General features: G+C 58.3%; 48 protein-coding genes, 1 other RNA gene and 2 pseudogenes. 36 read left to right on the top strand and 15 right to left on the bottom strand.

The annotated features are described in order from the left end of the window. Positions 1–89 precede the first annotated feature (89 nt). Positions 90–1,130 carry an NADP(H)-dependent aldo-keto reductase gene (locus tag AAEZ03_RS16615; RefSeq protein WP_123751350.1) on the bottom strand — a complete coding sequence of 347 codons (1,041 nt, stop codon included), beginning with the start codon at positions 1,128–1,130 and terminating at the stop codon, positions 90–92. 246 nt (positions 1,131–1,376) lie between these two features. Here AAEZ03_RS16615 and rplM point away from each other — a divergent pair, with 246 nt between their 5' ends. From rplM to AAEZ03_RS16650, 7 genes are all read left to right on the top strand, one after another. Further along, the gene (gene rplM / locus AAEZ03_RS16620; RefSeq protein ID WP_047273761.1) at positions 1,377–1,805 is read left to right on the top strand and encodes a 50S ribosomal protein L13; all 429 of its coding nucleotides are present in this window, start codon (positions 1,377–1,379) and stop codon (positions 1,803–1,805) included. Positions 1,806–1,819: 14 nt separating this feature from the next. Then, positions 1,820–2,212 (top strand): 30S ribosomal protein S9, encoded by a 393-nt coding sequence (gene rpsI / locus AAEZ03_RS16625; protein WP_205889778.1) that lies wholly within the window; start codon positions 1,820–1,822, stop codon positions 2,210–2,212. Between the two features lie 255 nt (positions 2,213–2,467). Next, positions 2,468–3,061, top strand: a complete 594-nt coding sequence (gene petA, locus AAEZ03_RS16630) for a ubiquinol-cytochrome c reductase iron-sulfur subunit (RefSeq protein WP_048389909.1) — start codon at positions 2,468–2,470, stop codon at positions 3,059–3,061. After that, the gene (locus tag AAEZ03_RS16635; protein ID WP_048367207.1) at positions 3,061–4,272 is read left to right on the top strand and encodes a cytochrome b; all 1,212 of its coding nucleotides are present in this window, start codon (positions 3,061–3,063) and stop codon (positions 4,270–4,272) included. The genes petA and AAEZ03_RS16635 overlap by 1 nt, the downstream gene beginning before the upstream one ends. Further along, positions 4,272–5,051 carry a cytochrome c1 gene (locus tag AAEZ03_RS16640; protein WP_350580085.1) on the top strand — a complete coding sequence of 260 codons (780 nt, stop codon included), beginning with the start codon at positions 4,272–4,274 and terminating at the stop codon, positions 5,049–5,051. Before AAEZ03_RS16635 ends, AAEZ03_RS16640 begins: the two co-directional genes overlap by 1 nt. Positions 5,052–5,236: 185 nt before the next feature. Then, positions 5,237–5,854 (top strand): glutathione S-transferase N-terminal domain-containing protein, encoded by a 618-nt coding sequence (locus AAEZ03_RS16645; protein WP_048389907.1) that lies wholly within the window; start codon positions 5,237–5,239, stop codon positions 5,852–5,854. A gap of 17 nt (positions 5,855–5,871) precedes the next feature. Further along, positions 5,872–6,285 carry a ClpXP protease specificity-enhancing factor gene (locus tag AAEZ03_RS16650; RefSeq protein WP_123751353.1) on the top strand — a complete coding sequence of 138 codons (414 nt, stop codon included), beginning with the start codon at positions 5,872–5,874 and terminating at the stop codon, positions 6,283–6,285. 66 nt (positions 6,286–6,351) lie between these two features. On the opposite strand, the gene AAEZ03_RS16655 is transcribed toward AAEZ03_RS16650, so the two are convergent. The 4 genes from AAEZ03_RS16655 to AAEZ03_RS16670 form a co-directional block, all read right to left on the bottom strand. Further along, complete coding sequence (locus tag AAEZ03_RS16655) at positions 6,352–6,933, bottom strand: BON domain-containing protein (RefSeq protein ID WP_048367202.1); 582 nt, start codon at positions 6,931–6,933, stop codon at positions 6,352–6,354. Further along, positions 6,930–7,523, bottom strand: a complete 594-nt coding sequence (locus AAEZ03_RS16660; protein WP_048367201.1) for a phosphoheptose isomerase — start codon at positions 7,521–7,523, stop codon at positions 6,930–6,932. Before AAEZ03_RS16660 ends, AAEZ03_RS16655 begins: the two co-directional genes overlap by 4 nt. Positions 7,524–7,660: 137 nt before the next feature. Then, positions 7,661–8,023: a YraN family protein gene (locus AAEZ03_RS16665; RefSeq protein WP_048367199.1), complete on the bottom strand. Its 363-nt coding sequence runs from the start codon at positions 8,021–8,023 to the stop codon at positions 7,661–7,663. Further along, positions 8,023–9,795, bottom strand: a complete 1,773-nt coding sequence (locus tag AAEZ03_RS16670; protein ID WP_350580090.1) for a penicillin-binding protein activator — start codon at positions 9,793–9,795, stop codon at positions 8,023–8,025. Before AAEZ03_RS16670 ends, AAEZ03_RS16665 begins: the two co-directional genes overlap by 1 nt. Positions 9,796–10,031: 236 nt before the next feature. Here AAEZ03_RS16670 and rsmI point away from each other — a divergent pair, with 236 nt between their 5' ends. The 18 genes from rsmI to lpxC all read left to right on the top strand — a co-directional run bounded on the left by rsmI (position 10,032) and on the right by lpxC (position 29,552). Further along, complete coding sequence (gene rsmI / locus AAEZ03_RS16675) at positions 10,032–10,886, top strand: 16S rRNA (cytidine(1402)-2'-O)-methyltransferase (protein WP_048367196.1); 855 nt, start codon at positions 10,032–10,034, stop codon at positions 10,884–10,886. Positions 10,887–11,015: 129 nt separating this feature from the next. Next, positions 11,016–11,369: RNase P RNA component class A (rnpB, locus tag AAEZ03_RS16680), an RNA gene on the top strand. Positions 11,370–11,727: 358 nt separating this feature from the next. After that, on the top strand, positions 11,728–12,183 hold the full coding sequence (gene mraZ / locus AAEZ03_RS16685) for a division/cell wall cluster transcriptional repressor MraZ (protein ID WP_048367195.1): 456 nt from the start codon (positions 11,728–11,730) through the stop codon (positions 12,181–12,183). Further along, the gene (gene rsmH / locus AAEZ03_RS16690; RefSeq protein ID WP_048367194.1) at positions 12,180–13,127 is read left to right on the top strand and encodes a 16S rRNA (cytosine(1402)-N(4))-methyltransferase RsmH; all 948 of its coding nucleotides are present in this window, start codon (positions 12,180–12,182) and stop codon (positions 13,125–13,127) included. Before mraZ ends, rsmH begins: the two co-directional genes overlap by 4 nt. After that, on the top strand, positions 13,124–13,417 hold the full coding sequence (gene ftsL, locus AAEZ03_RS16695; protein WP_048367192.1) for a cell division protein FtsL: 294 nt from the start codon (positions 13,124–13,126) through the stop codon (positions 13,415–13,417). Before rsmH ends, ftsL begins: the two co-directional genes overlap by 4 nt. Continuing rightward, positions 13,414–15,159, top strand: a complete 1,746-nt coding sequence (locus AAEZ03_RS16700; protein ID WP_048367191.1) for a peptidoglycan D,D-transpeptidase FtsI family protein — start codon at positions 13,414–13,416, stop codon at positions 15,157–15,159. The genes ftsL and AAEZ03_RS16700 overlap by 4 nt, the downstream gene beginning before the upstream one ends. Next, a complete protein-coding gene (gene murE, locus AAEZ03_RS16705; RefSeq protein ID WP_048367190.1) occupies positions 15,159–16,622 on the top strand; it encodes a UDP-N-acetylmuramoyl-L-alanyl-D-glutamate--2,6-diaminopimelate ligase in 1,464 nt (487 codons plus the stop codon). The genes AAEZ03_RS16700 and murE overlap by 1 nt, the downstream gene beginning before the upstream one ends. Then, positions 16,615–17,982: a UDP-N-acetylmuramoyl-tripeptide--D-alanyl-D-alanine ligase gene (locus tag AAEZ03_RS16710; RefSeq protein ID WP_350580095.1), complete on the top strand. Its 1,368-nt coding sequence runs from the start codon at positions 16,615–16,617 to the stop codon at positions 17,980–17,982. The genes murE and AAEZ03_RS16710 overlap by 8 nt, the downstream gene beginning before the upstream one ends. After that, positions 17,982–19,064 carry a phospho-N-acetylmuramoyl-pentapeptide-transferase gene (mraY, locus tag AAEZ03_RS16715; protein WP_048367188.1) on the top strand — a complete coding sequence of 361 codons (1,083 nt, stop codon included), beginning with the start codon at positions 17,982–17,984 and terminating at the stop codon, positions 19,062–19,064. Before AAEZ03_RS16710 ends, mraY begins: the two co-directional genes overlap by 1 nt. Positions 19,065–19,069: 5 nt before the next feature. Then, positions 19,070–20,416, top strand: coding sequence for a UDP-N-acetylmuramoyl-L-alanine--D-glutamate ligase (murD, locus tag AAEZ03_RS16720; RefSeq protein WP_350580098.1), 1,347 nt, complete (start codon positions 19,070–19,072; stop codon positions 20,414–20,416). Further along, entirely contained in the window at positions 20,413–21,627 is a 1,215-nt protein-coding gene (gene ftsW / locus AAEZ03_RS16725) for a putative lipid II flippase FtsW (protein WP_048367186.1), read from the top strand. Before murD ends, ftsW begins: the two co-directional genes overlap by 4 nt. Next, positions 21,617–22,687, top strand: a complete 1,071-nt coding sequence (gene murG / locus AAEZ03_RS16730; RefSeq protein WP_350580101.1) for an undecaprenyldiphospho-muramoylpentapeptide beta-N-acetylglucosaminyltransferase — start codon at positions 21,617–21,619, stop codon at positions 22,685–22,687. Before ftsW ends, murG begins: the two co-directional genes overlap by 11 nt. Then, a complete protein-coding gene (gene murC, locus AAEZ03_RS16735; protein WP_048367183.1) occupies positions 22,680–24,140 on the top strand; it encodes a UDP-N-acetylmuramate--L-alanine ligase in 1,461 nt (486 codons plus the stop codon). The genes murG and murC overlap by 8 nt, the downstream gene beginning before the upstream one ends. Next, on the top strand, positions 24,137–25,093 hold the full coding sequence (locus tag AAEZ03_RS16740; RefSeq protein WP_350580104.1) for a D-alanine--D-alanine ligase: 957 nt from the start codon (positions 24,137–24,139) through the stop codon (positions 25,091–25,093). The genes murC and AAEZ03_RS16740 overlap by 4 nt, the downstream gene beginning before the upstream one ends. A gap of 4 nt (positions 25,094–25,097) precedes the next feature. Then, a complete protein-coding gene (locus tag AAEZ03_RS16745; RefSeq protein WP_048367179.1) occupies positions 25,098–25,964 on the top strand; it encodes a cell division protein FtsQ/DivIB in 867 nt (288 codons plus the stop codon). 15 nt (positions 25,965–25,979) lie between these two features. Beyond that, positions 25,980–27,242 carry a cell division protein FtsA gene (gene ftsA / locus AAEZ03_RS16750; protein ID WP_350580106.1) on the top strand — a complete coding sequence of 421 codons (1,263 nt, stop codon included), beginning with the start codon at positions 25,980–25,982 and terminating at the stop codon, positions 27,240–27,242. A 71-nt stretch (positions 27,243–27,313) separates the two neighbouring features. Continuing rightward, positions 27,314–28,528 (top strand): cell division protein FtsZ, encoded by a 1,215-nt coding sequence (gene ftsZ / locus AAEZ03_RS16755; RefSeq protein ID WP_048367173.1) that lies wholly within the window; start codon positions 27,314–27,316, stop codon positions 28,526–28,528. Between the two features lie 112 nt (positions 28,529–28,640). Further along, positions 28,641–29,552: a UDP-3-O-acyl-N-acetylglucosamine deacetylase gene (gene lpxC / locus AAEZ03_RS16760; RefSeq protein ID WP_048367172.1), complete on the top strand. Its 912-nt coding sequence runs from the start codon at positions 28,641–28,643 to the stop codon at positions 29,550–29,552. Positions 29,553–29,849: 297 nt separating this feature from the next. Here lpxC and AAEZ03_RS16765 read toward each other — a convergent pair whose 3' ends face one another. From AAEZ03_RS16765 to AAEZ03_RS16795, 7 genes are all read right to left on the bottom strand, one after another. Next, a complete protein-coding gene (locus tag AAEZ03_RS16765) occupies positions 29,850–31,295 on the bottom strand; it encodes a sensor domain-containing diguanylate cyclase (protein ID WP_350580109.1) in 1,446 nt (481 codons plus the stop codon). Positions 31,296–31,457: 162 nt separating this feature from the next. Next, positions 31,458–32,777 (bottom strand): OprD family porin, encoded by a 1,320-nt coding sequence (locus tag AAEZ03_RS16770; RefSeq protein ID WP_153330969.1) that lies wholly within the window; start codon positions 32,775–32,777, stop codon positions 31,458–31,460. A 191-nt stretch (positions 32,778–32,968) separates the two neighbouring features. Continuing rightward, positions 32,969–33,193, bottom strand: coding sequence for a hypothetical protein (locus AAEZ03_RS16775; RefSeq protein ID WP_278940617.1), 225 nt, complete (start codon positions 33,191–33,193; stop codon positions 32,969–32,971). Positions 33,194–33,415: 222 nt separating this feature from the next. Then, positions 33,416–34,804 carry a heavy metal sensor histidine kinase gene (locus AAEZ03_RS16780; protein WP_278940615.1) on the bottom strand — a complete coding sequence of 463 codons (1,389 nt, stop codon included), beginning with the start codon at positions 34,802–34,804 and terminating at the stop codon, positions 33,416–33,418. Then, positions 34,779–35,453: a heavy metal response regulator transcription factor gene (locus AAEZ03_RS16785; protein WP_048367163.1), complete on the bottom strand. Its 675-nt coding sequence runs from the start codon at positions 35,451–35,453 to the stop codon at positions 34,779–34,781. The genes AAEZ03_RS16780 and AAEZ03_RS16785 overlap by 26 nt, the downstream gene beginning before the upstream one ends. Positions 35,454–35,461: 8 nt before the next feature. Next, the gene (locus tag AAEZ03_RS16790) at positions 35,462–38,557 is read right to left on the bottom strand and encodes a multidrug efflux RND transporter permease subunit (RefSeq protein ID WP_350580114.1); all 3,096 of its coding nucleotides are present in this window, start codon (positions 38,555–38,557) and stop codon (positions 35,462–35,464) included. Next, on the bottom strand, positions 38,554–39,717 hold the full coding sequence (locus AAEZ03_RS16795) for an efflux RND transporter periplasmic adaptor subunit (RefSeq protein ID WP_350580117.1): 1,164 nt from the start codon (positions 39,715–39,717) through the stop codon (positions 38,554–38,556). The genes AAEZ03_RS16790 and AAEZ03_RS16795 overlap by 4 nt, the downstream gene beginning before the upstream one ends. A 188-nt stretch (positions 39,718–39,905) precedes the next feature. Between AAEZ03_RS16795 and AAEZ03_RS16800 the strand changes: the two genes are divergently transcribed. From AAEZ03_RS16800 to AAEZ03_RS29285, 4 genes and pseudogenes are all read left to right on the top strand, one after another. After that, a complete protein-coding gene (locus AAEZ03_RS16800; protein ID WP_350580120.1) occupies positions 39,906–40,247 on the top strand; it encodes a hypothetical protein in 342 nt (113 codons plus the stop codon). A gap of 81 nt (positions 40,248–40,328) precedes the next feature. Then, on the top strand, positions 40,329–40,580 hold the full coding sequence (locus tag AAEZ03_RS16805; protein ID WP_350580123.1) for a hypothetical protein: 252 nt from the start codon (positions 40,329–40,331) through the stop codon (positions 40,578–40,580). Between the two features lie 151 nt (positions 40,581–40,731). Continuing rightward, positions 40,732–41,013, top strand: a pseudogene (locus AAEZ03_RS29280) (PAS domain-containing protein); the annotation flags it as partial. A 309-nt stretch (positions 41,014–41,322) separates the two neighbouring features. Continuing rightward, positions 41,323–42,318: pseudogene (locus AAEZ03_RS29285) on the top strand (methyl-accepting chemotaxis protein); the annotation flags it as partial. A 3-nt stretch (positions 42,319–42,321) separates the two neighbouring features. Here the strand turns inward: AAEZ03_RS29285 and AAEZ03_RS16815 are convergent. The 3 genes from AAEZ03_RS16815 to norR all read right to left on the bottom strand — a co-directional run bounded on the left by AAEZ03_RS16815 (position 42,322) and on the right by norR (position 45,427). Continuing rightward, on the bottom strand, positions 42,322–42,795 hold the full coding sequence (locus AAEZ03_RS16815; RefSeq protein WP_350580126.1) for a GNAT family N-acetyltransferase: 474 nt from the start codon (positions 42,793–42,795) through the stop codon (positions 42,322–42,324). Between the two features lie 5 nt (positions 42,796–42,800). After that, the gene (locus AAEZ03_RS16820; protein WP_278940603.1) at positions 42,801–43,700 is read right to left on the bottom strand and encodes a chemotaxis protein; all 900 of its coding nucleotides are present in this window, start codon (positions 43,698–43,700) and stop codon (positions 42,801–42,803) included. A gap of 182 nt (positions 43,701–43,882) precedes the next feature. Then, on the bottom strand, positions 43,883–45,427 hold the full coding sequence (gene norR, locus AAEZ03_RS16825) for a nitric oxide reductase transcriptional regulator NorR (protein ID WP_278940601.1): 1,545 nt from the start codon (positions 45,425–45,427) through the stop codon (positions 43,883–43,885). Positions 45,428–45,582: 155 nt separating this feature from the next. Between norR and hmpA the strand changes: the two genes are divergently transcribed. From hmpA to cyoE, 7 genes are all read left to right on the top strand, one after another. Further along, positions 45,583–46,755: an NO-inducible flavohemoprotein gene (gene hmpA / locus AAEZ03_RS16830; RefSeq protein WP_350580131.1), complete on the top strand. Its 1,173-nt coding sequence runs from the start codon at positions 45,583–45,585 to the stop codon at positions 46,753–46,755. A 254-nt stretch (positions 46,756–47,009) separates the two neighbouring features. Then, positions 47,010–47,519 carry a disulfide bond formation protein B gene (locus tag AAEZ03_RS16835; protein ID WP_048367150.1) on the top strand — a complete coding sequence of 170 codons (510 nt, stop codon included), beginning with the start codon at positions 47,010–47,012 and terminating at the stop codon, positions 47,517–47,519. Positions 47,520–48,321: 802 nt separating this feature from the next. Continuing rightward, the gene (gene cyoA, locus AAEZ03_RS16840; RefSeq protein ID WP_048367149.1) at positions 48,322–49,260 is read left to right on the top strand and encodes a ubiquinol oxidase subunit II; all 939 of its coding nucleotides are present in this window, start codon (positions 48,322–48,324) and stop codon (positions 49,258–49,260) included. Positions 49,261–49,263: 3 nt separating this feature from the next. Continuing rightward, positions 49,264–51,288: a cytochrome o ubiquinol oxidase subunit I gene (gene cyoB / locus AAEZ03_RS16845; RefSeq protein ID WP_048367148.1), complete on the top strand. Its 2,025-nt coding sequence runs from the start codon at positions 49,264–49,266 to the stop codon at positions 51,286–51,288. Between the two features lie 3 nt (positions 51,289–51,291). Next, a complete protein-coding gene (locus tag AAEZ03_RS16850; RefSeq protein ID WP_048367147.1) occupies positions 51,292–51,912 on the top strand; it encodes a cytochrome o ubiquinol oxidase subunit III in 621 nt (206 codons plus the stop codon). Next, positions 51,913–52,239 (top strand): cytochrome o ubiquinol oxidase subunit IV, encoded by a 327-nt coding sequence (cyoD, locus tag AAEZ03_RS16855; protein ID WP_019408632.1) that lies wholly within the window; start codon positions 51,913–51,915, stop codon positions 52,237–52,239. Positions 52,240–52,249: 10 nt separating this feature from the next. Beyond that, positions 52,250–53,137: a heme o synthase gene (gene cyoE, locus AAEZ03_RS16860; RefSeq protein ID WP_048367145.1), complete on the top strand. Its 888-nt coding sequence runs from the start codon at positions 52,250–52,252 to the stop codon at positions 53,135–53,137. Positions 53,138–53,320: the final 183 nt, after the last annotated feature.

Consider the following 53,320-nt stretch of genomic DNA (forward strand, 5'->3'; position numbering starts at 1 on the left):
TTAAACCGCTGTGTAGGGGCGAGCTTGTCTCGCGATCTTTTAAAGATCAAAAGATCGCGAGACAAGCTCGCTCCTACAGGGGGATAGGGTCAAGGCGCCGGGTTTGGTTGCTCTTTGTGGATGGCTTCAATGCCCGCGAGCACTTCATCCGAGAGCTTCAGGTCGGCACTGGCGATGTTGCTTTTCAGTTGCTCCAGAGTGGTGGCGCCAATGATGTTGCTGGTCACGAACGGTTGTTGGGTGACATACGCCAAGGCCATTTGTGCCGGATCCAGCCCGTGTTCGCGGGCCAGTGCGACGTAACGCTCGCTGGCGGCAACCGACTGCGGGTTGGAATAGCGCGAAAAGCGGCTGTAAAGGCTCAGGCGGCCTTTTGCCGGGCGGGCGCCGCCGTTGTACTTGCCGGTCAGCATGCCAAACGCCAGCGGCGAGTAGGCGAGCAGCCCGCACTGTTCGCGGATGGCGATTTCCGCCAGACCCACTTCAAAGCTGCGGTTGAGCAGGTTGTAGGGGTTCTGGATCGACACCGCGCGTGGCCAGCCACGGCTCTCGGCCAATTGCAGAAACTTCATGGTCGCCCACGGGGTTTCGTTGGACAGGCCGATGTGGCGGATTTTGCCGGCTTTGACTTGTTCGTCGAGGGCTTCGAGGGTGTCCTCCAGCGGGGTGAAGTCTTCGTCGGCTTTGTGCGTGTAGCCCAGTTGGCCAAAGAAGTTGGTGCTGCGCTCGGGCCAGTGCAACTGGTACAGGTCGATCCAGTCGGTTTGCAGGCGCTTTAGGCTGGCGTCCAGCGCTTGCACGATGTGGGTGCGGTTGTGTTTCAGGTTGCCGTCACGGATGTAGTCGATGGTGTTGCCCGGCCCGGCAATTTTGCTGGCCAGTACCCAGTCGGCACGGTCACCGCGGGCTTTGAACCAGTTGCCGATGTAGCGCTCGGTGGTGGCGTAGGTCTCGGCTTTGGGCGGGACGGGGTACATCTCGGCGGTGTCGAGGAAGTTGATGCCGGCGTTTTTCGCGTATTCGATTTGCTCAAAGGCTTCATCTTGGGTGTTTTGCTCACCCCAGGTCATGGTGCCGAGGGCAATGGCACTCACGTTGAGGTTGCTGCGGCCTAGCTGGCGGTAGTCCATCGGTCACTCCTTCGGGGAAAGAATCATAAAAGCAGGTTGTAATTTTTTGCGCAATCTGGATAATCGTCGACCTCTTTCTGCAGTGGAAGTGATGCGCCGCCTGCCGAAGAATCTTGCCGTTGAACGGACGCGCTGACCCGAGCCCCCGATAGCGTCTGTACCCGGCTGCCTTTGACTTGTCAAAGTACGCACTATTCAGTAAGATCCGCCGTCTAATTTACAGGGCGGCCCCTGAGGCTATAAAGAATGAAAACTTTTACTGCTAAACCAGAAACAGTAAAGCGCGACTGGTTTGTCGTCGACGCTGCTGGTCAGACCCTGGGTCGTCTGGCCACCGAGATCGCGAGCCGTCTGCGTGGTAAGCACAAGCCTGAATACACTCCGCACGTTGACACCGGTGACTACATCGTTGTTATCAATGCTGAGCAGATTCGTGTTACTGGTGCTAAGACCTCTGACAAGATGTACTACTCTCACTCCGGTTTCCCGGGCGGGATTAAGTCGATCAACTTCGAAAAGCTGATCGCTAAAGCTCCTGAGCGCGTGATCGAGACCGCGGTTAAAGGCATGCTGCCTAAGAACCCGCTGGGTCGCGACATGTACCGTAAGCTGAAAGTCTATGCGGGCGCTGCTCACCCTCATACTGCTCAGCAGCCCCAAGAACTGAAGTTTTAACGGAATAGTTCATTATGTCGGCGACTCAAAACTACGGCACTGGCCGTCGTAAGACTGCAACCGCACGCGTTTTCCTGCGTCCGGGTACTGGCAACATCTCCATCAACAACCGCTCCCTGGACAACTTCTTCGGCCGCGAAACTGCCCGCATGGTAGTTCGTCAGCCGCTGGAACTGACCGAGACTGTTGAGAAATTCGACATCTACGTTACCGTTATCGGTGGCGGTGTAAGTGGTCAAGCTGGCGCAATCCGCCACGGTATCACTCGCGCTCTGATGGACTACGACGAGACTCTGCGTAGCGCTCTGCGTAAAGCAGGCTACGTAACTCGCGATGCTCGTGAAGTTGAACGTAAGAAAGTCGGTCTGCGTAAAGCGCGTAAGCGTCCGCAGTACTCGAAGCGTTAATTCGCAGCTTCGTTCAAAAAAGCCCAGCCTCCTCACGGAGCTGGGCTTTTTTTATGGGCGCGAAAAAGTTGCTGTGACAACGTGCCACATCCGCCAACTGCCTGTGCTGCAAGGGCTGCAGCCTGTCCCTCCCGGTAATTACCTTGTTTTAGTGGGGTCTTTTCATTACCATTCGGCAAAATTTTTATAAAGATTAGTTTGCTACTTACTAGATGCCTGATTTAACAGGCCGCAAAGCTGATGGGAGAGGACGGAATGAGCAAAGTCGACGTTAATGTCGGTCGGCGTCGCTTCCTCGTGGCAGCCACATCCGTGGTGGGTGCTGCAGGAGCGGTGGGGGCGGCGGTCCCGTTCGTGGGGTCATGGTTCCCCAGTGCCAAGGCCAAGGCCGCTGGTGCGCCGGTAAAGGTCAATATCGCCAAGGTCGAGCCGGGCCAGCAAATGGTTGCAGAATGGCGTGGTCAGCCAGTGTTCATCGTCCGCCGAACAGAAGAAATTCTGGCCAACTTAAAGAAAATTGATGATCGGCTTGCGGATCCAGACTCCAAACAGTCAGATCAACCGACCTACGTAAACCCCGAATTACGCTCGATCAAGCCTGAAATCCTGCTGCTGATCGGCATCTGCACCCACTTGGGTTGCTCGCCTACTTTCCGTCCTGAAGTGGCCCCTGCCGACCTTGGCAAGGATTGGGTGGGAGGGTATTTCTGCCCGTGTCATGGTTCGCACTATGACTTGGCGGGCCGCGTCTACAAGGCTCAGCCTGCCCCGCTAAACCTGCCTGTGCCGCCTTATTACTATGAGTCGGACAACGTTATTGTCGTTGGCCTTGATGGGGAGACCGCGTAATGAGCAAGTTCATGGATTGGATTGATGCTCGCTTCCCGGCCACCAAAATGTGGGAAGACCACCTCAGCAAGTACTACGCACCGAAGAACTTCAACTTCCTCTACTTCTTTGGCTCCCTCGCCTTGCTGGTGCTGGTCAACCAGATCGTCACGGGCGTGTGGCTGACCATGAGTTACACGCCGACGGCAGAGGACGCGTTTGCCTCTGTCGAATACATCATGCGTGACGTCGAATACGGCTCGATTCTGCGCCTGTTGCACTCCACCGGTGCGTCGGCGTTCTTTATCGTGGTGTATCTGCACATGTTCCGAGGCTTGCTCTACGGCTCTTATCAGAAGCCGCGCGAGCTGGTCTGGCTGTTCGGCATGATGATTTATCTGGCCCTGATGGCAGAAGCGTTCATGGGCTATTTGCTGCCATGGGGGCAAATGTCCTACTGGGGCGCCCAGGTGATCATCTCGCTGTTTGGCGCGATCCCGGTGATCGGTAATGACCTGACGCAATGGATCCGTGGTGACTACCTGATCTCCGGTATTACCTTGAACCGCTTCTTCGCGCTGCACGTTGTCGCGCTGCCCATCGTGATTTTGGGGTTGGTGGTGCTGCACATTCTGGCGCTGCATGAAGTGGGTTCGAACAACCCTGACGGCATTGATATCAAGAAGTACAAGGACGAGAACGGCATCCCGCTGGACGGCATTCCATTCCATCCGTACTACACCGTGAAAGACATTGTCGGCGTAGTGGTGTTCTTGTTTATCTTCTGTTCGATTGTGTTCTTCTTCCCTGAAATGGGCGGCTACTTCCTCGAAAAGCCGAACTTTGAGCAAGCTAACGCCTTCAAGACACCGGAGCATATTGCCCCCGTCTGGTACTTCACGCCGTTCTACGCGATCTTGCGGGCCATCCCGGACAAGCTCATGGGCGTGATCGCCATGGGCGCTGCGATTGCGGTGCTGTTTGTGTTGCCTTGGCTGGACCGCAGCCCTGTTAAATCCATGCGCTACAAAGGCTGGATGAGCAAGATCTGGCTGTGGGTGTTTTGCATCTCGTTCGTGATTCTGGGCGTGTTGGGTGTGTTGTCGCCGACCCCGGAGCGCACGTTGTTGTCGCAGGTGTGTACGTTCCTGTACTTCGCCTACTTCATTTTGATGCCGTTCTACACCCGGCTTGAGAAGACCAAACCGGTTCCGGAAAGGGTGACTGGCTGATGAAAAAGTTATTTGCCGTATTAATGCTCGCGATGATGCCGGTGCTGTCCTTTGCGTCCGAACAGGGCGTGCAACTGGACAAGGTCGACATCGATGTTTCTGACAAGGCTGCGTTGCAAGATGGCGCGCGTACCTTTGCCAACTATTGCATGGGCTGTCACAGCGCCAAGTTTCAGCGTTACGAGCGGGTGGCTGACGATCTGGGGATCCCCCACGATGTCATGCTCAAGAATCTGGTGTTCACCGGCGCCAAAATTGGCGACCACATGAACATCGGCATGCAGCCAGAAGACGCCAAGGCGTGGTTTGGCGCGGCGCCGCCCGACTTGACCCTGGTGGCTCGCGTGCGTGGTACAGATTGGCTCTACAGCTACCTGCGTTCGTTCTATGAAGACCCGTCGCGCCCTTGGGGTGTGAACAATACGGTCTTCCCGAATGTGGGCATGCCGAACGTGCTTGCGCCGCTGCAAGGGCGTCAAGTTATCGGTTGCAAGCAAGTACAGATCGTCGAAGACGGCAAGAAGCAGTATGATCCGCTCACCGGCACGCCTTTGACACATGAAGCGTGCGACCAGCTGACAGTGTTGCCCAAGACCGGCACGCTGACTGAAGAGCAGTTCGACGAGAAGATCCAGAACCTTGTGACCTTCCTGGCCTATTCGGCTAACCCGGTGAAGCTGGAGCATCAGCGCATCGGTGCGTACGTGCTGCTCTATCTGGCCTTCTTCTTCGTCTTCGCTTATTTGCTCAAGCGCGAATACTGGAAGGATGTGCACTGATACCGTTACATGCATTGCTGTTAATCGTGCGCGCCCAAGGGTGTCTCTAAAAAGGTAACAGTGCAGGACACGGCGAAAGCGGGGCCAACTTGGCCCGCTTTCGCGGTTCTGCTGTTATGGGAGGCATTTCTTGGGCGCGTTCGTTTTTCCGCTCCTGATAATTTCAACAAGCGAGGAGGACCGCCATGGGCGTGACCAATCGGTTGGCCTGTTACTCCGACCCCGCCGACCACTATTCCCACCGAGTACGCATTGTGCTCGCCGAGAAAGGTGTCAGCGCCGAGATCATCAGTGTGGTGGCGGGTCGTCATCCGCCAAAACTGATCGAAGTGAACCCGTACGGCAGCCTGCCAACTCTGGTCGACCGCGACCTGGCGTTGTGGGAATCGACTGTCGTGATGGAATACCTGGATGAGCGTTACCCGCATCCGCCGTTGTTGCCGGTGTACCCGGTAGCCCGGGCCAACAGCCGTCTGCTGATGCACCGGATCCAGCGTGACTGGTGCAACCTGGTCGACTTGATCCTCGATTCGCGCACCAAAGAGCCAGCACGCGTGCAGGCGCGTAAAGAATTGCGCGAGAGTCTGACGGGCGTGTCGGCATTATTTGCAGACAAACCTTTTTTCCTCAGTGACGAGCAAAGTCTGGTCGACTGCTGCCTATTACCGATACTCTGGCGCCTGCCTGTTTTGGGTATTGAGTTGCCGCGGCCTGCCAAGCCGCTGCTTGACTATATGGAGCGCCAGTTTGCGCGTGAGGCTTTCCAGGCAAGCTTGTCTGGTGTCGAACGCGACATGCGCTAAGGCTTTAGGAGCCCTTGATGAATTCAAGTCGACCTTATCTGGTGCGTGCGCTCTATGAGTGGATTGTGGATAACGATTGCACTCCGCACTTGCTGGTTAAATCGGACTACCCGAAGGTGCAAGTGCCTCAGGGTTTTGCCAGTGACGGACAGATTGTCCTGAACGTATCCCCGAGCGCCGTGCGTAACCTGCACATGGACAACGAAGCAGTCAGCTTTGACGGGCGTTTTGGAGGTGTGCCACACACGTTGTACGTGCCGGCAGCTGCCATTCTGGGCATTTACGCCCGGGAAAACGGCCAGGGCATGATGTTTGATCTTGAGGAAGCGTTTGACGCGGATGACGAGATTGAGCCGGACGACGACAGTCCGCCGCCAGACACCGAGCCGCCGCGTCCTAGCGGACGGCCAAGCCTCAAAGTGGTGAAGTAACAAAAAAGGCGACCTGCAGAGGTCGCCTTTTTTATGGTCGCTGTCCCGTCCTGTAGGAGCGAGCAATCAGTCGATGTACTCAAAGAGTTTGACGATCTTCTGCACGCCGGACACGCCTTGCACCAGGTTGGTAGCGCGAGCGGCTTCTTGCTGGGTGACCAGGCCGAGCATGTAAACAATGCCGTTCTCGGTCACGACTTTGATGCGCGAGCCCGGAATGGCGTTGTCAGTCAGCATTTGGGTTTTGATCTTGGTGGTCAGCCAGGCATCGTTGTTGCGCGCCAGAATCGAGGAGGGCGCCATGACTTGCAGTTCGTTGTTGACCTTTTTGACCCGCTGCACAGCCGCAGCGGCTTGTTCAGCCTGGGCCTTGAGGTCGGCGCGTGGGGTTTGGCCAGCCAGCAGCACGATGCCGTTGTAGCTGGTGACCACGATGTGCGAGCCGTTATCCAGATCCGGGTTGGCCTTGGCGACGTTGACGGCCACTTTGGTTTCAATCAGCGAATCATCGATTTTGCTGCCGAACGTGCGGGTGCCACGGTCGTCTTCAATCGGTGTGTCACGGGTAGCGGTCAGTACTGAACTGCAACCCGCGGTCAGGCCGAGGCACAGCGTCAGGGCCACGAGGCTAAGGCGCTTAAAAGTCATTCTTCACTCCCAAACAGTTGGCTGTCGATCAAATCGCACAGGCAGTGGATCGCCAGCAGGTGGACTTCTTGAATACGTGCAGTGACAGTGGATGGGACGCGGATTTCCACGTCCTCGGGCAGCAGCAGCGAGGCCATGCCGCCGCCGTCACGGCCGGTCAGGGCGACCACGATCATTTCGCGATCATGCGCCGCTTGAATGGCCTGAATGATGTTGGCCGAGTTGCCGCTCGTGGAGATCGCCAGCAGTACGTCGCCGGGTTGGCCGAGGGCGCGGATCTGCTTGGAAAAAACCTCGTTGAAGGTGTAGTCGTTTGCGATCGAGGTGATCGTCGAGCTGTCAGTGGTCAATGCAATGGCAGGCAAGCTTGGGCGCTCGCGCTCAAAGCGGTTGAGCAGCTCGGACGAGAAGTGCTGGGCGTCACCGGCTGAACCGCCGTTGCCGCACGAGAGCATTTTGCCTTCGTTGAGCAGGGCGTTGACCATCACTTGGCTGGCAAGCTCGATGTGCGGAGCAAGTACCGCCATCGCCTGCTGCTTGGTGTCGATACTGGCCTGAAAAAGCTGGCGAATCCGGGATTGCATGTCCATCTATGTGACCTTAATTAGGGCGGCTGGTCGGGCGTGATTCAGGTGTTCCTGAGTGACTTCCCGGCACAAAAATGTGCAGCCCGCAAAGCAAAGCAAAATCGTTTTAAAAAGGGTGCTGAAATTGGCCCTGCAGCGTTTTAGCTGTCAAAGGCGTTCCGTAGCCAGTTCAAATGAGGTGTTGCGCTATCCATGGCTACCACGTCGAATCGGCACGGGTAGTTGGCCCAGCGTGATTCGCGTTGCAAGAAGTACTGGGCGGCCATAATCAGCTTCTGACGCTTGCGAGCATCAACGCTGGCGAGTGCGCCACCCCATTGCGCATGTTGTCGGTAACGAACTTCGACGAATACTACTGTATCGCCGTCAAGCATGACCAGATCCAGCTCGCCGCGCTTGCATAGCCAATTTTGCGCCAGCAAGCGTAAACCGTGTCGCTCAAGATGCCGCAGCGCAGTGCGCTCGGCATCTTTGCCTGTTTGCTGGCTTGAGCGATCGGGCATCAGTTGGGTGTGTCAGGCAGGCGATGAATCTGCCCGTTGGCGAACTCGGCCCATGGCAACTGACGCTGAATGTGTTGGCTGGAGTCCATGCTGAGGCTGCCGGACAAGCCGTCGACACGGTTTTCAGGCAGTGCCTTGAGCTGGCCCAGGCGCGACGACAATTCGAAAGCGTCTACGCCCATGGCGTATAGACGGCCCAGGCTACCACCGGCTTGTGGCCATTGCGCTGCTACTTGCTGGCGCAGTGGGTTGGCGGTGTCGAGCAGCCAAGGGGTTTCGCAGAAGCGGATGCCGTTCATGTCGTTGTACTGGTTCTGGTCGCCGCTGGCACTGAAGACGTGCGAGGTGGCGTAAACCGGGATGTCACCGGCGTACTGGTAGTTCAGGGTCGGTTTGATCTGTTGGGCTTGCTGCGGTGTTGCGGCCAGGAAGATGAACTCCATGTCCTGACGGCGCGATGGCTGGCCAGAGCCGCCAGCGTTACGCAGTTGCACCAGGTCGGCAACCTGTTGTGCCAGGGCAACCGGCTTGTCGATGTGCTCGACACCGACAATGGTGCCGCCGTTGGCTTCCCATTCCTGACGGAAGGCTTTGAGTACGCGGTCGCCCCATTCGCCTTGCGGCATCATGGCGCCTGCGCGAGTCAGGCCGTCGGCATGGGCACGGCGAGCCACTTCACGAGCTTCGTCTTCAGCCGCCAGACCAAACTGGAACAGTTGCGCCGGGCCTTGACCGCCTTCGCTGTAGTTCAGGGCCAGGGTAGTAATCGGCAGTTGCTGGTGCATGTTCAGTTGCTTGACCAGGGATTTCTCCAGCGGGCCGACCACCAGTTGCACGCCATCGGCCTGGGCCTTGCGATAGAAGTCATCCAGCGAGGTCAGGCGCGAGCTGTCATAGAACTGAACGCTCGGCGGGTTTTGACCTGCTTGCTGTGCCTGATAGTAGGCCGCCATGAAGCCGTCGCGCAGTGCTTTGCTTACAGAGGCCAGTTGGCCGTCTTGAGGCAGCAGCAGGGCGATCTTAGTCAGCGGTTGGCTGGCCAGTTCCTTGAGCTTGATCAGCGTGGCTGGCAGTTGAATGGCTGCCGGGTGCGCCGGGTTTTGTGCGCGCCATTGATCGATGGCGTTTTGCTGGTCTTGCAGGCTGCTGGCGCTCTTGATGGCCAGCGCCAAAGACATCCAGCCGCCCAGTACGCCAGGCTCGGGCGTGCGCAACTGGTCAGCCGGCAAGGCGGCAACCAGTGCCCAGATGGCCTCGTTGTTGCTGTTGGCGGCCTCGCCGGTCAGGCTCTGGCTCATGGCAATACGCTCGCGCGCGGCGGCCAGGGTTTGACCGTCAGCCTCCAGTGCCAGGGCGCGAACCTTGTGGGTGCGCATTTGCAGGTCGGCCGGCATCTCGTTGAGGCGCGAGACGCTTGGGTGGTTCAGGGCGACCAGCGCGTCTTTGGGCTGATTGCGGCTCATCGCCAGTTCAGCGGCCAGGGTGCTGGCAAACACTTGTTGTGCAGGCTTGAGCTGATCCAGCGGCACTTGCGCCAGAATTTGCGCAGCGCGCTGGTTGTTGTGTTGACGTATGGCAAGGTCGGTCGCAGACAGGCGCAGCAGCGCTGCTTTTTCCGGGTCCTTGCTCGCAGAGGCCTCTTGCAGCAGCTGTTCAAGGCTGGCATCGGGCGTACGTGGGAGTTCGCCAAGGCTGGACGAGGGCGAGCTGGCGCAGGCCGCCAGCAAGGCAGCGAGGCAGAGGGCAGTGAACAGCCGCAGGCAAGCGATCATGTAGTGTTCCTGATACTCGAACAAAAGAGTGGCGAAGTGTACCCAAGCGCTGGCCGGGACGCGATCTTACTGGTGATAAAGCTTCACTTTAGATGAGTTCTGGCCACTGCGATGGGCAGTGTTTTGCCGGTTGAGACTTTTGGCCGCTCCTTTAAGGGTGCGTCCGGCCAGGCTCTACGCGTTACAATGGCGCCTTTAACTCTCATGAGGTGCGCGTTTTGACTGCTCCAGGTGCTTTGAATTCCGTTGTTGGCTCACTTTATGTGGTGGCCACGCCCATCGGTAACCTGGACGACATCAGTGCGCGTGCGCTCAAAGTGTTGCGCGAGGTATCGCTGATCGCGGCCGAGGACACGCGCCACTCGCTGCGCCTGATGCAGCATTTTGGTATCGCGACGCCGCTGGGTGCCTGTCATGAGCATAACGAGCGGGATGAAGGTAATCGCTTCATCCAGCGCTTGCTCGCCGGTGAGGACGTGGCGTTGATCTCCGACGCGGGTACGCCGCTGATCTCTGATCCGGGCTACCACCTGGTGCGCCAGGCACGTGCGGCCGGGGTCAAAGTGGTGCCGGTGCCGGGTGCGTGCGCTTTGATTGCCGCTTTGTCGGCCGCGGGCTTGCCCTCTGACCGCTTTATCTTCGAAGGCTTCTTGCCGGCCAAGGCGGTGGGTCGTCGCTCGCGTCTGGAGGCAGTAAAGGAAGAACCGCGCACGCTGATTTTCTATGAGGCGCCGCACCGCATTCTGGAGTGCCTGCAAGACATGGAGTCGGTGTTTGGTGCTGATCGCCCGGCATTGTTGGCGCGGGAGCTGACCAAGACCTTTGAAACTCTCAAGGGCTTGCCTTTGTCCGAACTGCGCGCTTTTGTTGAGGCAGACAGCAATCAACAACGTGGCGAATGCGTGGTGCTGGTTGCTGGTTGGACAGCTCCCGAGACAGATCAAGTTGTCAGCAGTGAAGCCATGCGCATTCTTGATTTGTTGCTTAAAGAAATGCCGCTCAAGCGTGCTGCTGCATTGGCCGCTGAAATAACCGGTGAGCGCAAGAACGTGTTGTACCAAGTTGCGCTTGATAAGCAGAAAGCAGAATAACGAATGGTGGCATTTAGCCTTGATTTAACAGTCGGGCTTTAAATAGAGCCGCTGAAGTTTGATTGCCGGGCGAGATTACACGCTTTAAAGCTTGTTCTATACGCTGCGTACAGTTAACCTTCGCGCCGGAGAGTCGATTGGACAGTCGCTGCCCTCTATGAAAATTAGGGGGGGGAGGAAAGTCCGGGCTCCATAGGGCGAAGTGCCAGGTAATGCCTGGGAGGCGTGAGCCTACGGAAAGTGCCACAGAAAATAACCGCCTAAGCGCTTCGGCGCCGGTAAGGGTGAAAAGGTGCGGTAAGAGCGCACCGCACGTCTGGCAACAGTTCGTGGCTAGGTAAACCCCACTTGGAGCAAGACCAAATAGGGTCCCAAGGCGTGGCCCGCGCTGGGACCGGGTAGGTTGCTAAAGATGTCCAGTGATGGCCATCGTAGACGAATGACTGTTCAAGACAGAACCCGGCTTACAGATCGACTCTCCACCTTTTTCCCCCTGCTTGTTTCGCAAGCAGACAGGCATGTAGAAATACTCGCTTCACCCCCCTCGCTTTAGTTGCATGAAGAACCGCTCATCTTAATGTCAAAAAAACCTCACTCTTAAGAAGCCACTTTAAGTTTGAAGTCCTGCGCATTGAATTAGCTGCGGATCGCCCCTCCAAAAAACCTTTCGCTTATTGCTGTGCGTCTATTTACCCACCTAAATCTCCGTAATGTAAGGATTTTCCTTCGGGCCGCGCCTTGACGGTGTGGTAGGGGCATTCCTATAGTGTGCGCAAGTGGCGAAAAGTGGCATAAAGTGGGTTTTCCAGACGTAAAACGCTAATATTTGGAGTGCCGCCTCGTGTTTCGCGGAGCTAACGCAATCAGTCTCGATGCCAAGGGCCGTCTCGCAATGCCGAGCCGGTACCGTGACGAGCTGAATTCGAGAAGCTCCGGGCAACTGATCGTGACCATTGATGCGGTGGATCCCTGCTTATGTGTGTACCCGCTCGATGAGTGGGAATTGATTGAAACCAAGCTGCGGGCGTTGCCGTCGTTACGTGAAGAAAACCGACGTTTACAACGCTTGTTGATTGGTAATGCCGTCGATCTTGAGCTCGACGGCAGTGGTCGTTTTCTGGTGCCGCCGCGTTTGCGTGAGTATGCCAAGTTGGACAAGCGCGCGATGTTGGTGGGCCAGTTGAACAAGTTTCAACTGTGGGACGAGGATGCCTGGGAAGCCGTTTCTGCCGCTGACCTTGCAGCCATTCAACAACCGGGCGCGATGCCTGATGAACTGCGTGATTTAATTCTGTGACTATTGATAGCGACTTCAACCACATCACCGTACTGCTCGATGAAGCCGTAGAGGCTCTCGCCGTACGTCCTGATGGATGCTATCTGGATGGCACCTTTGGTCGCGGCGGACATAGCCGCCTGATACTCCAGCATCTTGGCCCCCAGGGGCGTCTCCTCGGGTTTGATAAAGATCCACAAGCGATTGCGACCGGGCAAGCGCTAGCGGCCGAAGACGGCCGCTTTGTCATTGTGCAGCGCAGCTTTGCTGAAATGGGATCCGAAGTGGCCGAGCGCGGCCTGGCGGGTAAGGTCAGCGGTGTTCTGCTCGACCTGGGCGTATCTTCGCCACAGCTTGACGACCCGGAGCGTGGCTTCAGCTTCATGAATGACGGCCCTCTGGACATGCGCATGAACCCGAATGCGGGCATCAGCGCGGCGGAGTTCGTCAACACCGCCTCCCACGAAGAAATCACCCGTGTGTTCAAGGAATACGGCGAAGAGCGCTACGCCGGTCGCATGGCCCGTGCCGTGGTCGAGCGCCGTGAAATCACACCGTTCGAGCGCACTGGCGATCTGGCTGAAGTACTCAAAGTCGCCAACCCGGCCTGGGAGAAGGGCAAGCACCCTGCGACCCGTACGTTCCAGGGCCTGCGTATTCACGTCAATAACGAACTCGGAGACCTGAAGGCCGGTCTTGAAGCGGCGCTGGAATCGCTGGAAGTCGGCGGCCGTCTGGTTGTCATCAGCTTCCACTCCCTCGAGGACCGCATCGTCAAGCTGTTCATGCGCGATTTGGTCAAAGGTGAGCCGGACAACCTGCCGCGTGGCTTGCCTGTCCAGCACAAAGCCTTTGAACCCAAGATCAAAATTCATGGCAAGGCGCAGTTCGCTTCTGAAGCCGAACTCAAAGCCAATCCGCGCTCGCGCAGCGCCGTCATGCGCGTTGCGGAGAAGCTTCGTTGAACAAGCTTTACGCCAAACCCCTCCCCGGCGGAAGCTTCTTCATGCTGCTGCTGTTTGTTGCCGTGCTGGTTTCAGCCGTGGGCGTTTCCTATAGCGCGCACTGGAACCGCCAATTGCTCAACACCCTGTACGGGGAACTGAGCGTGCGCGACAAGGCTCAGGCAGAGTGGGGCCGCTTGATCCTTGAGCAGAGCACCTGGACTGCCCATAGCCGTATCGAAACCCTGGCCAGCGAACAACTGAAGATGCACATCCCCGGTGCAGCAGAAGTTCGGATGGTGACGCCATGATCAAACTCGAAGGCGCGCTCTATCCGTGGCGTTTTCGCGTGGTGCTGGGTTTACTGGCGCTGCTGGTAGGCGCGATCGCCTGCCAGATTATCTACCTGCAAGTGATCGACCACGATTTCTTGAAAGGTCAGGGTGATGCCCGCAGCTTGCGGCACATCACTATCCCGGCACACCGCGGGTTGATTACCGACCGTAATGGCGAGCCTCTGGCGGTCAGTACGCCGGTGACCACGCTGTGGGCCAACCCAAAAGAAATGCAGGCGGGTAAGGATCACTGGCCGGCATTGGCGCGCGCGCTTGGGCAAGACCCTAAAGTGCTGACTGCGCGCCTTGAGCAGCAAGCCAACAAAGAATTCATTTACCTCGTTCGTGGCCTGACGCCCGAGCAGGGTCAAGTCGTGCTCGACCTCAAGGTTCCGGGCGTTTACGGCATTGAAGAGTTCCGCCGCTTCTACCCGGCCGGTGAAGTCACCGCGCACATGGTGGGCTTTACCGATATCGATGACAAAGGTCGTGAGGGTGTCGAGCTGGCCTATGACGAATGGCTGGCCGGTGTGCCGGGCAAGCGACAGGTCATCAAGGACCGACGCGGTCGTCTGATCAAAGACATTCAAGTCACTAAAAACGCCAAGGCAGGGAAGACCTTGGCGTTGTCGATTGACCTGCGCCTGCAATACCTGGCCAACCGCGAACTGCGCAATGCGCTGGTCGAAAACGGTGCCAAGGCGGGCAGCTTGGTGATCATGGACGTAAAGACCGGCGAAATCCTCGCCATGGTCAACCAACCGACTTACAACCCGAACAACCGTCGCAACCTGCAACCGGCGATGATGCGTAACCGCGCCATGATCGACGTGTTCGAGCCGGGTTCAACGGTTAAGCCGATTTCGATGAGTGCGGCGCTGGAAACCGGTCGCTGGAAACCAACCGACAAGGTTGAGGTGTACCCGGGTACCTTGCAGTTGGGCAAATACACCATTCGTGACGTATCGCGTACTGAAGGCCCGGTGCTGGACCTGACCGGCATCCTGATCAACTCCAGTAACGTGGGCATGAGTAAGGTCGCCTTCGATATCGGTGGCGAAGCGATTTTCCGTCAGATGGCGAAAATGGGCCTGGGCCAGGACACCGGCCTGGGCTTCCCCGGCGAGCGTGTGGGTAACCTGCCTAACTACCGTGAATGGCGCAAAGCCGAAACCGCGACCCTGTCTTACGGCTACGGTGTTTCCGTGACCGCCATCCAGTTGGTTCACGCGTTCTCGGCATTGGCCAACAACGGCAAGCTGGCACCGCTGACCTTGCTCAAAGCCGACAAGGACAAGCCCGTACAAGCCACGCAAGTCATGCCGGAACAGGTCGCCAAGACCTTGCAGGGCATGCTCCAGGAAGTGATCGAAAACCCGCGTGGTGTCTGGCGTGCCAAGGTGCCGGCGTATCACGTCGGCGGCAAGTCGGGTACGGCGCGTAAAACCTCGTCCGGCGGCGTTAAAGGCTACGCGGTCAACTCTTACCGTTCCCTGTTTGCCGGTTTTGGCCCGATGAGCGATCCGCGCTACGCGATCGTGGTCGTGATCGATGAGCCGAGCAAGGCGGGCTACTTCGGTGGTCTGGTATCGGCGCCGGTCTTCAGCAAAGTGATGTCCGGTACGTTGCGCCTGATGAACGTGACCCCGGACAACCTGCCGACGGCAGCAGAGCAACAAGCTGCGACCGCTGCAGCAGCCAAAGGAGGGCGCGGCTAATGTCCCTGAACCTGATCAAGATTTTCCCTAACGCGGGTCACGACGTGATGATCCGTGAGTTGACCCTCGATAGCCGCAGTGTGCGTGCCGGTGATTTGTTCCTCGCGGTACCGGGCGCCAAGCTCGATGGTCGTGAACACATCGCCGATGCCTTGCAGCGTGGCGCAGCCGCCGTGGCCTATGAAGTCGAAGGCGCTTCAGTGTTGCCGATTACCGATGTACCGCTGATCCCTGTCAAAGGTTTGATCGCTCAACTGTCGGACCTGGCCGGGCGCTTTTACGGTGAGCCAAGCCGCGTCTTGAACCTGGTGGGCGTGACCGGCACCAATGGCAAAACCAGCGTGACGCAACTGGTCGCGCAAGCGCTTGATCACCTGGGCCAACACTGCGGCATCATTGGCACGCTGGGTACCGGTTTTTACGGTGCGCTGCAAAGCGGGCGCAACACCACGCCGGACCCGATTGCCGTGCAAGCCATGTTGGCCGACCTGAAAAAGGCCGGGGCCAAAGCCGTTGCCATGGAAGTGTCGTCCCACGGGCTGGATCAAGGTCGGGTCAGTGCGTTGGCGTTCGACGTGGCCGTGATGACCAACTTGTCCCGCGATCATCTGGACTATCACGGCACCATGGAAGCTTATGCAGCCGCCAAGGCCAAGCTGTTTGCCTGGCCTGATCTGAGCAGCCGGGTAGTGAACCTGGATGACGAGTTCGGCCGTCAACTGGCGAGCGAAAAGCACCCCTCGAAACTGATCAGTTACAGCCTCGAAGACAGCAGCGCTTACCTGTATTGCCGTGACGCGGTGTTCGATGACGATGGTGTGCGCGCCACGCTGGTAACCCCGCAAGGCGAGCACCTGTTGCGCAGCACTTTGCTCGGTCGCTTCAACCTGAGCAACGTCCTGGCGGCGGTGGGTGCGCTGCTCGGTCTCGACTATGCACTCGATGAAATTCTCAAGGTCTTGCCCACGCTGGAAGGCCCGGTGGGTCGCATGCAGCGCCTGGGCGGCGGCAGCAAGCCGCTGGTCGTGGTCGATTATGCCCACACCCCGGACGCGCTGGAAAAAGTACTGGCGGCCCTGCGTCCTCACGCCAAAGGTCAGTTGCAATGCCTGTTCGGCTGCGGCGGCGACCGTGATCGCGGCAAGCGCCCGATCATGGCCGAAGTGGTCGAGCGGTTGGCTGACGCCGTACTGGTGACAGACGACAACCCGCGCAGCGAAGACCCGGCGCAGATCTTCAGCGATATCCGTGCAGGCTTTGCCAGCGCTGACAAGGTGACCTTTGTCGCCGGTCGCAGTGCTGCCATTGCCCAGATCATCGCCAATGCCGACGCCGAAGACGTCATCGTGCTGGCCGGTAAAGGCCACGAGGACTATCAGGAAATCAACGGCGAACGCCACGATTTCTCTGACCTGGTCGAAGCTGAAAAAGCCCTCAACGCCTGGGAGGCTGCGCATGCTTAAGCCTTTGTTGTTGAGCGAAGTGGCAGCCACCCTGAACGGCCGTGTGGTCGGTGCAGACGTATCTTTCAGCGGTGTCAGCATCGACAGCCGCGCCATTGCCCAGGGCGAGTTGTTCATTGCCCTGACTGGCCCGCGTTTTGATGGCCATGACTATTTGAATGATGTAGCCGAAAAAGGCGCTGTCGCCGCCCTTGTTGAGCGCGAAGTGCCTGAGTCGGCCTTGCCTCAACTGGTGGTCAAGGATACCCGCGTCGCGTTGGGCCAATTGGGTGCGCTGAACCGTGCCGGCTACGACAAGCCTGTTGCAGCCATCACCGGCTCCAGCGGCAAAACCACGGTCAAGGAAATGCTCGCCTGCATCCTGCGCACGCGCGGCCCGGTGCTGGCGACCAAAGGCAACTTGAATAACGACTTGGGTGTGCCGCTGACCCTGCTCGAACTGACCCGGGAACACACCTCGGCGGTCATCGAACTGGGTGCTTCGCGCATCGGCGAAATCGCCTACACCGTGGCCATGACCAAGCCCCACGTTGCGGTACTGAACAACGCCGGTACCGCCCACGTGGGTGAGTTCGGCGGCCCTGACAAAATCGTCGAGGCCAAAGGTGAAATTATTGAAGGCCTGGAGGCAGACGGCATCGCCGTGCTCAACCTCGATGACAAGGCTTTTGCCATCTGGCACGCCCGCGCAGCCGGTCGCCAGGTGCTCAGCTTCTCGCTGAAAAACCCTGAAGCAGATTTCTACGCCAGTGATATGAGCCTGGATGCGCGGGGTTGCCCACGTTTTACCCTGCACAGCCCGCAAGGTATCGAGCCGGTTCAAATCAACCTGCTGGGCACGCATAACGTGGCCAATGCCTTGGCCGCCGCGGCTGCCGCCCATGCGCTGGGTGTGTCGTTGTTCGGCATCAAAACCGGCCTTGAGGCCGTGCAGCCAGTCAAAGGGCGTGCGGTCGCGCAAGTGACTAGCACAGGCCTGCGAATTATTGATGACACTTACAACGCAAACCCCACCTCAATGTGCGCTGCCGTTGATATACTCGCCGCCTTTTCCGGTCGTACCGTCCTGGTGCTCGGAGATATAGGCGAGTTGGGTGAGTGGGCGGAGCAAGGACATCGTGAAGTAGGCGCTTATGCCGCCGACAAGGTTTCAGCGCTCTATGCGGTGGGACCGCTGATGGCTCATGCCGTCGCTGCATTTGGACACCAGGCTCGTCACTTTGCCAATCAGGCTGACCTGATCACGGCACTTCGCACTGAGCACGAAAAAAACACCACTATTTTGATCAAGGGCTCGCGCAGCGCAGCGATGGAGAACGTCGTTGCGGCACTGTGCGGTTCCTGCGGGGAGAAACATTAATGCTGCTGCTTCTAGCGGAGTATCTACAACAGTTCTACAAGGGCTTCGCAGTCTTCCAGTACCTGTCCCTGCGCGGGATTCTGGGCGTACTGACCGCGCTGTCGTTGTCGTTGTGCCTGGGCCCGTGGATGATCCGCACCTTGCAAAACCGTCAGATCGGCCAATCGGTGCGTAACGATGGTCCGCAATCACACCTGTCCAAATCCGGCACCCCGACCATGGGCGGTGCGTTGATCTTGTCGGCCATTACCATCAGCACCTTGCTGTGGGCAGACCTGAGCAACCGTTATGTGTGGGTCGTGTTGCTGGTGACCCTGCTGTTTGGCGCCATTGGCTGGGTTGACGACTACCGCAAGGTCATCGAAAAGAACTCGCGCGGGCTGCCAAGCCGCTGGAAGTACTTCTGGCAATCGGTGTTCGGCCTGGCTGCGGCGATCTTCCTGTACGTGACCGCGCCAAGCGCCGTCGAAACCACCTTGATCCTGCCAATTCTTAAAGATGCCAGCATTCCACTGGGCATCGGCTTTGTCGTGCTGACCTATTTTGTGATCGTCGGTTCGAGCAACGCGGTCAACCTCACTGACGGCCTCGACGGCCTGGCGATCATGCCAACCGTGATGGTCGGCGGCGCGCTGGGTATCTTCTGCTACCTGTCGGGCAACCTGAAATTCGCTGACTACCTGCTGATCCCGTATGTCCCGGGCGCCGGTGAGCTGATTGTATTCTGCGGCGCACTGATTGGCGCCGGGCTTGGTTTCTTGTGGTTCAACACCTACCCGGCACAAGTGTTCATGGGCGACGTCGGCGCACTGGCACTGGGTGCTGCGCTGGGCACCATCGCGGTCATCGTGCGTCAAGAAATCGTGCTGTTCATCATGGGCGGTGTGTTCGTGATGGAAACCCTGTCGGTGGTCATCCAGGTCGCGTCGTTCAAGCTGACCGGCAAGCGGGTGTTCCGCATGGCGCCGATTCACCACCACTTTGAACTCAAGGGCTGGCCTGAGCCACGCGTGATCGTCCGTTTCTGGATTATCACCGTGATCCTCGTGTTGATCGGCCTTGCCACGCTGAAGCTGAGGTAGAACCTGTGTCTCTGATCGCTTCTGACCACTTCCGCATCGTTGTCGGCCTCGGCAAGAGCGGCATGTCCCTGGTGCGCTTTCTGGCGAGCCGGGGTGTGTCGTTTGCCGTAGCGGACACGCGGGAAAATCCCCCGGAGCTGGCCACGCTGCGCCGTGACTATCCGCAGGTGGACGTGCGTTGTGGCGAGCTGGACGTCGAGTTCCTGTGCCGCGCCGATGAGCTCTACGTGAGCCCCGGCCTGGCCCTGGCGACGCCTGCGCTGCAAGCGGCCGCTGCCCGTGGGGTGAAGCTGTCGGGCGACATCGACCTGTTCGCGCGTAACGCGAAAGCCCCCATCGTGGCAATCAGTGGTTCCAATGCGAAAAGCACCGTGACCACGCTGGTGGGCGAAATGGCCGCGGCGGCCGGCAAGCGTGTGGCCGTGGGCGGCAACCTTGGCACCCCGGCGCTGGACCTGCTCAGCGATGACATCGAGCTGTACGTGATGGAACTCTCGAGCTTCCAGCTCGAAACCACCAACGACCTCGGTGCTGAAGTCGCCACCGTGCTTAACATCAGCGAAGACCACATGGACCGCTACAGCGGCCTGCCGGCGTACCACTTGGCCAAGCACCGGATTTTCCGTGGCGCTCGCCAGGTGTTGTTCAACCGTCAGGACGCACTCACCCGTCCGCTGATGGGCGAAGGCCTGCCGTGCTGGTCGTTCGGCTTGAGCGTTCCCGATTTCAAGGCGTTCGGCCTGCGCGAAGAGCAGGGTGAAAAATACCTGGCCTTCGAATTCCAGAACCTGATGCCCGTGCGTGAACTGAAAATCCGTGGCGCACACAACCAGGCCAACGCTTTGGCTGCGCTGGCGCTGGGGCATGCCGTGGGCTTGCCGTTCGACGCCATGCTGTCGAGCCTGCGCACGTTTGCCGGTCTCGAGCACCGCTGCCAATGGGTCCGCGAACTGGACGGCGTGAGCTATTACAACGACTCCAAAGCCACCAACGTCGGTGCTGCCCTGGCCGCCATTGAAGGCTTGGGTTCGGACATGGACGGCAAGCTGATCCTGATCGCCGGCGGTGACGGCAAGGGCGCTGATTTCAGCGGCTTGCGCGATTCCGTCGCCAAACACTGCCGCGCCGTGGTGTTGATGGGCCGCGATAGTGGTCTGATCGCCGATGCGCTGGGTGATGCGGTTCCGCAAATTCGGGCCACTTCGCTGGACGACGCCATCGCGCAAAGCCGCGCACAGGCTCGCCCAGGTGACGCGGTACTGCTGTCGCCCGCGTGCGCCAGCTTTGACATGTTCAAAAATTACGAAGAACGCGGCCACCTCTTTGCTCGCGCAGTGGAGGCATTGGCATGATCTTCGGCTTCCTCAAACCTTATCCTTCGCCCTTGATTACGGGCCGTGGCATAGACCTCGACTTCCCGCTGCTGGCCGGTTGCCTGGCGCTGCTGGGCCTGGGGCTGGTGATGATCACCTCGGCATCGTCCGAAGTGGCGGCATTGCAGTCGGGTAACACGCTGTACCACATGATCCGGCACCTGTTTTACATCGTGCTCGGTCTGGGTGCGTGCGTGATGACCATGATGGTGCCGATTGCGACCTGGCAGCGTATGGGCTTCATGCTGCTGATCGGTGCGTTCGGCTTGCTGGTCATGGTGTTGCTGCCGGGCATTGGCCGTGAGGTCAACGGTTCGATGCGCTGGATCGGTTTCAGCTTCTTTAACGTGCAGCCTTCGGAAATCGCCAAGGTGTTTGTGGTGATTTACCTCGCCGGCTATCTGGTGCGTCAGCAGAAGGAAGTGCGCGACAGCTGGATGGGCTTCTTCAAGCCCTTCATCGTGTTGCTGCCCATGGCCGGTCTGTTGCTGATGGAGCCTGACTTCGGCGCCACGGTAGTAATGATGGGCGCTGCGGCGGCCATGTTGTTCCTCGGCGGTGTGGGCCTGTTCCGCTTCGCATTGATGGTGGCGTTGGCAGTGGGCGCGGTGTTCGTGCTGGTTCAAGCACAGCCGTACCGGATGGCGCGTCTGATTACCTTTACCGACCCATGGTCCGACCAGTTTGGTTCGGGCTATCAACTCACCCAGGCACTGATCGCGTTCGGTCGCGGCGAGTGGTTCGGGGTGGGCTTGGGCAACAGCGTACAAAAGCAGTTCTACCTGCCTGAAGCGCACACCGACTTCGTGTTCTCGGTATTGGCTGAAGAACTCGGCGTGGTCGGCTCGTTGCTGACCGTGGCGCTGTTCGTGTTCGTCTGTGTGCGCGGCATGTACATCGGCATGTGGGCAGAGCGCGCCAAACAATACTTCTCGGCTTACATGGCGTACGGCTTGTCGTTCCTGTGGATCGGCCAGTTCCTGATCAACATCGGGGTAAACGTCGGTTTGCTGCCTACCAAAGGCCTGACCTTGCCATTCCTCAGTTATGGCGGCAGTTCGTTGGTGATTTGCTGTGTGTGTATGGGTTTGTTGCTGCGCATCGAGTGGGAGAGTCGAACCCACCTGGGCAGCGAAGAGACCGACTTCAAAGAAAGCGACTTCGCAGAGGAGCCGAACCATGGGCGCTAATGTGCTGATCATGGCGGGCGGCACCGGCGGGCATGTGTTCCCGGCGCTGGCTTGCGCGCGTGAGTTTGAAGCGCGTGGCTACACCGTGCACTGGCTCGGAACACCGCGAGGCATCGAAAACGAACTGGTTGAACCGGCAGGCTTTACCCTGCACCGGATCAACGTCACGGGCCTGCGTGGCAAAGGCAAACTGTCGCTGCTCAAGGCGCCGTTTGTGTTGCTCAAGGCCTTGTTCCAGGCACGCGCAATCATCCGCCAACTCAAGCCCGTGTGCGTGCTCGGGTTTGGCGGCTATGTGACCGGGCCTGGCGGTCTGGCGGCCAAAACCTGCGGCGTGCCGGTGATCATTCACGAGCAGAACGCCGTGGCCGGTACCGCCAACCGTTTGTTGGTGCCGATGACGAACCGTGTGTGTGAAGCCTTCCCGCAGACGTTTGCTGCTTCGGACAAGCTGCGCACCACTGGCAACCCGGTGCGCCCCGAGCTGTTCACCCTGGCGCCCCGCGCTGCACTCGAAGGGCGCAAGGCGCGCTTGCTGGTGCTGGGCGGCAGCCTGGGTGCCGAGCCCCTGAACAAATTACTGCCTGAAGCCTTGGCCAACGTAGCAGCTGAGCTGCGCCCTGAAGTGTTTCATCAGGCGGGCAAACAACACGATGAAATCACCGCCCAGCGTTACACCGCGGCCGGTGTCGAGGCAGATGTTCAGCCCTTCATCAAAGACATGGCCCACGCTTATGGCTGGGCCGACCTGGTGGTTTGTCGCGCAGGCGCGCTGACCGTCAGTGAACTGGCTGCGGCCGGTCTGCCTTCGCTGCTGGTGCCGTTGCCCCACGCGATTGACGACCATCAGAGCCGTAATGCTGACTTTTTGGCACGGGAGGGCGCGGCCTTCCTGATGCCGCAAGCGACAACTGGCGCGGCCGAACTGGCGGCTCGCCTGACAGAGGTATTGATGCAACCGGAACGACTCAACAGCATGGCGGCCAACGCGCGTCGCCTGGCCAAACCTGATGCCACCCGTAACGTTGTCGACATCTGCCTGGAGGTGGCCAATGGTTGAGAATCAAAAAGCCATGCCGCAACCGGAAATGCGCCGCATTCGTCGTATCCACTTCGTCGGTATCGGCGGCGTGGGCATGTGCGGGATCGCAGAGGTATTGCTGAACCTGGGCTATCAGGTGTCGGGCTCTGACCTCAATGCATCGGCGGTCACCGAACGCCTTGAGTCGTTTGGCGCGCACATCTTTATCGGCCACCGCGCCGAGAACGCTGCCAACGCCGATGTGCTGGTGGTGTCCAGCGCTGTAAACACCTCTAACCCGGAAGTCGCCAGTGCGCTTGAGCGCCGCATTCCGGTAGTGCCACGGGCCGAAATGCTGGCTGAGCTGATGCGCTATCGCCACGGTATCGCCGTTGCCGGCACGCACGGCAAAACCACCACCACCAGCCTGTTGGCCTCGGTGTTCGCGGCCGGTGGCCTGGACCCGACGTTCGTGATCGGTGGCCGTCTGAATGCAGCAGGCACCAATGCCCAACTGGGTACCAGCCGTTACCTGATTGCTGAAGCTGACGAGAGCGATGCCAGCTTCCTGCACCTGCAGCCGCTGGTTGCGGTCGTCACTAACATCGACGCCGACCACATGGCGACCTACGAAGGCGACTTCAACAAACTGAAGAAAACCTTCGTCGAGTTCCTTCACAACCTGCCGTTCTATGGCTTGGCTGTGCTGTGCCTGGACGATCCGGTGGTGCGTGAAATCCTGCCGCTGGTTAAACGTCCAACCGTGACCTACGGCTTCAGCGAAGCCGCTGACGTGCGCGCCATCAATGTGCGCCAGCAGGGCATGCAAACCTTCTTCACCGTGCTGCGCCCAGACCGCGAACCGCTGGATGTGTCGGTCAACATGCCGGGCAACCACAACGTACTGAACGCCTTGGCCACCATCTGCATCGCCTCCGATGAAGGCATCAGCGATGAAGCCATCGTTCAGGGCCTGTCGGGCTTCCAGGGCGTGGGTCGACGCTTCCAGGTCTACGGTGAACTGCCGGTCGATGGCGGCAGCGTGATGCTGGTGGACGACTACGGTCACCACCCGACCGAAGTTGCTGCAGTGATTAAAGCCGTGCGCGGTGGCTGGCCTGAGCGCCGCCTGGTCATGGTCTATCAGCCGCACCGCTTTAGCCGGACCCGCGACCTGTACGACGATTTCGTGCAGGTTCTGGCCGACGCCAACGTGTTGCTGTTGATGGAAGTCTACCCGGCGGGCGAAGAGCCGATTCCGGGCGCGGACAGCCGTCAGCTGTGCCACAGCATCCGTCAGCGTGGCCAGTTGGACCCGATCTACATCGAGCGCGGCGTTGAGCTGGCGCCGATCGTCAAGCCGCTGCTGCGTGCGGGCGACATTCTGTTGTGCCAAGGGGCGGGCGATATCGGCCGTCTGGCACCGCAACTGATTAAAAGTCCGTTGTTCGCCGGCGCTGTGATCGCTGCCAACGAGGGGAAACTGAAATGACTGCTGCCTACGCCACGCTGTTTTCGACCATCGCCCCCGCCGATTTCGGCCGGGTAGCGGTGCTCTTTGGCGGCAAAAGTGCTGAACGTGAAGTGTCCCTGAAATCGGGTAATGCCGTTCTCAAGGCGCTGCTGGACGCGGGTGTTAACGCCTTCGGTATCGATGTGGGCGATGACTTCATCAGCCGTATCACCGCTGAAAAAATCGACCGCGCCTTTATCATCCTCCACGGCCGTGGCGGTGAAGACGGCAGCATGCAAGGCCTGCTGGAATGCCTGGGCATCCCTTATACCGGCAGCGGCATTCTGGCGTCGGCGTTGGCCATGGACAAGCTGCGCACCAAGCAGGTGTGGCACAGCCTGGGGATTCCAACACCGCGTCACGCCGTGTTGAGCAATCATGACGATTGTATTTCTGCGGCGAAGGAACTGAGCTTCCCTTTGATCGTCAAACCGGCCCATGAAGGTTCAAGTATCGGTATGGCCAAAGTGAACAACGTTGATGAGTTGATCAGCGCGTGGACCGAGGCCAGTAAGTACGACTCGCAAGTGCTGGTTGAGCAATGGATCCACGGTCCTGAGTTCACCATCGCCACCCTGCGTGACCAAGTGTTGCCACCTATCGCACTGGGCACGCCGCATACGTTCTACGACTACGACGCCAAATACGTGTCTGAGGATACTCAGTACCGGATTCCGTGCGGCCTTGATAGCGACAAAGAGCAAGAGCTGATGGAGCTCACCGCCAAAGCCTGTGAGGCGATCGGGATTGCCGGTTGGGGCCGTCTGGACGTGATGCAAGACGTCGACGGCCAGTTCTGGCTGCTTGAGGTCAACACCGCGCCGGGCATGACGGACCATAGCCTGGTGCCGATGGCGGCCAAGGCGGCGGGTCTGGATTTCCAACAACTGGTGCTGTCGATTCTGGCCGCCAGTGTTGAGCCACGAGGTTAAGACCATGCCAGGCGCATCGCTTCGTCATCAGCAACCTGTCCCCGGCCGCAAGCCGGTGCCACGGGGTGCCAGCCGGATGGTGGCTAAAGAGCCGATGTCGGTGCGTGTGCCAAAAGCCAATTTCGGCTTTTTGAAAGTGCTGTTTTGGCCTGTGTTGCTGGTGGCCCTGGGGTTCGGTACGTACGAAGGCGCACAACGCCTGATGCCGTACGCGGACCGCCCGATCACCAACATCAATGTGCAGGGTGACTTGACCTACATCAGTCAGCAGGCCGTGCAACAGCGTATTGCTCCTTATGTGGCCGCGAGTTTCTTTACGGTCGATCTGGAAGGCATGCGCACTGAGCTGGAACAAATGCCATGGATTGCTCACGCCGAAGTCCGTCGGGTGTGGCCGGACCAAGTGGTGATTCGCCTTGAAGAGCAACTGCCGGTTGCGCGCTGGGGCGATGAAGCATTGCTGAACAACCAGGGCCAGGCATTCACCCCGCGTGAGCTGGCCAACTACGAACATTTGCCGCAGCTGTTTGGCCCACAACGGGCCCAGCAGCAAGTGATGCAGCAGTATCAGGTGTTGAGCCAGATGCTGCGTCCGATGGGCTTTTCCATTGCCCGGCTGGAATTGCGTGAGCGCGGTAGCTGGTTCCTGACCACCGGAGCCGGCAGTGCAGGGCCTGGGATCGAGCTGCTGTTGGGGCGCGATCACTTGGTAGAAAAAATGCGTCGCTTCATAGCCATCTATGAAAAAACGCTGAAAGAACAGATTACAAACATTGCGCGCATTGATTTGCGTTATGCCAACGGATTGGCCGTCGGCTGGCGGGAACCTGTGGCACCCACGATAGCCCAACCCGCTGTCGCGAAGAATTAAGAAGAGGCAGGACCCATGGCAAATGTGCAAAGCGGCAAAATGATCGTTGGTCTCGATATCGGTACCTCCAAGGTGGTGGCGCTGGTAGGCGAGGTTGGTGAAGACGGCACGATCGAAATCGTCGGTATTGGCACGCATCCGTCCCGGGGCCTGAAGAAGGGCGTGGTGGTCAACATCGAGTCCACCGTGCAGTCGATCCAGCGCGCGATTGAAGAAGCGCAGCTGATGGCCGGTTGCCGGATCCACTCGGCGTTCGTCGGTGTTGCGGGCAACCATATCCGCAGCCTGAACTCCCACGGCATCGTTGCCATCCGTGATCGTGAAGTGAGCACGGCTGACCTTGAGCGCGTGCTTGACGCTGCCCAGGCAGTGGCCATTCCGGCTGACCAGCGTGTGTTGCACACCCTGGCGCAGGACTACGTGATCGATAACCAGGAGGGCGTTCGTGAGCCGCTGGGCATGTCGGGCGTACGTCTTGAAGCCAAAGTGCACGTGGTGACTTGCGCGGTAAATGCTGCGCAGAACATTGAGAAATGCGTGCGTCGCTGTGGTCTTGAGGTGGATGACATCATCCTCGAGCAACTGGCGTCGGCTTACTCGGTATTGACCGATGACGAGAAAGAACTGGGCGTGTGCCTGGTCGACATCGGCGGTGGCACCACCGATATCGCGATCTTCACTGAAGGCGCGATTCGTCACACCGCGGTAATCCCGATTGCGGGCGATCAGGTCACCAACGACATCGCGATGGCGTTGCGTACCCCCCCGACCCAATACGCCGAAGAAATCAAAATCCGTTACGCCTGCGCACTGGCCAAACTGGCCAGCGCGGGTGAAACCATCAAAGTACCGAGCGTGGGCGACCGTCCTCCGCGCGAGCTGTCCCGCCAGGCCCTGGCCGAAGTGGTTGAGCCGCGTTACGACGAATTGTTCACGTTGATCCAGGCAGAGCTGCGTCGCAGCGGCTACGAAGACCTGATCCCGGCCGGCATCGTGCTGACTGGTGGCACTTCGAAAATGGAAGGCGCTGTTGAGCTGGCGGAGGAGATCTTCCACATGCCGGTTCGTCTGGGCGTACCGCACAGCTTCAAAGGCTTGTCCGACGTTGTGCGCAATCCGATTTACTCCACCGCTGTGGGCTTGTTGCTGTACGGGCTGCAAAAGCAGTCGGACGGTATTTCCATATCGGGTATCAGCAACCGCGACAGCTACAGCAGTGAAGAACAAAAAGCCCCTGTGTTCGAGCGCCTCAAGCGCTGGGTTCAGGGCAACTTTTAAAGCTTGAGCAGTAAAAGATTCAAAAGCAGTAGAAGTAGGCGAAATAACTAGAGAATGTAAGGAGAGGGACCATGTTCGAACTCGTAGACAACATCCCGCAGAGCCCGGTAATCAAAGTTATCGGTGTTGGTGGTGGCGGTGGCAATGCTGTTAACCACATGGTTAAGAGCAACATCGAAGGCGTGGAATTCATCTGCGCCAACACTGACGCACAAGCGCTGAAGAACATTGGCGCGCGTACCATCCTGCAATTGGGCACCGGTGTGACCAAAGGCCTGGGTGCTGGCGCCAATCCTGAGGTCGGTCGTCAGGCCGCTCTGGAAGACCGCGAGCGCATCGCTGAAGTGTTGCAGGGCACCAACATGGTGTTCATCACCACGGGCATGGGCGGTGGTACCGGTACCGGTGCTGCGCCGATCATTGCCGAAGTGGCCAAGGAAATGGGCATCCTCACCGTTGCGGTGGTGACACGTCCGTTCCCGTTTGAAGGTCGCAAGCGCATGCAGATCGCTGACGAAGGCATTCGTCTGCTGTCCGAAAGCGTTGACTCGTTGATTACGATTCCGAACGAAAAACTGCTGACCATCCTCGGTAAAGACGCCAGCCTGCTGTCGGCTTTCGCCAAGGCCGATGACGTACTGGCCGGTGCCGTTCGCGGTATCTCCGACATCATCAAGCGTCCGGGCATGATCAACGTCGACTTTGCCGACGTGCGCACCGTGATGAGCGAAATGGGCATGGCAATGATGGGCACTGGCTGCGCCAGCGGTCCTAACCGTGCACGTGAAGCGACCGAAGCGGCCATCCGCAACCCGCTGCTCGAAGACGTGAACCTGGAAGGCGCTCGCGGCATCCTGGTAAACATCACTGCCGGTCCTGACCTGTCTCTGGGTGAATACTCCGACGTGGGCAGCATCATCGAAGCGTTCGCTTCGGAGCACGCAATGGTCAAGGTCGGTACTGTTATCGATCCGGACATGCGCGACGAACTGCACGTGACCGTGGTTGCTACCGGTCTGGGCGCGAAAATCGAGAAACCGGTCAAAGTTATCGACAACACCGTTCAGGCATCGTACGCAACGGCTTCGGCCCAGCCAGCGCCTTCGCGTCAAGAACCGCGTGTCGAGCGTCAGGAGCTGCCAGCGGTTAACTACCGTGACCTGGACCGTCCAACCGTGATGCGTAATCAGGCTCAGCACGGCGCAACAGCCGCTGCCAAGCTGAATCCGCAAGATGATCTGGACTACCTGGACATCCCGGCATTCCTGCGTCGTCAGGCTGATTAATGAAATCAATCAGGGGGATTCAGGTGATTGGTGTTCAGCAAAGGCTCGGTCTGCTATTATCGCCAGCCTTTGTTGATACCAGTTCGCAATTTGCGCTGAAGCGGCCAATGCCATGATTAAACAACGCACCCTGAAAAATATTATCCGTGCCACAGGTGTCGGCCTGCACTCCGGTGAGAAGGTCTACTTGACCCTCAAGCCTGCGCCTGTGGACACCGGCATCGTGTTTTGTCGTGCAGACCTTGACCCTGTGGTGCAGATTCCTGCTCGCGCGGAAAACGTCGGCGAGACGACGATGTCGACCACGTTGGTCAACGGCGACGTAAAAGTAGACACGGTAGAGCATTTGCTCTCGGCCATGGCTGGCCTTGGGATCGATAACGCCTACGTCGAACTCTCCGCGTCTGAAGTCCCGATTATGGACGGTAGCGCCGGACCTTTCGTGTTTTTGATTCAATCTGCCGGCCTGGAAGAACAGGACGCGCCGAAGAAGTTCATCCGTATCCTGCGTGAAGTGACAGTGGAAGATGGCGACAAGCGCGCTACTTTCGTCCCTTTCGAAGGCTTCAAGGTGAGCTTCGAGATCGATTTCGATCATCCGGTTTTCCGTAACCGCACCCAAAGTGCAAGCGTGGATTTCTCAAGCACTTCGTTTGTAAAAGAAGTCAGCCGCGCGCGTACCTTTGGTTTCATGAGTGACATCGAGTACCTGCGCAAGCACAACCTCGCACTCGGCGGCAGCGTGGAAAACGCGATCGTAGTCGACTCCGATGGTGTACTGAACGAAGACGGCCTTCGCTACGAAGACGAATTCGTGAAGCACAAAATCCTCGACGCCATTGGCGATCTCTACCTGTTGGGCAATAGCCTGATTGGTGAGTTCAAGGGCTTCAAGTCTGGCCATGCCCTGAACAACCAGCTGCTTCGCAAGCTGATTGAACAGACCGATGCATGGGAAGTCGTGACCTTTGAAGACGCCAGCACTGCACCGATCTCGTACATGCGTCCGGTTGCGGCAGTTTAAGTAAAACTTCATTCTCTAGTTTTTGAAGGCCACCCTCGGGTGGTCTTTTTTTTTCCCAGTGTTTAACGTAAATCTGTAGGGGCGAGCTTGCTCGCGATCTTTTGATCTTGGGTGGGGCAGCTTCGCTACCCATCGCAGCCTTCGTGCCTCGGCAGCGGCTACAAGTCGGACGTAGCCTCGCAAAGCTCGTCAACTGCTACGGGAGGTGCACATCTGTAGGAGCGAGCTTGCTCGCGATCTTTTGATCTTAAAGATCGCAACTGCCGTACACAAAGGTCATGCCCATGGGGCTCTTGCCTACACCAACGGCGGCTTCACCGCATTCAACCCCGTTTCATTGATGTTCACGACCCGGTTACGCCCGGCTTTCTTGGCTTGATACAACGCCTTGTCTGCGGCGCTCAACAACACGTCCTGGGTTTCGCCCGACCTGGCATAGCGGGTGCACGAGCCCAGGCTGATGGTCAGCCTTTTATGCTCCGGCAACACCGGGGGCATTTGCTCGACGGCGAGACGGATTTTCTCACACAGAAGACGTGTGCCGGCGGCCTCCGTTTCGGTCAGTACTACGACAAACTCTTCTCCCCCATAACGGGCTGTCAAATCAGCCGGTCGGCGGACGTGTGCCTTGATTACGGAAGACACCTGACGGATGGCTTCATCACCCGCCTGATGGCCGTAAGCATCGTTGAAAGCTTTGAAATGGTCGATATCAATCATGATCAATGACACCGGGTTACCCGAGCGTTGAGCCCGGCGCCATTCCAGATCCAGGGCGCGGTCCAGTGTTCGGCGGTTGGCCAGCCCGGTCAGCGGGTCAGTCGAGGCCAGAGCTGCGAGATCTCGCTCGGCGTTAAGGCGCAAATTCAATTCTCGAATCAGCAACCAGGTCAGCCAGAACAGGCCCAAGCATAAAAGTAGCGTGACGCTACCAATCAGCAACGCCGTGTGCTGCCAATTACTGAAAATGCTCGAGGCTGCTACCGCCACCACCACGATGATGGGCAGATCATGAACCTGAGCGAAGTTGAATAGCCGTTCGTGGTGATAGATACCGGACATGGCGATAAAACTGCCATAACGCTCATTTAAAAAACGGCGGAAATTGGGCGCCTGGCTGAGGTCTTGGCCGATGTGAACTTTGCTGGTGGCCGGGTACTGCAACATGAGTATGCCGTCAGTGTTGAGTAAGCTGATATTGCCATTAGGGCCAATGTCCAGACCGCGAAACAGATTCTGGAAATACGATACTTTCAGTTGCCCGACCACAACCCCCGCAAATGTCCCGTCGGCGGTCGAAAGTCGTCGACTGAGGAAAACGATCCATTCAGGAGTGTCTGTATGGGCGAGTTGTGGGGGGCTGATTAACAGTTCATCGCTTGTGCTGTTTCGATGTGTGTTGAACCAAGGCTGCTGGCTGGCGTTAGCCGGGGCACTGAAGCCCGGCTGCGAGCGGGCAACCAGCTTGCCATGGGCATCCAGTACAAAAAAACCGGCTGAAGACGGGGTTTCATTGGTTCGGTCGAAGAGCAAGGATTGCCGGGTCTGGGCAGGCAGCGTCTCCAGGATCTGAGTCTGTAGCAGATCGATGACGTTAATCAGTACAGAATCATAAATAGAAAAGGTGTTGCGAATATCGCGATTGATCAGTTGCACGATATTCATGGCCGAACGCTTGGCATCTTCTTCGGTGTTGCGGTATTCCCGGACCAGCAAATAGCTGACGATGCTGAGAATGACCAAGGCTGAAAATGTCGTTGCCCCGATCAGTGTGCGGCGGGTAATGACAGGAGTGCGCGCGGAATACTTAATGGCTTTACCCTCAAGGCTATAAATCGTGCCTGCTCCTAAGGTACAGCCCTTGAGGTATAAGGCCAGCTAAAAAGCTGGCCTTATGGTCACGATTTAGAAGATGTTCAGAGGATAGTCAACAATCACCCGGTATTCATCGACATTGTGATCGACTGTTTCATAGGCCGCGTTGCCACGGTTCGTTGCCCAGCGCAGGGTAAAGCCCAAGTCTTTGGCCTTGCCTTCCTGAACCACGTATTTGGCGCTCAGGTCACGCTCCCAGTGGAACGCGTTTTTGCCGTTGGGGTTGTACCAGTTGCTGTAACCGATGCTGTTCGGATCCGCCTTGGTCAGGTCCACTTCACCGCGTGAATACGAGGCGCTGGTGGTCAGGCCAGGGATGCCGAGGCCAGCAAAGTCATACTCGTATTGCAGTTTCCACGAGCGTTCGTTCGGGCCGTTGAAGTCCGAATACTGCTGCGAGTTATCCAGGTAAATACTGTCGCCTTGGTTGATGTAGTCAAACGGCGTGTTGCCGTTGACGCGTTGGTACACGGCGGTGACTTTGTGCCCGTCCATCCCCACTGCAAAGTGCAGGCTGAAGGTGTTGTTGTTGATGGCGCCCAGCAGCGCGTTGCCTGTGTCCTGCGTGTGGTAGTAGTGGAAGCCAGGGTTCAGGGTGATGCCGTTGCTCAGCGAATGGGTGTAGTCCAGATCGTAGTAGTACTGGTTCCAGACGTTTTGCAACTGCGAGGCATACAGGTTGCTGGTGACCCCCGGGATGCCGCTGAAGGCTACGCCAGCCCAGGTCAGGTGCTTGGTGGTCTGGTCATTCAGATTGCCGTAGGTAGTGGTCAGGCGGCGCATGCCGCTCTGGTTGTAGGGCTTGTCGTAGGTGACTTGACCGCCTTCCAGCATCCAGCCCGCAAAGCTGTGGTTGGTCAGGCTGATGCCCTGGAACGTCTGCGGCAACATGCGGGTTTCACCGCCTGCGATCACCGGGTTGGTGATGAACAGGTCACCGGCTTTCAGTTCGGTATCAAACGCGCGAATTTTCAGCGCCGCACCGCCCGACGAAAAGTCGGTGGGCGCATTACCGTTGCCGCCACCGATCGGCAGGATACTGCTACCGCTAGTCCCGCCACCGCCATCCAGCTTGAGGCCGAGCATGGCGTAGGCATCCAGACCAAAACCGACCACGCCAGGCGTGTAGCCCGAGGCGAATTTGGCAATGAAACCTTGGCCCCACTCCTTGCCGTCATGGGTGTCCGGGCTGTGGATGTCGTGGTTCATGTAGTAGTTGCGTAGATGCAGGTCGAGGGTCGAGCCGTCGATGAACCCCTCTTTTGAGGTGTCGTCATCTGCCTGTGCAATCAGCGGGATCGTTGCAGTCAGTGCGATGAATAGAGGACTGAGCTTTAGCGCTTGTTTCATCAGTCGGTTGCTCCTTTAAAGTGACGGCAGTTTTTATTTTCTTTGAAAATTCAGTTCTTATTTGTAGGCGCTTCACGGTCTGTGCGCCTTTTTTTAAAACAAAAAAAAGCCGCTATCATAGCGGCTTTTGAAACAATCAGTCACATACGTGTCATCAGACTGACTGGGTCGGGAAATTTTTGCACGTGAAATCAGCTGTCTTTTGGTTCATCTGTCGGGCTGACTTTGACCTGTGTTTGCTGGGATTTGACATCATTTTGATGGCTGGCTGCGAGCTCGGTTTGACGCTGTTCAAAGGCCGCTGCGCGGGCCTCGTTTTTGGCGATGAACGCAGGGGATTCTTCTGCCATGGCCAGAGGCGACAACATCATAGAAGACAAAACGAAAACGCTAGCCATACCCATACTGGTGGACATTTCAGGACCTTCTTGCAGAGCAAGTGTTGTGTGATGGGCTAAATCTATAGTGCCGGCGGCGAATGAAACAGCGTCATTCCGTACAAGGACTGTTGCGGTTTGAGTAACAAAGCCGGGGTGCGATTTGAAACACCCAACCCCGTAGTCGCTGCCAAGGTACGCAGGCTGCGATCAGATCAAACGCCAATCAAGCTCAACAGATCGCGATGCAAAACGCCGTGTTTACATCGGCAAATGCAGGCCAAAGGTATTGCGCCCCTCGCCAGTGCGCACAAACACTTCGCCGCCATGCATCTGCGCGATGGCTTTGACGATGGCCAGGCCCAGGCCGTGGTTGGCAACGCTGTTGTGGCGTGAAGCATCCACGCGATAGAAGCGCTCGAACAGGCGCGGCAAATGCTCGGCGGCAATGGGATCGCCCGGGTTGCTGATGCTGATGCTTGCCTGATGCGCGGTTTGCTCGATCTGTACATCAATGTGCTGCCCAGGTGCGGTGTGTTGCACGGCGTTGCTCAGCAAGTTGATCAGCGCCCGGCGCAGATGGGCTTTTTCGATGTTGACCTGGGCATCGCCACTGACCCGTACCGAAACGTGGGCGTCTTCGAGAATGAACTCCAGATAGTCCAGCGTGGTGGCCACTTCATCTGCCAGCGAGGCGCGGGTCAGTTTGCTGGCTTTGCTGCCTTGGTCGGCACTGGCCAAAAACAACATGTCATTGATGATGCTGCGCAGACGCTCCAGTTCTTCGAGGTTGGATTGCAACACTTCAAAGTAATGCTCCGCCGACCGCCCGCGGGTCAGCGCCACCTGGGTCTGGCCAATCAGGTTGGTCAGCGGTGAACGCAGTTCATGCGCCACGTCGGCATTGAACGACTCAAGGCGGGTATACGCCTGTTCAACCCGGTCCAGGGTTGAGTTGAAGCCATTGACCAAGTGATCCAGCTCAGGTGGAAGCGGCGACAGATGCAAGCGCCCGGACAAACGCGGCGGCTCAAGTTTCTGGGCTTTGTCAGACAGGGTTATCAGCGGTTTCAGCCCGATGCGCGCCACCCAATAACCCAAGGCAGACGCCAGCAAAACGCCAATGATCGCCAGGCTGATGAGTGCCATCAGCAGGTGGTGCTGGGTTTGGCGAAAGGTTTCGGTGTCGATTCCGATCAAAAACCGCAGCGCCGGGCGTTGTTCCTTGGCCGGGATCTGGCTGATCAATACCTTGAACGGGTACGCCTCGCCGGGTAATTGCAGGTCGCGCACGCCCGTCGGGCCTTGGGCGAACGCGCGTATTTGCGCGTCAGGCGAGCCATATTCGTAGTGGGGGTCATTGCTGATGGCCCAAAAGCGGATGCGTTTGTCTTCTTCGCTGAGCAAGGTGAATTTGGAGGTGATCTTGGCCCAGTGATCGGGGTTGCCGAAGCGATTGATCGACGACTCCAGCACGCTGAACCGCGCGTCCAGTTCGGCTTCGGGCAGCATGCTGATGCCCTTGTCGACCTGCTGGTACAGCGCCCCGCCAATCAACACAAACACCAGCAAGGCCACCAGCGTGAACAATACGCTCAGGCGCATCGCGATGGAGTTCAGGCGGTTAAACACCGCGACGCTCCAGCACATAGCCCATGCCGCGAATGGTGTGCAGTAACTTGTGCTCGAAAGGCCCGTCCAGCTTGGCCCGCAGGCGCTTGATTGCGACTTCGACGACGTTGGCGTCGCTGTCGAAGTTGATGTCCCAGACCATCTCGGCAATCGCCGTTTTAGAGAGGATTTCACCCTGGCGACGGGCCAGTACGCTGAGCAGCGCAAACTCTTTGGCCGTCAGGTCCAGACGGCTTCCAGCGCGGCTGGCCTTGCGGCTGATCAGGTCGATCCACAGGTCATCGACTGTTACTTGCACCGGTTCATGGCCGCCGCTACGACGGGTCAAGGCTTGGAGTCGGGCGACCAGTTCCAGAAACGAAAACGGCTTGCCCAGATAATCATCAGCGCCTTCGCGCAGGCCGCGCACCCGGTCTTCAACCCGCTCGCGTGCGGTCAGCATGATCACTGGCGTTTGCTTGCGCGCACGCAAGGCGCGCAACACACCAAAGCCGTCGAGTTCCGGGAGCATCACGTCGAGCACAATCACCGCGTAATCGCTTTCCAGCGCCAGGTGCAAACCCTCGACGCCATCGCGTGCGACATCCACCGTGTAGCCTTGCTCTGTCAGCCCGCGATGCAGGTAGTCAGCGGTTTTTTCTTCGTCTTCAATAATTAGAACGCGCATAACCTGCCTCAGTGATCCGTCGCCAGTGAGCGGGCGGGTTGGGATCGATGGAACATCCGTTCGAGCCACAAGTATATGACGGGCGTGGTAAACAACGTCAGCGCCTGACTCACCAGCAGGCCGCCGACCACAGCAATCCCCAGCGGCTGGCGCAATTCAGCACCGGTGCCGTAGCCGAGCATCAGCGGCAAAGCGCCCAGCATGGCGGCGAGGGTGGTCATGATGATCGGCCGGAAACGCGTCAGGCAGGCTTCATAGATTGCCTCTTCAGGGCTCAGCCCGCGGGTACGCTGGGCGTCGAGGGCAAAGTCGATCATCAGGATGCCGTTTTTCTTGACGATCCCGATCAGCAGCACCAGGCCGATCAACGCCATGATCGAAAAATCCTGACCACATATCCACAGCATCAACAGCGCGCCCAGCCCTGCCGAGGGCAGCGTCGAAATGATCGTCAGCGGGTGCACGAAGCTTTCGTACAGCACCCCCAGAATGATGTACACCGCCACCAGCGCTGCCAGAATCAGCCACGGCTGGCTGGCCAGCGAGCTTTGGAAGGCTTGCGCGGCGCCCTGGAAATTGCCGCTGATGGTGCTTGGCATACCAATCTCGTTTTTCGCCTGATTGAGCATCAGCACCGCGTCACCCAAGGCCACGCCGGGGGCGAGGTTGAAGGACAGATTGGCGGCCGGGAACATGCCGTCATGGCTGATCGACAGCGGGCCGCTGGTGGGCGCATCGACCTTGGCCACCGCCGAGAGCGGGACCATTTCGCCGGTCAAGGGTGAGCGCAGGTAGAAGTAGTTGAGGCTTTCAGCCTTGCCACGCTGCTTGCTGTCGACCTCCAGGATCACGTTGTACTGGTTGGTTTCTGTCTGGAACTCATTGATCTGGCGCTGACCAAACGCGTCGTATAGAGCTTCGTCGACATCGGTGGCGGTCAGGCCGAAGCGTGCGGCGGCTTTGCGGTCGATGCTGATGTGGGTGATGCTGCCGCCCAGTTGCAGATCATTGGACAGGTCGCGAAAGGCCGGGAGGGTGCGCAGTTTTTCGGTCAGGCGCTGAGTCCAGGTATTGAGCGTCGGCCCGTCGTTGCTTTTGAGCACGTACTGGTACTGGCTGCGGCTTGGCCCGGAGCTGAGGTTGATGTCTTGCCCGGCGCGCAGGTACAACACGATGCCCGGCACCTTGGCCAGTTGCGGGCGGATACGGTCGATAAATTCGCTGGCCGACACATCGCGCTCGCCGCGGTCTTTGAGGGCAATCCAGAAGCGCCCGTTGGCGATGGTCTGGTTGCTGCCGGTCACGCCCACCGAATGCGAAAACGCCTGCACCGCCGGGTCGGCGCCGACAATCTTGGCCAGCGCCAAATGCTTCTGGGTCATGTCCGAGAACGAGATATCCGAAGCGGCTTCGCTGGTACCCAGCACAAAACCGGTGTCTTGCACCGGGAAGAAGCCCTTGGGGATCAGCACATAGCCGGCAATGGCCATCGCCAACGTCACGCCAAACACGCCCAGCATCAGCCGCTGGTGGGCCAGTGCGCGTTTCAGGCCGGTGTCATACAAGGCCAGCAACCGCTCGCCAAAGCCGGGTTTGGCGTCGGCGTGATGCACCGGCGCGCGCATAAACAGCGCGGCGAGGGTGGGCGCCAGGGTCAGTGACACCAGCACGGAAATAACGATAGTTGAGGTGGCGGTCAGGGCGAACTCTTTAAACAGTCGCCCGACTACACCGCCCATAAACAGCAGCGGAATAAACGCCGCCACCAGCGAGAAGCTGATCGATACCACTGTGAAACCAATCTCGCTGGAGCCCTTGATCGCCGCATCGCGCATGCTTTCGCCTGCTTCGAGATGGCGGTGGATGTTCTCTACCACCACAATCGCATCGTCGACCACAAAGCCTACGGCCACCACAATCGCCACCAGCGTCAGGTTATTCAGGCTGAACCCGAGCACGTACATCAAGGCAAAGCTGGCAATCAGCGACACCCCCAGCACGGCAGACACAATCAACGTGGCAGACCATTGGCGCAGGAACAGCGCCATGACGGCGACCACCAGCAGCACCGCGATCAGCAGGGTGATTTCCACTTCATGCAACGAGGCGCGGATGGTCTGGGTGCGGTCGCTCAGCACCGTGACCTCGACCGAGGCCGGGAGCATGGCTTGCAGGCCGGGCAGGGCGGCCTGGATGCGGTCGACGGTTTCCACAATATTGGCCCCCGGCTGGCGTGAAATCACCAGGTTGACCCCCGGCCGGTGGCCCGACCAGGCTTGCACATAGTCATTCTCGGAGCCGTTGATCACCCGCGCCACGTCGCGCAACTGCACCGGGGCGCCGTCTTTGTATGACACGATCAACTGGCCGTACTCGTCGGCATCGAACAGTTGGTCGTTGGTCGCCAGGGTCGAGATGCTCGATGGGCCGTACAGCGCGCCCTTGGCCAGATTGAGGCTGGTTTGCTGCAACGCCAGACGGATATCGGCGAGGGTCAGGCCGATGGCGGCCAATTTGTCAGCGCTGGCCTGGACCCGGATCGCCGGGCGTTGTTGGCCGGTGATATTGATCTGCCCCACGCCGTCGATCTGGCTGATTTGCCGGGCGAGCAGAGTTTCGACGTAATCGCTGAGTTCAGTGCCGGGCATTTGCAACGAACTGATGCTGAGGATCAGCACCGGGCTGTCCGCCGGGTTGACCTTGCGCCAGGTCGGCAGCGTGGGCATGTCTTTGGGCAACTTGCCGGACGCGGTGTTGATCGCCGCCTGGACTTCCTGTGCGGCGGTGTCGATGCTCTTGTCGAGGGTAAATTGCAGGGTCAGGGTGGTTGACCCCAGCGCGCTGCTGGAGGTCATTTGGGTCACGCCGGGGATGGCGCTGAACTGCACCTCCAAAGGCGTTGCGACCGATGAAGCCATGGTGTCCGGGCTGGCACCGGGCAGTTGCGCCGACACTTGTATGGTCGGGAATTCCGCCTCGGGCAGCGGCGCGACGGGCAAGCGTGGAAAGGCAATCAGGCCCAGCAGCACTAACGCAAAGGTCAGCAGCACCGTGGCAATCGGGTGATCGACGCACCAGGCCGAGAGTGAGCGGCTGCGGGTCATGGCTGCACCAGCTTGGCGTGTTCGGTGTCAGCCAGGGCGGGCTCGCTCAGGGTTTCGATTTTTGAACCGGGTTTGAGCCGCGACTGGCCCTCGCTGACCAGCGTATCGCCCGGTTTGACGCCGCTGACGATGTTCAACTCTGTGTCCTGATAGAGGACTTGTACGGGCACGGTTTCGACCTGGTCGCCGTTGACCCGGTACACGAAATACGTGTCCAGCCCGCGTTGCACAACGGGCGGGGGGACGACCAGGGCGTTTTGATCAAGCCCGGTTTGAATCTCGACATTCACCAGTTGCCCCGGCCAGAGCGCATGGGTGGGGTTATCGAACTGCGCTTTGACCTTGATGGTGCCGGTGGTGGCAGACACCTGATTGTCGATCAGGCTCAAGCGCCCTTCGCCCAACGGCGTGCCGCTATGGTCCGCGTCGCCAATAAAGGCTTTGACCAGGGCCGGATCTTTGGCGTTGAGCAGTTCATGCAACGTGGGCAGCAACTGTTGGGGCAGGGAAAACTCGACGGCGATCGGATCGAGTTGGGTCACGGAAAATAACCCCTGGGTATCGCTCACCCGCAAAAAGTTGCCCGGGTCCACGGCGCGGATCCCCACACGGCCAGTGACCGGCGAGTGAATTTGCGTATACGACAGTTGCACCTGCGCCGCTTCAATTGCCGCCTGATTGCCTACTGCCGTGGCTTTTAGCTGATTGACCAGCGCCTGTTGCTGGTCAAGGGTTTGCTTGGACACGCCGTTGTCGACGCTCAGCAACTGGTAGCGCTTGAGGTCGATCAATGCGCCCTGCAACTGCGCCTGATTTTGCTGCAGTTGGGCTTTGGCCTGATCCAGACTGGCCTTGATTGAGCGGTCATCCAGGGTTGCGAGCAAATCACCGGCCTGGACCGTTTGCCCTTCTTTAACCAGCAACTGGGTGAGGATGCCGTCAATCTGTGGGCGAATGACCACACTGTGGAGCGACAGCACGGCGCCAATCCCGCTGACCGTGCGCGGTACGTCTTGCTGCACCACTTGAATGACCCGCACCGGCACGGCGGTAGATGCGACAGCGGTGTGCGAAGCCGGGCGCTTGAGTAGCCAGAGGCCTGCGCCGAGCAGAGCAATCACCAGCGTGCCGAGGACTATGTGTTTGGTTTGAATGCGCATGCCAGGCCGTGTGCGTGGAAAGGGGGAAGTCAGGGTTATAGCGGTTGAATCCGGTCAGCAGAGTGACTGCAAACTGACATTACGGACAGGAACATAAAAATAGTGTGATAACCGTCAAGAAAGAGCTGCCCACGTCGATAGTTTTGTAGAGGGTGCGCTCCAGCGTTCCCGCTCAGGGGGCGTGAACGATGAAGAAAATGGCGCTAAGTTGTGCTGCGTGTGCGTTGATGTTGTTGGCTAGTGAAGCTGAGGCGCAGTCGGTTGTCAGAAGCGGGATGATTCACTTTCAGGGCGCTATTGTGGAGTCTTCCTACGAGATCGCCCCGGCCAGCGAGATGAGCACGGGTGAGTCCGTCAAGCTGATAGAGGTCGAGCCCGGTGTTGTCATTGCGGTGAATATGGCCTCGCGAGGTGCCGGTGGCAGCGAGCCGCTCTTTTCCACGGCCTTTGAAGCGCTTAAAAACGAGCCACTTGCCAGTGATAACGTGTCGGCCGGTAAGCGCAGCGTGCTGACTATTTCCTACCGGTGACTGCTCGGCGGGTTGATCGGGCAGGTATACTGCGCGTCTTGCGCCAACTGGCCGATCACTCCCCCGTACTCCGGAGCTTTCATGACAACTCCTGCACAACCGGCTGCTCCTGATGCCGTGAGCGCCGAACCCACTGAAAACGAATCGACTGTCGATACCGCACAAAAGCCGGTGATCCCTGCGTTCACGTTTCCGTTCAAGCCTGCTGATTTTGCCAAGAACAAAGCCAATTCCAAAGGCCAGACCCATTACAAAAAAGGTGAAGGTCACGGCCATACCAAAACCCCTGGCGCAGCGCCTCCCGGTACTCGTCGCTCCATGGGAAAACGCTGATTGATGCTACAAAATGTGGCTTTGTGCCACTATTGGTCGGATAGGCCGTATTAATGCCTTTTGATATGCGCTAGATCAGTATTTGGTTAATTGGGGAGCATAAAGTCGACGCCCCGCCGACTCTTACTCCCTAATAACTGAGCGTGCTGTCATGAAAATCAATCTACCGATTACCGGCCGAGCTGTTGATTTCGCACCCGACGCCAACATCCTTTCTACCACTGACCTGAACAGTGCTATCACCTACGCCAATGATGACTTCATCAAAGTCAGCGGTTATTCGCTGAGCGAGTTGCTCGGCAACCCGCATAGCCTGCTGCGCCACCCCGATATGCCGTCTGCAGCCTTCAGTCACATGTGGCAGACCCTCAAGGCCGGGCGTTCGTGGATGGGCATGGTGAAAAACCGCTGCAAAAATGGTGACCATTATTGGGTCAGCGCTTACGTCACGCCGGTGATGAAAAACGGCGAAATCGTTGAGTATCAATCGGTGCGTACCTGTCCTAGCCCTGAGTGTGTGCAACTGGCCGAGGCTGATTACGCCGAGTTGCGCTCGGGGCGCACGCCGCTATGGCAGCGTCTGCCGCGGGTCAGGCTGGCGGGCAAGCTGGCGCTGTTTGTCAGCGCCGTGTTTGCCGGGGCGACGACGTTGGTCACTGTTTTGCTGCCGTCTATCGACTGGCAGGCCGGCGTGGTCATTTGGTTGACCGGCAGCCTGTTGAGCTCGGTGGCGATTGCCTGGCTGCTGCGCCCACTTAATGCCTTGACCCGCCGCGCTCAAGACGTCGGCCATAACCCGCTAAGCCAGCACATCTATACCGGGCGGCGAGATGAGATGGGGCAGATCGCATTTGCCCTGCAGATGCTCGAAGCCCAGACCGGTGCAATGGTGGGGCGTATCGGTGATGCGTCGCAACGCTTGGCCGGGCATGCCAGTGAGCTGGTGCAGCACCTCGAAAGCAGCCACTCCAGCACCCTTAGTCAGCAACATGAAACCGATCAGGTGGCCACGGCGATTCATGAAATGAGCGCCAGCGTGGCGCAAGTCGCGAACAATGCCCAGCAAGCTTCGCAAGCGGCTGACCGGGTCGAAAACGAAACCCGTGAAGGGCATGAGTTGGTGATGCAGAGCCGCAGTTCGGTGCAGCACCTGGCAGGCGAACTGGTTCGGGCAACCGAGGTGATCCACCACCTGGAAGGCCACAGCAGCGACATTTCATCGGTGCTGGAGGTGATTCGCAGCATCGCTGAGCAAACCAATTTGCTGGCGCTGAATGCGGCGATTGAAGCCGCCCGGGCGGGTGATCAAGGGCGTGGATTTGCCGTGGTGGCCGACGAAGTGCGCAGCTTGGCGCAGCGCACACAACACTCAACCAACGAAATCCAGCAGATGATCCTCACCTTGCAAGACGGCGCCCGGGCCGCCGTGCAGGTGATGCAGCAAAGCAGCCAGCATGCTGAAAACAGCGTCAGCCAGGCGCAGTTGGCCAGCAGCGCACTGGACGAGATCACTCAACAGGTGAAAAAAATCACCCAGATGAGCGTACAAATCGCCTTGGCGGTGGAAGAGCAAAGCGTGGTCAGCGAAGACATCAATCGCAACATCGCGGGTATTCGCAGTGCCGGGGATGTCACTGTGCTTGCCGGGCAGCACAGCCATCGCAGCTCCGGTGATGTGGCGGAGCTGGCTGTCAGCCTGCGTTCATTGGCGCAAGAATTCTGGCAGACCCGGCGTTAGCGCTTACAGCGCTTCGCGCCGTATCAGTTGCATGCCGAATTTGGCGTAAAGCTGGCGGGCGGGGTGATTGTGTTCCATGACCTTGAGGTCGACACAGGCTTCACCGCGCTGCTGGAACGCACTGAATACCTGATTGAGCAGTGCGCCGCCCAAGCCCCGATTTTGCATGCAGGGGTGTACCACCAGGTCCTTGAGGTAAGCGCTGGTCCAGGCAAGGGCCACGCCGACCACCTGGCTGTCGAGCAGGCTGACAAAACACAGCTGCGGGTCGTATTCAGCGTCATGCAGCAGGTCGTGCTGCCAGCGCTCCAGCGGTTGCAGATCACCCTGACCTGCGCCATAGCCCTGTTCCAGCAGGGCGTGCACGCGGGGCAGCAGCGCCGGGGTGAGGGCGCACAGCAGGATGCCCTGCGGCCACGGCACGGGTCTCAGAGGCTGGCGCAGGTCTTTGCGCAGCAGCAAACAGTGGTCACTCATTGAACTCAGACGCCTTGCTCGGCCACGGTACGGGCGGCAAGGATCAGGCATTGCGTGAGTTCCGGCGAGGAGAATTTGGTCAGCACCGCATTGGCCCCGGCCAGACGGGCTTTTTCGCTGTTCATCGCACTGTCGAGCGAGGTGTGCAGCAGCACGTACAAATGCGCAAAGTCCGGCGTCTCGCGCACGGTGCGGGTGAAGGCGTAGCCGTCCATCTCGGACATTTCGATGTCAGACACCAGCACATTGATTTGCTCTGGCGTGCCATGCAGCTCCAGCAAGCGCTCAATGGCCTCTTTCGCGCTGCGGGCTGTGTGGCAATGCAGGCCGAGATTACGCAGAGTGATCACCGATTGTTGCAGCGCCACCTGGCTGTCATCGACCACCAGGATTCGCGCCTTGGCCAGCAATTGCGTTTCTTCGCGGCTTAGGGCTTCAGTGTTCGGCTCAATTCGGGCGGGCGTGATGCCATGAATCACTTTCTCAATGTCCAGCACCTGCACCAGCGCGCCGTCCACTTGTGTGACGCCGGTGATGTACGAGCGCTTGCCTGAACCGTAGGGCGGCGGGCGGATATCGGTGCTCAGGCAATGCACGATTTTGCTCACTGCCTGCACGTGCAAGCCCTGCTTGGAACGACTGACATCGGTCACGATCAGGCAGCCGCCGTCGGGATCGAGCAACGGTTGCTCGCCAATGGCGCGGCTCAGGTCAATGACCGACAGCGAGGCCCCGCGCAGCACCGCAATGCCTTTCACATGGGGATGCGACTCGGGCATTTTGGTCAGCGGCGGGCACGGAATGATTTCGCTGACCTTCAACAGATTGATCGCCATCAGCTTGCCGCTGCGCAACGTGAACAGCAGCAAAGACATCGAGTCGGCGCGGGCGTGGGTGGATGACATAAATACCTTCTGAGATAAGGGCAGCAATACCGGGTTATCGACCCGAGCGGCGAATCCTGTAGGCGATCTCCACCTGTAGCCGCTGACGAGGCACGAGGCTGCGATGGGTTGCGAAGCGACCTCCGGCGTCGGTCCTGCGGCCCGCATCGCAGCCTCGTGCCTCGGTAGCGGCTACAGGGGGGTTATTTCAACCCCAAACGCTTGGCCATTCGGCCCAGGTTCGCCCGGTCCAGACCCAGTTCGCGGGCGGCGCTGGCCCAGTTGTGTTGATGGCGCTCAAGGCAGGCGCTGATCAACTGGCGCTGGTAGTTCTCCGTGGCCTGGCGCAAGTCACCAATGACCGGCGGTAGCGGCTCTTGCTCTGCCACTGCAGGGCCGTCCTGCGGCGTCGGCAAGTCCAGGTCAGCGGCGGTCAGGGTCAAGATGCGCGGTCGGGTTTTGCAGTTGCCCAATGCCTTGAGCGTGCTGCGGCCGATCAAGTGTTCCAGTTCGCGCACATTGCCCGGCCATGAGTAATGCAGCAGCGCGGCTTGGGCATCCGGGCTCAGGCGCAAGCTGCCCAGGCCCATGCGTGAGCGGTTTTGCTCCAGAAAGAAGCCGCTTAGCAGCAGCACATCGCGCCCGCGTTCGCGCAGGGCGGGCACGTTGAGCGGGTAGACGCTCAAACGGTGATAGAAGTCGGTGCGATAGCGACCGCTGCGCACTTCTTCTGCCAGATCGCGATTGGTCGCGGCAATCAGGCGCACATCGACGCGGTGTTCCTGATCCGAGCCCAAGCGCTGCAATTGCCCGCTTTGCAGCACGCGCAGCAGTTTGGCTTGCACCGTCAATGACAGCTCGCCCACTTCGTCCAGAAACAACGTGCCGCCATTGGCCAGTTCAAACTTGCCACGGCGATCGCTGGTGGCGCCGGTAAAGGCGCCGCGCACATGGCCGAACAGTTCGCTTTCGACCAGGGTGTCGGGCAGGGCGGCGCAGTTCAAGCTGATCATCGGCTTGTCGGCGCGCGGCGAGGCGGCATGAATGGCTTGGGCGACCAGCTCTTTGCCGACCCCGGTTTCGCCGGTGATCAACACCGTCAGGTCGCTGTTGCCCACCAAGGCAATCTCTTCGAGCAGGTGTTTATGGGCGGCGCTCTGGCCAATCAGCTCTTTATTGGGCAAAGGATGAGCCTGACGATACAGCTCGGCTTTTTGCTGCTCATCGGCCACCCGCAGGGCCAGGCGCTCGATACGCTGAGCCACATTGACCGTGGCGGCAGCCAGACTGGCAAAGGCTTGCAGGGCATCCAGCTCAATGGGTTCGAAGCGTTTTGGGTCCAGTGCATCGAGGGTCAGCAGGCCCCAGGGGCGCTCGTCGACGAACAGCGGGCAGCCCATGCAGTCGTGAATTTCCAGGTGCTCGGTCAGCCCGTCGACCAGTCCGTCATACGGGTCGGGCAATTCGCAGTTGTTGGGAAAGCGCGTGGGGCCGGGGCTGCTGAGCAGGATTTCAAAGCGCGGGTGCTCGCTGATTTTAAAGCGCCGCCCCAGCGTATCCAGGCTCAGGCCGTCTACTGCCAGCGGCACCAGCCATTCGCCGTCCAGGCGCAGCAGGGCCGCGGCGTCGCACGGCAGCACGGCGCGCATAGCTTGCAGCAAGCGCCGGTAACGTTCGCTTTCTGGCAGGTCGCGGGACAGGTCCGCCACCAGCGGGAGCAGGGCAGTGAGAAGCAGTTTTGCAGTCATTTTGACCTCGTGTAGTCGAAGTGACTATAGAACAAGGCGTGTCATAGTGACTACTTTGTTTTTAAGTTATTGATTTAAAAGGATTTAAAGGTTGGCACGAAAACTGATTGTTAAACGGTAATCCATTTTTCCGTACATGTTCAGGAGTCAACTTTATGCTTACTGCTCAAGACCGTGCCATCGTTAAGTCCACTGTGCCGCTGCTCGAAGGTGGTGGCGAGGCGTTGATGACACACTTCTATAACATGATGCTCACCGAATACCCGCAAGTGCGTCCTCTGTTCAATCAGGCTAACCAGGCCAGTGGCGACCAGCCACGTGCCTTGGCTAATGGCGTTTTGATGTACGCCCGGCACATTGACCAACTGGATCAGTTGGGCGACCTGGTGGCGCGAATCATCAACAAACACGTTGCGCTGCAAATCCTCCCGGAGCACTACCCGATTGTCGGCAGTTGCCTGCTGCGGGCCATTGAAGAAGTGCTGGGCAGCGACATTGCGACCCCGCAGGTGCTGGCCGCCTGGGGCGCCGCTTATAACCAGCTGGCGGATATCTTGATTGGCGCAGAAGCGGCCATTTACGACGAAAAAGCCGCTGCACCGGGTGGCTGGCGCGGTGGCCGGGCTTTCAAACTGGCCGCCAAGCTAGAAGAAAGCGCAGAAATCACCTCGTTTTACTTCCGCCCGGTGGATGAGCAGCCGATCCTTGAGTTTGAGCCCGGCCAGTACATCGGCATCAAGCTCAACATCGACGGCCAGGAAGTGCGTCGCAACTATTCGCTGTCGGCGCTGGCCAAAGTGGGCCGCTACCGGATCAGCGTCAAGCGCGAGCCGGGCGGTGTGGTGTCGAACTACCTGCATGACCGCCTGCAAGTGGGTGACATCGTTGAGCTGTTTCCGCCTGCCGGTGAGTTCACCTTGGCCGCCAGCGAAAAACCCCTTGTGTTGATCAGTGGTGGGGTGGGTATCACGCCTACGTTGTCGATGCTGGAGGCGGCGCTGGCCACTAAACGGCCAATCCGTTTTATTCACTGTGCGCGAAATGCACAGGTGCATGCCTTCCGCGGCTGGATCGAAGAACTGGCTGCGCAGCATCCGCATTTGCAGCGCTTCTATTGCTATGAGCAGGCAGACCCCTTGGCTGATCATGTGGGGCTGCTGACGGAAGAGGTGCTGGGCGAATGGCTAGGCGAGGAGCGCGATGTCGATGCGTACTTCCTGGGCCCTAAAGGCTTTATGAGCGCCGTTAAGCGTCATTTGAAGGCGCTGGGCGTGCCTGAGCAGCAAAGCCGCTATGAGTTCTTTGGGCCGGCTGCGGCGCTGGAGTAAGCGGCGGGGTTGAATACGTCGTTGCCGGCGATAAAGAGGGTTGCGGGGGCTTTGAGATAACGGCTTGCTCCGCAACCCTTCGCAGCCTTCGGCAGCGACTACGGGTTTGTGTACGACGACTTAATCATCTATTAATCCTTCTGCGACACCTTGCCTACACAGTTCTCCTACATTCAGGTCGATGTTCTGGGTGTAAACTGCGCGCCTTAGTGGCTGCGGCTTAACTCCAAAATAACCTGGCAAAGGGAAGCAGGATGACGGATGAAATGATACGACTGAGCCGCGAGAAGCGCTTTTTGGTCTTGCTCGGGGTTATCTGTCTGGCGCTGATTGGTGGCGCGTTGTATATGCAGATCGTGCTCGGTGAGGCGCCTTGCCCGCTGTGCATCCTGCAACGCTATGCTTTGCTGTTGATCGCGATCTTTGCCTTTATCGGCGCAGCGATGCCGACACGGCGCAGCCTGACCATTTTTGAAGTGCTGGTGGTGCTCAGTGCCATAGGCGGGGTGATCGCGGCCGGGCGGCACGTGTTTATCCTGGCCAACCCTGCGGTGAGCTGCGGCATTGACGTGCTGCAACCGATCGTTGACGGCCTGCCGCTGGCGACGGTGTTCCCGCTGGGCTTTCAGGTTGAGGGCTTCTGCTCTACGCCATACCCGCCGGTGTTCGGGCTGTCGCTGGCGCAATGGGCGCTGGTGGCCTTTGTGCTGACCAGCGTGTTGGTGCCGTTGGGAATCTACCGGAACCGCAAAAAACACGGCTAAAACGCCACGTTTGGATTGATCCGCCCCGCACTTTTCCTGAGAATGCGGGGCGTTTTTTTGTCCGCGCAAAAATGTCAACAGGATGTGAATCGGCACACTAAAGTGATAGCTGACTTGTGCGACATATTGTCACGCTAAAAGTGTCGCAGAGAGCGATTCCTGTAGGACAGGCGAGCACGAATTACGTTCGGAGCGATTTATCCCCTGATCGTTTTTTTTGCGGATCAGATGATTGAAATTGCCCTTGGGCGTCTCCATGGGAATCGGCTGTAAGCCTCTTCACTTGGGCGTTTGGGGGGATTCACTCGCCCTGTGCGTGCGCCAAAAAGGGGCATATCAGCTGCGGGCTTTTGACGTGCTACATGCATTTTAAGGAGGCATATGCCTGCGTAATGGGCAACAATAGTGAGGGATTGTTACTGGAGTCGAGAAGAATTATTTCTGGATGAGACATGGTTTGTAGAGAGCTTCCTAACTACAATCGCCTCCACTGAACGTCCAGCCTGCTCACCTCCGAGCCCAAGCGGGTAGTCGGCGGTCGTCTGGGCAGTTCACAACAGGCGTCACATGCGACTCCCAGGTACTGGCAACCCTTCTAAGTTCCGCCACAAATGGAATTGTCTGTAGTAAGGCGATTGACCACGTATCGAATAAGAAATCACTGCTAACCCGGGATTGCGTATTCACCTGAAGGTGATGAGCAGGCATTTATTCAAGCCCGGAAAAGAGCCAACCCTTGGTAGGGTGAAGTGTTGGCGAAAAAAACCAACTGCATTGTGCAAGCTGTTTTAGAGGTCGTGAGATGACTAAAAAAAGGTACCCCAGACTCCTTGGCTTATTGCCACTTTTCGGCACGTTGCTGCTGGGAGGCTGCAATTGGACATTGCTCGATCCGGTGGGGCAGGTAGGGATCGAAGAGCGGAATCTGATCATCACTGCAACATTGCTGATGCTTCTGGTCGTGGTCCCGGTCATCTTGATGACCCTGATCTTCGCGTGGAAGTATCGCGCGTCGAACAAAAACGCCACATACGCTCCAAAATGGTCGCACTCCACCAAGATCGAAGTCGTGATCTGGACTGTGCCAATTCTCATCATCATCGCCCTGGGCGTGATTACGTATAAGTCGACCCACGCGCTGGACCCTTACCGTCCGCTTGAGTCCGACGTCAAGCCGGTCACCATTGAAGTGGTAGCACTGGACTGGAAATGGGTATTCATCTACCCGGAGCAAGGTATCGCTACCGTTAACAAGATCGTGTTCCCAGCCAACACGCCTGTTAACTTCCGCATTACCTCTGACTCTGTGATGAACTCGTTCTTCATTCCAGGTCTGGGTGGTCAGATCTACGCCATGGCGGGTATGACGACTAAGCTGCACTTGATTGCCAACAAAAACGCAGAGATGGATGGCATTTCGGCCAACTACAGCGGCGCTGGCTTCACTGGCATGAAATTCAAGGCGATCGCGACTTCCGAGGAAGATTTCAACGCCTGGGTAGCTGAAGTCAAAGCATCACCTAAACAGCTTGATAACGCTGAGTACGCGGCGTTGGAAAAACCAAGCGAGAACAACCCTGTAGAGCTCTACTCCACCGTTACTCCGAACCTGTTCCAGCTCATCATCGACAAGTATGAAGGGATGAACCCGGGCAAGTTCGTGAAGCACGAGAAGAAAGAAGAGTCCGGGACCCAAGGTTTGGACAACACCTCGAATTCAGCTGCCGGGGCAGAGGAGTAAACGATGTTTGGTAAATTAAGTCTGGACGCCATACCGTTCCACGAGCCGATAGTGATGGTTACCGTCGCTATGATTCTGCTCGGCGGATTGGCGCTCGTCGCTGCAATCACGTATTTCAAGAAGTGGAACTACCTGTGGTCCGAATGGCTAACGTCAGTCGACCACAAGAAAATTGGCGTGATGTACATCATCGTTGCCATGATCATGCTTCTGCGCGGCTTTGCTGACGCCGTCATGATGCGTACCCAGTTGGCCATGGCCACCGAGGGTTCACCTGGCTACTTGCCGCCTGAACACTATGACCAGATCTTCACCGCTCACGGTGTGATCATGATCATCTTCATGGCGATGCCATTCTTCACCGGCCTGATGAACCTTGCAGTGCCGCTGCAGATCGGCGCGCGTGACGTTGCCTACCCATTCCTGAACTCCCTGAGCTTCTGGCTGCTGGTATCCGGTGTGGTACTGGTCAACCTGTCGCTGGGCGTCGGCGAATTCGCCAAAACCGGTTGGGTTGCTTACCCGCCTCTGTCGGGCCTGCAGTACAGCCCTGGCGTGGGTGTGGACTACTACATCTGGGCGCTACAGTTATCAGGGCTAGGTACGACGTTAACCGGGGTGAACTTCCTGGCGACCGTGCTGAAAATGCGCGCTCCAGGCATGAAACTGATGGACATGCCGATCTTCACCTGGACCTGCACCTGGGCAAACGTTCTGATCGTGGCTTCTTTCCCGATCCTGACCGCTACCCTGGCACTGCTGACGCTTGACCGTTACCTGGATTTCCACATTTTCACCAATGAACTTGGTGGCAATCCAATGATGTACGTGAACCTGTTCTGGGCGTGGGGTCACCCTGAGGTATACATCCTCATTCTGCCGGCGTTCGGGATCTTCTCTGAAGTCATCTCGACCTTCACTGGCAAGCGTCTGTTCGGTCACCACTCGATGGTTTACGCCTCCGGTGCGATCTCGGTACTGGGCTTCATGGTTTGGCTGCACCACTTCTTCACCATGGGTTCGGGTGCCAGCGTCAACGCCTTCTTCGGTCTGGCGACGATGCTGATTTCCATCCCGACGGGTGTGAAGCTATTTAACTGGCTATTCACCATCTACCGCGGCCGTCTGCAGTTCACCAGCCAGGTCATGTGGACCTTGGGCTTCATGGTGACCTTCGCTATCGGTGGTATGACCGGCGTACTGCTGGCCATCCCGGGTGCTGACTTCGTTCTGCACAACAGCCTGTTTGTAATTGCTCACTTCCACAACGTAATCATCGGTGGCGCTGTATTCGGCTACATCGCTGGTTTCAGCTTCTACTTCCCTAAAGCGTTCGGCTTCAAACTGAACGAGAAGTGGGGCAAGGCTGCATTCTGGTTCTGGATCATCGGCTTCTTCATCGCCTTCATGCCGCTCTATGCACTGGGCTTCATGGGCATGACCCGTCGTCTGAACGCCACGACCAACCCTGAGTGGGTGCCTTACCTGTACGTTGCTGCGGTTGGTGCTGCCCTGATTGCTGTGGGTATCGCTTGCCAGTTGATCCAGCTGTACGTCTCGGTTCGTGACCGTAACAAACCAGAGAACGCCTGCGAATTCGGCGATCCATGGAATGGCCACACCCTGGAATGGTCGACTTCGTCGCCACCTCCGTTCTACAACTTCGCTGTTGTGCCAACCGTTCACGGTATTGACGCATTCACCGAAGCCAAAGAAGACGGTACTGCTTACAAGGCTCCGGCCAAGTACTCGCCGATCCACATGCCTAACAACACCGCTACCGGTGTGGTAATGGGCGCACTGCTGACCGTGTTCGGTTTCGCAATGATCTGGCACATCTGGTGGCTGGCTATCGCGAGCCTCGCTGGCACCGTTGTGTACTTCGTTATACACGCTGCCCGTGATGACCAAGGCTACATGGTGCCGGTGGAAACCATCGAGCGCATCGAAGCCGAGCAGCACAAGCGTCTGTTGGCCGCCAAAGTAATTCCGGCCGACCGTGTTGAAACCAAGTTGGGGCAGGCATAAACCATGTCGAACATAGCAACCAATGCTGGACACGCCCATGACCATGGGCACGATGACCACCATCACGACGCGGGCGAGACTACCGTATTCGGTTTCTGGCTCTACCTGATGACCGACTGCATCATCTTTGCATCGCTCTTCGCGGTATACGCAGTACTGGTAGGTAACGTAGCGGGTGGCCCGTCGGGCCACGACATCTTTGAACTGCCGTACGTGCTGGGTGAAACCGCACTGCTGTTGTTCAGTTCGATCACGTATGGCTTTGCCATGCTCGCGTTCTACAAAGGCAACAAAGGCGGCGTTCTTGGCTGGTTGGCCATTACCTTCCTGCTGGGTGCCGGCTTCATCGGCATGGAAATCAACGAGTTCCACCTGTTGATCTCCGAAGGTTACGGTCCGCACCGTAGCGGCTTCTTGTCGGCGTTCTTCACCCTGGTCGGTACCCACGGTCTGCACGTGACCTGCGGTCTGATCTGGATGGCGATCATGATGTATCAGGTCAACCAACACGGCCTGACTTCGACCAACAAAACGCGTCTGAGCTGCCTGAGCTTGTTCTGGCACTTCCTGGACGTGGTGTGGATCTGCGTATTCACCGTTGTTTACCTGATGGGGACTCTGTAAATGGCTAACGCACATTCTGACGGCGCGAACCACGGCAGCGTGAAGTCCTACGCAACTGGCTTCATCTTGTCGGTGATCCTGACCGCAATTCCGTTTTGGCTGGTGATGAACCCGATCCTCGCCAAATCGACCACTCTGGCGATCGTTCTGTTGACCGCAGTGATCCAGGTTGTTGTTCACCTGGTGTACTTCCTGCACATGGACCGTTCCCCGGAGCAACGCAACAGCGTTGCAGCGCTGGTCTTCTCGGCGCTGGTTATTGTTCTGCTGGTGGGCTTGTCCCTGTGGATTATGTTCAGCATCCACGCTGAAATGATGGCGAAGTGAGGTAAACCCGATGTCCTTTAAGCACTTTATCCAAATCACCAAACCGGGGATCATTTTCGGTAACGTGCTTTCTGTGGCAGGTGGGTTCTTCCTGGCCTCGAAGGGGCATTTTGATCTTGCCCTGTTCCTGGCTGCGGTGATTGGCACCTCCTTGGTGGTGGCGTCCGGTTGCGTGTTCAACAACTGCATCGACCGTGACATTGACATCAAGATGGACCGCACCAAAAACCGCGTACTGGTGCAAGGCCTGATCTCGGCCAAGGTGGCGTTGCTTTACGCCACCTTGCTGGGGGTTGCAGGGCTTGTGCTGCTGTATCGCGTGGCCAACCCGCTGGCGGCCTTGTTCGCCGCGATTGGCTTCGTGATCTACGTCGGTTTGTACAGCCTGTACTTTAAGCGCAAGTCGGTACACGGCACGCTTATCGGCAGCCTGTCGGGTGCAATGCCGCCAGTCATTGGTTACGTCGCCGTGAGCAATCACTTCGACATGGCCGCACTGACTTTGCTGGTGATGTTCAGCCTGTGGCAGATGCCGCATTCGTACGCTATCGCGATCTTCCGCTTCAATGATTACCTGGCCGCATCGATTCCGGTGTTGCCAGTGAAGCGCGGGATCAAAGTGGCCAAGAAGCACATCCTGCTTTATATCCTCGCGTTCCTGATCGCGACCCTGATGCTCACCCTCGGCGGTTACGCCGGCATGAGCTACATGGCCGTGGCAGCCGCGATGGGCATGTACTGGCTGTACATGGCGTGGACTGGTTACAAAGCCGTCGACGACAAGGTCTGGGCACGCAAGCTGTTCGTGTTCTCGATCTTCACCATCACCGCCCTGAGCGTCATGATGTCCCTGGACTTCAAAGTGCCGACCGAGTTGCTACTGACTTACGCGCACTAAGCCACCAGGCTTAAAAAACCCCGCCTTCGAAAGAAGCGCGGGGTTTTTTTATGGCGGTTGAAAACCCATCAGTCATGGATGCAGGCATATGGCCGGGGGGCAAATCTTCGGAAAGCTACGCGTACTACAAACCAAACGGATCCTTCTGACAGGGTAGTTCCGCACCCCCTCGGCATACTGGCT

Source organism: Pseudomonas sp. HY2-MNA-CIBAN-0224, from assembly GCF_040310285.1.
GTDB classification, from domain to species: Bacteria; Pseudomonadota; Gammaproteobacteria; order Pseudomonadales; family Pseudomonadaceae; genus Aquipseudomonas; species Aquipseudomonas helleri.

Coding starts and splice junctions, on each gene's coding strand:
- AAEZ03_RS16615 (WP_123751350.1), bottom strand. CDS start 1,130: ATGGACTACCGCCAGCTAGGCCGCAGCAACCTCAACGTGAGTGCCATT.
- rplM (WP_047273761.1), top strand. CDS start 1,377: ATGAAAACTTTTACTGCTAAACCAGAAACAGTAAAGCGCGACTGGTTT.
- rpsI (WP_205889778.1), top strand. CDS start 1,820: ATGTCGGCGACTCAAAACTACGGCACTGGCCGTCGTAAGACTGCAACC.
- petA (WP_048389909.1), top strand. CDS start 2,468: ATGAGCAAAGTCGACGTTAATGTCGGTCGGCGTCGCTTCCTCGTGGCA.
- AAEZ03_RS16635 (WP_048367207.1), top strand. CDS start 3,061: ATGAGCAAGTTCATGGATTGGATTGATGCTCGCTTCCCGGCCACCAAA.
- AAEZ03_RS16640 (WP_350580085.1), top strand. CDS start 4,272: ATGAAAAAGTTATTTGCCGTATTAATGCTCGCGATGATGCCGGTGCTG.
- AAEZ03_RS16645 (WP_048389907.1), top strand. CDS start 5,237: ATGGGCGTGACCAATCGGTTGGCCTGTTACTCCGACCCCGCCGACCAC.
- AAEZ03_RS16650 (WP_123751353.1), top strand. CDS start 5,872: ATGAATTCAAGTCGACCTTATCTGGTGCGTGCGCTCTATGAGTGGATT.
- AAEZ03_RS16655 (WP_048367202.1), bottom strand. CDS start 6,933: ATGACTTTTAAGCGCCTTAGCCTCGTGGCCCTGACGCTGTGCCTCGGC.
- AAEZ03_RS16660 (WP_048367201.1), bottom strand. CDS start 7,523: ATGGACATGCAATCCCGGATTCGCCAGCTTTTTCAGGCCAGTATCGAC.
- AAEZ03_RS16665 (WP_048367199.1), bottom strand. CDS start 8,023: ATGCCCGATCGCTCAAGCCAGCAAACAGGCAAAGATGCCGAGCGCACT.
- AAEZ03_RS16670 (WP_350580090.1), bottom strand. CDS start 9,795: ATGATCGCTTGCCTGCGGCTGTTCACTGCCCTCTGCCTCGCTGCCTTG.
- AAEZ03_RS16700 (WP_048367191.1), top strand. CDS start 13,414: ATGATCAAACTCGAAGGCGCGCTCTATCCGTGGCGTTTTCGCGTGGTG.
- murE (WP_048367190.1), top strand. CDS start 15,159: ATGTCCCTGAACCTGATCAAGATTTTCCCTAACGCGGGTCACGACGTG.
- AAEZ03_RS16710 (WP_350580095.1), top strand. CDS start 16,615: ATGCTTAAGCCTTTGTTGTTGAGCGAAGTGGCAGCCACCCTGAACGGC.
- mraY (WP_048367188.1), top strand. CDS start 17,982: ATGCTGCTGCTTCTAGCGGAGTATCTACAACAGTTCTACAAGGGCTTC.
- ftsW (WP_048367186.1), top strand. CDS start 20,413: ATGATCTTCGGCTTCCTCAAACCTTATCCTTCGCCCTTGATTACGGGC.
- murG (WP_350580101.1), top strand. CDS start 21,617: ATGGGCGCTAATGTGCTGATCATGGCGGGCGGCACCGGCGGGCATGTG.
- murC (WP_048367183.1), top strand. CDS start 22,680: ATGGTTGAGAATCAAAAAGCCATGCCGCAACCGGAAATGCGCCGCATT.
- AAEZ03_RS16740 (WP_350580104.1), top strand. CDS start 24,137: ATGACTGCTGCCTACGCCACGCTGTTTTCGACCATCGCCCCCGCCGAT.
- AAEZ03_RS16745 (WP_048367179.1), top strand. CDS start 25,098: ATGCCAGGCGCATCGCTTCGTCATCAGCAACCTGTCCCCGGCCGCAAG.
- ftsA (WP_350580106.1), top strand. CDS start 25,980: ATGGCAAATGTGCAAAGCGGCAAAATGATCGTTGGTCTCGATATCGGT.
- ftsZ (WP_048367173.1), top strand. CDS start 27,314: ATGTTCGAACTCGTAGACAACATCCCGCAGAGCCCGGTAATCAAAGTT.
- lpxC (WP_048367172.1), top strand. CDS start 28,641: ATGATTAAACAACGCACCCTGAAAAATATTATCCGTGCCACAGGTGTC.
- AAEZ03_RS16770 (WP_153330969.1), bottom strand. CDS start 32,777: ATGAAACAAGCGCTAAAGCTCAGTCCTCTATTCATCGCACTGACTGCA.
- AAEZ03_RS16775 (WP_278940617.1), bottom strand. CDS start 33,193: ATGTCCACCAGTATGGGTATGGCTAGCGTTTTCGTTTTGTCTTCTATG.
- AAEZ03_RS16780 (WP_278940615.1), bottom strand. CDS start 34,804: ATGTGCTGGAGCGTCGCGGTGTTTAACCGCCTGAACTCCATCGCGATG.
- AAEZ03_RS16785 (WP_048367163.1), bottom strand. CDS start 35,453: ATGCGCGTTCTAATTATTGAAGACGAAGAAAAAACCGCTGACTACCTG.
- AAEZ03_RS16790 (WP_350580114.1), bottom strand. CDS start 38,557: ATGACCCGCAGCCGCTCACTCTCGGCCTGGTGCGTCGATCACCCGATT.
- AAEZ03_RS16795 (WP_350580117.1), bottom strand. CDS start 39,717: ATGCGCATTCAAACCAAACACATAGTCCTCGGCACGCTGGTGATTGCT.
- AAEZ03_RS16800 (WP_350580120.1), top strand. CDS start 39,906: ATGAAGAAAATGGCGCTAAGTTGTGCTGCGTGTGCGTTGATGTTGTTG.
- AAEZ03_RS16805 (WP_350580123.1), top strand. CDS start 40,329: ATGACAACTCCTGCACAACCGGCTGCTCCTGATGCCGTGAGCGCCGAA.
- AAEZ03_RS16815 (WP_350580126.1), bottom strand. CDS start 42,795: ATGAGTGACCACTGTTTGCTGCTGCGCAAAGACCTGCGCCAGCCTCTG.
- AAEZ03_RS16820 (WP_278940603.1), bottom strand. CDS start 43,700: ATGTCATCCACCCACGCCCGCGCCGACTCGATGTCTTTGCTGCTGTTC.
- norR (WP_278940601.1), bottom strand. CDS start 45,427: ATGACTGCAAAACTGCTTCTCACTGCCCTGCTCCCGCTGGTGGCGGAC.
- hmpA (WP_350580131.1), top strand. CDS start 45,583: ATGCTTACTGCTCAAGACCGTGCCATCGTTAAGTCCACTGTGCCGCTG.
- AAEZ03_RS16835 (WP_048367150.1), top strand. CDS start 47,010: ATGACGGATGAAATGATACGACTGAGCCGCGAGAAGCGCTTTTTGGTC.
- cyoA (WP_048367149.1), top strand. CDS start 48,322: ATGACTAAAAAAAGGTACCCCAGACTCCTTGGCTTATTGCCACTTTTC.
- cyoB (WP_048367148.1), top strand. CDS start 49,264: ATGTTTGGTAAATTAAGTCTGGACGCCATACCGTTCCACGAGCCGATA.
- AAEZ03_RS16850 (WP_048367147.1), top strand. CDS start 51,292: ATGTCGAACATAGCAACCAATGCTGGACACGCCCATGACCATGGGCAC.
- cyoD (WP_019408632.1), top strand. CDS start 51,913: ATGGCTAACGCACATTCTGACGGCGCGAACCACGGCAGCGTGAAGTCC.
- cyoE (WP_048367145.1), top strand. CDS start 52,250: ATGTCCTTTAAGCACTTTATCCAAATCACCAAACCGGGGATCATTTTC.